The organism is Kribbella capetownensis (assembly GCF_004331485.1).
Classification (GTDB): Bacteria; Actinomycetota; Actinomycetes; order Propionibacteriales; family Kribbellaceae; genus Kribbella; species Kribbella capetownensis.
The window spans coordinates 1-57289 of the sequence record NZ_SJKD01000016.1 but is presented as its reverse complement, the minus strand read 5'-3'; the positions used below and the strand labels follow the sequence as shown (position 1 = coordinate 57289).

The window sequence follows — 57289 nt, the reverse complement described above, 5'->3', positions numbered from 1 at the left end:
CCCGCTGAGCAGGCACGACCGCAACTTTCTTCCCGAGGCGCAAGACTCGTCAATGACTACATCATCCCCGGGATGAGATTGAGGGCACAACAACCTCATGCCGTGGGCGATAGGCAGGTCCTGACACGAGGTGGCACGGTGTAGTCAACGGGGGGAGGGAGAGGACGCCAGAAGAACTGCCGGGGGGTCGCCGATCTCACAGGGGGCTGCGAGATCGGCAGACGCGGGGGCTCACAGGAATTGGCGTCCTGATCTGGTCGCGGGTGGTGCGGGGAGTTCGGCCGAGGCTTGGGAGGGCGACTCGGGAACTCGGAACCCCACCACCCGCGACTTCTCTGTGTAATCGGCGTGCACGGTCTTGCCTGCGGTGAGAGAGTCGGGCCGTGCCGACCACCGCGCCAACGGAACCCAGGGCCGTCGAGATCGCGTGTGACGAGTCCGGGTACGAGGGGGAGAAGCTCGTCGGCGGCGTGACCGACGTGTTCGCGCACGCGAGCGTGCGGCTCGACGAGCAGACCGCGGCGGCCTGCGTCGCCGAAATCCGGGCCCGGATCAAGTCGCCCGCGACCATGTACAAGGCCGGGCACCTGCTCCGGTCGAAGCAGCGCGCGGTCCTGCTGTGGTTCCTCGGGCCGGAAGGCCCGCTGGAGGGCAACGCGCACGTGTTCCTGGTCGACAAGACCTACTTCCTCGTCTCCGGGCTGGTCGACTTCCTCGGTGCCCGATCCGAGACGATCCGGTTCCTGTACGACGCCGGCCGTCGGAGCGACGAGGCGCGGGGCTTCCTGGAAGCGGCGAACGACTTCGTCCGGGCCGCCGACGAGTCGCCGATCCCCCGGCTGGACCCGCTGATGCCGGCGATCGTCCGGGCGGTCGAGTTCTGGACCGACGGCGGCCGGGCGGTCGCGATCGCGCACGATCGGCAGACCACGTTGTCGGCCGGGCGAGTCGGCCGGTTGCAGGAGTCGACCGAGGGATTCGTCGCGCTGGAGCAGGTCGACTCGTTCACCGACCATCGCATCCAGATCGCCGATTTCCTGGCCGGGATCACCCGCAAGATGGCCTCCGACCAGTTGCGGGGCGCCGACGACGCGGAGGTGAGTGCCCTGCTGGCGCCGTACCTCGACAAGGCGTCGGTCTGGCCTGCCTGGGGTCCGCCTGGCGGACTGGCACCTGGCAATATCCCGGCGGCGGCGTCATAGTCGAGTGATCGATTGAAGGGTCGACATCGTGGAGGCAGACAAGTCCGCCCCGCTGAGGGTCGACGCGGAGACCGCGATCATCCTGCGCGAGGCATATCACAAGATCGAGGCGCTGTTCCGGGCCGATCACTACGGCCTGTACGACTACGTGCGGGTGGTGGCCGGCAAGGTCGCGCGGGTCGACACGTTCTTCGTCGGTTTCCTCCAGGGCAGCAGCCGGGTCCGCTATCCCTACGGCCACGACGACGGCCAGTACGTCGACCCGGACACGCACAACTTCGGGCCGAACGGCCAGACCGCGTGGCTGCTGAAGCGGCGCACGACGTACCGCTACGCCTACGACAACGGTGCCGCGCTGCATGCCGGCGTACCGATCGGCGATGTCGGGCGGCAGTCCCAGGACGCGGTGACGGTGCCGATCTTCCGGCCGGCCAAGGATGGTCCGGACCAGTTGTTCGGGATGCTGTCGATGCAGAGCTACGAGCCGGACAGCTACGACGACAACGCCGTCCGGGCGTTCGAGTGGCTCGGCGGCGTGGTGGAGCGGGTGCTGACCCGCGAGGGCGAGGATCGGGAGGCGCTGCGGATGCTGCCGGCCGGCGACGCCGGACCCAACCTGCTGACCTCCGACCACGTGATGGAGTACCTGACCCACCGGGTCGCGTCGATCCGCGAGATCGCGACGGAGGCGCTGAGCGAATCCGAGGTGGCCGTGGCGGTGGAAGGTTATCTGCACCGCATCGTCGACGCGACCGAGCACATCCAGTCCGAGCTGATCGAGATGCTGATGGACACCGACGAGGGTCCTGAGCGCCGGTTCACCAGCCTGACCAAGGCGCAGCAGAACGTCGCGGTCCTGCTCGTCGACGGCCTCGACAACGACCAGCTCGCGGCCGAGCTCGGGATCAGCCTGAACACGGTCAAGACCCACCTCAGCGCGATCCTGCGCAAGTACGGCATGGTTCACCGCGCCCAGGTCGCCGACGACGTCCGCAAGTACCTGGCCCGCTGACCTCTCGACATCCTTGATGGCATGAAGTGACTTCCGGGTGCCGGTTATTCCTACCTGTATGACCTCACGGGTGCGCGACTCGCCACTCACACCGACAACGTGGTGGTTGCTGCCAGCAACAAGACTGACCGCTTCGAGATCGCGCAGCCGCGTCCTGCCTGCGATCTACTCCGACAACTACTTGTGGTTGCTGCCGGGCGAGTCCCGGACGATCACCGTGACCACTCCGAGCTCGGCCTCCGGCCTGAAGCTGGAGGCCGAGCCCTACAACAACAACTAGTAGGAGCGGGCGACGAATGCGGTGAGGCCGCGTTCGTCGTCTTCGGTGGGGAGCGTGCCGTCCGGACGCTGCAGGCAGCGGACCGTGACCCCCGCCGTGGCCAGTCTGTCCTCGCCGTCTTCGCCGACGACGTCGTACGGCAGGCTCGCCCAGCCGGTCGTCGCCGCCTCCAACGCCTCGTCCACACTGGAGACCGCCGTGGTCCGTGCGGTCTGGCGCGCGGTCGCTTCCGCCAGCAATTGAGCCTGGTCCGCTTCCATCGCCGCCACCACGGTCGAGGTGAGGTCCGGCAGACCGGCGGTCTCCTTGCCGGAGCTCCGCAGCCGGCGTACGACCGTTGCCACGTTGCCGTCCAGGTCGCGGGGGCCGAGCTCGATGCGGACCGGGACGCCCTTCAGCTCCCAGTTCACCGCGCGCCGGCCGAAGGGCTGGTCGGTGCGATCGTCCACCTCGACGCGCAGACCGGACGCCGTCAGCTCGTCCGCGATCCGTCGAGCGGCCGAGACTGTCTCGTCCCTGACCGCGAGTACGACGACCTGGGTCGGCGCGACGAGCGGCGGGACGCGCAGCCCGGCGTCGTCGCCGTGCACCATGATCATCCCGCCGACCATGCGCGTGGTGCTGCCCCAGGAGGTGGTCCAGGCGAGCTCACGCTGCCCGTCGCTCGACAGGAAGCCGATGTCGAAGGCGCGGGCGAAGTTCTGGCCGAGTTCGTGCGACGTGCCCATCTGCAGGGCCTTGCCGTCACCGGTCATGGCTTCCAGCGTCATCGTGTTGATCGCCCCGGCGAAGCGCTCCCGCCGCGTCTTCCGGCCGGGCAGCACCGGGATCGCCAGCACGTTCACCATCACGTCGCGGTAGACGTCGGTCAGGATCCTGGTGGCGAACGCGCGGGCGTCCGCGGCGGTCGCGTGCGCGGTGTGGCCCTCCTGCCACAGGAACTCCGTCGTCCGCAGGAACAACCGTGGCCGCAGCTCCCAACGGACCGCGTTGGCCCACTGGTTCAGCAGCAGCGGCAGGTCGCGATAGCTCTGGATCCACTTCGCCATGTACTCACCGATGACGGTCTCCGAGGTCGGGCGGACCACCGCCGGCTCCTCGAGTTGCTTGCCTCCGGCATGCGTCACCACGGCGAGCTCGGGACTGAAACCCTCCACGTGCTCGGCCTCGCGGCGCAGATGACCCTCGGGGATCAGCAGCGGGAAGTACGCGTTGGCCGCGCCGGCCGCCTTGATCCGCTCGTCCAGCGCCGCCTGCAACCGCTCCCAGATCCCGTACCCATACGGTCGGATGACCATGGTCCCCCGCACCGGCCCGTTGTCGGCGAGCTCGGCTTTGGCAATCACATCCTGGAACCATCGGGGAAAGTCCGTGGCCTGAGCGGCAAGCACGGATCGGGTTGTGGTCATGTGCTGTGAGTTTAGGAGCAGTTGTCGTACGCCGCCGCCCAATTACAGCCGAGCGCCCGGTGACCGAGAGGTCACCGGGCGCTCAGAACTTCAGATCAGAGCGAGGCCAGGGCGTCGTTCCAGGTCTTGGAGGGCCGCATGACGGCGGCGGCCTTGGCCGGGTCGGGCTGGTAGTAGCCGCCGAGGTCGACCGGGCTGCCCTGGACGGCGATCAGCTCGCCGACGATCGTCTGCTCGCTGGCCGTGAGCACCTCGGCCAGCGGGCCGAACGCCTTGGCCAGATCGGCGTCGTCGGTCTGCTTGGCCAGCTCCTCGGCCCAGTACAGGGACAGGTAGAAGTGGCTGCCGCGGTTGTCGATGCCACCGACGCGACGGGTCGGCGACTTGTCCTCGTTGAGGAACGTCGCAGTGGCCCGGTCCAGCGTGTCGGCGAGAATCTGGGCGCGCGCGTTGCCGGTCGCCTGGGCCAGGTGCTCGAAGCTCGCGGCCAGGGCGAAGAACTCACCCAGGCTGTCCCAGCGCAGGTAGTTCTCCTTGACCAATTGCTGCACGTGCTTCGGCGCGGAGCCGCCCGCACCTGTCTCGAACAGCCCGCCACCGGCCATCAGCGGCACAACCGACAGCATCTTCGCGCTGGTGCCGAGCTCGAGGATCGGGAACAGGTCGGTCAGGTAGTCACGCAGTACGTTGCCGGTCACCGAGATGGTGTTCTCACCGCGGCGGATCCGCTCCAGCGAGAACTTGATCGCGTCCACCGGCGCGAGGATGCGCAGGTCCAGGCCCTCGGTGTCGTGGTCGAACAGGTACTTCTGGACCTTGGCAATGATCTGAGCGTCGTGAGCGCGGGTCTCGTCCAGCCAGAACACCGCCGGGTCGCCGGTGGCCCGGGCCCGGTTGACGGCCAGCTTGACCCAGTCCTGGATCGGCGCGTCCTTGGTCTGGCAGGCGCGGAAGATGTCGCCGGCCGAGACGACCTGCTCGAGTACGGCGTTGCCGGCCTCGTCCACGAGCCGGACCGTGCCGGTGGTCTGGATCTCGAAGGTCTTGTCGTGCGAGCCGTACTCCTCGGCCTTCTGCGCCATCAGGCCGACGTTCGGGACCGAGCCCATGGTGGACGGGTCGAAGGCGCCGTTCGCGCGGCAGTCGTCGAGCACGACCTGGTAGATCCCGGCGTAGCTGCTGTCCGGCAGCACCGCGAGCGTGTCGTGCTCCTGGCCGTCCGGTCCCCACATGTGGCCGGAGGTGCGGATCATGGCCGGCATCGACGCGTCCACGATGACGTCGGACGGGACGTGCAGGTTGGTGATGCCCTTGTCCGAGTCGACCATCGCCAGCGCCGGTCCGGCGGCCAGCTCGGCGTCGAACGACGCCTTGATCTCGGCGCCCTCGGGCAGTGACGCGATGCCGTTGAGGATGCCGCCGAGCCCGTCGTTCGGGGTCAGGCCGGCCTTGGCCAGTAGGTCGCCGTACTGCGCGAAGGTGTTCGGGAAGAAGGCGCGGACCACGTGGCCGAAGACGATCGGGTCGGAAACCTTCATCATCGTGGCCTTCAGGTGGACCGAGAACAGGACGTCGTCGGCCTTGGCCCGGGCGACCTGCGCGGTGAGGAACTCACGCAGCGCGGCGACGTGCATCACCGACGCGTCGACGACCTCGTTGGCCAGCACCGGCACCGACTCGCGCAGGACGGTCGTGGTGCCGTCGTCGCCGACCAGCTCGATCCGCAGCGAGCCGTCGACCTCGATCACGGCCGACTTCTCGGTGGAGCGGAAGTCGTCCTGACCCATGGTGGCGACGTTGGTCTTGGAGCCCGCCGACCAGGCGCCCATCCGGTGCGGGTGGGCCTTGGCGTAGTTCTTCACCGAGGCGGGCGCGCGCCGGTCCGAGTTGCCCTCGCGCAGCACCGGGTTCACCGCGGAGCCCTTGACCTTGTCGTAGCGGGCCTGGATCTCCCGCTCCGCGTCGGTCTTCGGCTCGTCCGGGTAGTCCGGCAGCGCGTAGCCCTGGGCCTGCAGTTCGGCGATGGCCGCCTTCAGCTGCGGGATCGAGGCCGAGACATTCGGCAGCTTGATGATGTTGGCTTCCGGCGTCCGGGCCAGCTCGCCGAGCTCGGCCAGCGCGTCCGCGATCCGCTGGTCGTCCTTCAGGTACTCCGGAAAGAGGGCGATGATCCGGCCCGCCAGCGAGATGTCCCGGGTCTCCACCCCGACCCCGGCCTGACCGGCGTACGCCTGGATCACCGGGAGGAACGAGTACGTGGCGAGCGCCGGAGCCTCGTCGGTGTGGGTGTAGATGATGGTCGAGTCGGTCACCACGTGCTCCACTTCAGGTCGGCAAGCTCCGCCCCCACCCTAATAGGCGGTCAGCCCCGTCCAGACCGGACGTGTCCATGCTCACGCTCCGTCGCGCCCCGCCCCAGCCCTCCCCCCGCGGCCCGGCCCAGCCCTCCCCCGGCGGCCCGGAGGCGCATTTGGACGGATATCCCCTCAACTGACGGGTTCTGCGGCCGCAATAACGTATGAGAACCCGCAACCTGAAGGGATATCCGTCCAAATGCCACCTCCGGGCCGGGGCGGGGGGAGTGTGGCGGGGGTGGGTGGCGGGGGTGGGTGTGGGGCTAGTCGAGGTCGTCCGGGTGAGTCAGGGTGATCCCGGCCGCTGTGGTGACCGCGCTGGTGAAGGTCAGGGTGTCGATCGGGGAGGAGGAGGCCACGGTCGCGCCGGTCAGGGCGGTGAGGCCGCGGGCGGCGTCCCAGGTGCAGTCGACGAAGACCGCGCCGGACGCCTTGACCTGGGAGAACTCCGCCCCGGTCAGGTCGCAGGAGCGGAACACGGCTCCGGTCAGATCCGCGGAGACGAAGTCCGCGTTCTGCAGCCGGCAGTCGGAGAACTCGACCTTCACGAACTTCGCGAACCGGAACGAGCCGAAGTCGAGCACGCTGTCACGGATCGTGGCGTGCTGGATGCTCATCCCCGGCCCGGCGAACCCGGTCAGCCGGGACGAGGTGATCGCCACCCGGGTGAGGGCGCCATCGGACCAGCGGGCGTTCGCAACGTCGCACTGGGCCAGCTCGGTGTCGACCAGGATCAGCTTGTCCAGGTCCGACCCGGCCAGCTTGGCGCGGGTCAGCCGGCATCCGCTCAGCTCGAGATGCTCGGCGACGAGATCGCTCAGGTCCACGTCCTCCAGGGACAGGTCGAGCAACCGGGTCTCGTCGTCGAGGTCGTCCGGCGTGGGCGACGCGGACTCGAGCTGGGTGCGCAGCCGGGGCGCGGCGATCTTCATGGAGCGACCGTAACCAGAGCCGCGGACAATTCAGTTCGAGCGCAGGTAGTGCGCTGCCGCGCCGATCAGCGCCGAGTGCTCGGTGTCCTTGGTGGGCGCGACGTCGAAGCTGAACACCTCCGCCACGATGTCGAACGCTCCCGATATCGAGCCACCCAGCACGGTCTTCGTCACCCCGAAGCGATTGAGCCAAGCGGTGAGTGCGGTCGCAAGATCACCGAAGGAGGTCAGCAGGGCGTCCTTCGCGGCGGCGTCACCGGCTCGTGCCTGGTCGGCGATCTCCTTGACCCCGGGCGCTTCGGTGCCCGTGCTTGCGAAGTACCTGCGCAGGATCGCTCGCCCGGAGATCGAGTCCTCCAGCGGCTTGCCGTCGTACTCCGTCTTGTAGAGCTCACCGCCGGGCGGGACGGTGTCGCCCTCGCGGACCACGTGGCCGTCGGCGAGGAACGCCGTACCGACGCCGGTGCCGATGGTGACGCCGACGCAGCGCTCGACACCGCGGACCTCGCCCGCGGTCCACTCACCGACAGCGAACGCCTCGGCGTCGTTCATGAACATCAGCCGGTCCAGGGCGAGCTCCGCACGCAGACTGTCGCCCAGGTTGTACCCGTACAGCTGGTCGAACTTGTCCTGGCCGCGATACCAGGCGACGCCGGTGGCGAAGTCGAACGGACCGGGCAGCGCCACCGCCAGACCGTTTGCCAGCGGCAACTTCCGGGCCGCCGCCGCCAACTGCGCGACGACCACCTCGGCCGCCTTCTGCGACTCGAGCTTGGCCCGCTCCACCACGTGCACAGACCAGTCGTCCGGCGACACGACTGCCGCCGTCACGTGACTGCCCCCGACCTCCAGCACAGCTACGTCCATCCGCTCATCTTGACAGCAACAGGGTGCGCCACACTTTGCCCGGCCGTGTCCGTAGAGTGTCTGGTACGAGTGACACTCGAGGGGATCGGGAATGCACGCCGAGAGCAGTGTGACGCCCGTGGTCGCGGCGCTGAGCGTTGTGGTCGCGGTGGGCGGTCACGCGCTCGCGGGCGGCACAGTCTCGCTGCAGTTGGTCTCGCCGCTGCTGGCCCTGACCGCGGTCTGCTGGCTGTTGGGTGAGTACCTCGCCGGCGAACGCGCACTGTCCGTGGTCGTGCTCGCCGCGATCCAGCTCTTCGTCCACGTCACCCTCGACGCGGCCCACGAGCCGATGGCCATGCCGATGCACCACGAGATGATGCCGCGCGGGATCGGCGGCAGTCTCGTCATGACCGCCGCGCACCTGACCGTCCTGCTCGCCGGCGTCGTCGCGATCACCGGCGCACATCGCTGGGTCCACCGGGTACTGCGGATCTTCGCCCGTCTCCTGCCCCGCCTGCCGATCTTGACCCCAGTACGCCGGTACGCCGCCGTACTGCTCGTCGTACCGCCGTCACCGCGACTGGTTCAGCGGTGGCTCACCTCGAACGTCTCGCGGCGCGGGCCGCCGGTCATCCGGGCGATCCCAGCGATGTCCTGACCGGCCGCGTGCCTTCGCGGCCGGGTCGTCCCGTGTGACCGCGAAAGGTTCCCATGTCCAAGAAGTTCGCCCTGCGTGCTGTCGCGATCGCGGCCGCATCCACGCTTGTGCTGGCCGGCGCCGCCACCTCGGCGTCGGCCCACGTCACGGTGTCGTCGCCGGATGCCAAGCCCGGTGGGTACGCGAAGCTGGTCTTCCGCGTGCCGACCGAGTCCGATACGGCCGCCACCACGAAGCTCGTCGTCTCGTTGCCCAAGGACCACCCGTTCGCCAGCGTCGGCGCGCAGGTCAAGCCCGGCTGGACGGTGGTGAAGACGACCGAGCAACTGCCTGCGCCGGTCAAGGTCGGCGACGTCACGCTGACCAAGGCGATCACCACCGTGACCTGGACGGCCACGGCTGGCGGGGTCCCGGCCGGCAACTTCGACGAGTTCTCCCTGTCCGTCGGGCGCATTCCGGACGGCGTCGACGCGCTGAGCTTCCCCGCAGTGCAGTCCTACAGCGACGGTGAGGTGGTCAAGTGGGACCAACTCGCCAAGGAGGGTGCTGAAGAGCCGGAGCACCCGGCGCCGACGCTCAAGCTGGCAGCCGCGATCACACCGGTCGCGGCAACGACGCCGGAGTCGGAGAACTCGTCGGATCCGTTGGCTCGCGTCCTTGGTGGCGCCGGCCTACTGCTGGGCCTGATCGGCTTGGGCCTGGGGCTCCGGTCCCGCAAGCCGGCCGGATCCGAGAAGGCGTAGTCGTGCGCCGACTGATCGCAGTACTGGTGGCGTCGCTGCTCGCTCTGGTGGTTTCCACCGGAGTGGCGGCGGCGCACGCCAAGCTCGAGTCGATGACCCCGGGCGACGGTTCGTCGATGGCCGCACCGCCGACCAAGGTGGTGCTGACCTTCAACGAGCCGGTCGGCAGCAACGGCACGCAGGTGCAGGTCAAGTCGCCGTCCGGGAAGAACGTCGCCACCGGCGATGTGCAGGTGATCGACAACACGGTGACCCAGCCGGTCGGCGCGATGGTCGACGCCGGCCGCTACCAGGTCGACGCCCGCGTGGTGTCGGCCGACGGTCACCCGATCACCGTCACCGGATCGTTCACCGTCACCCACTCCGGCCACCCGGCCACCCAGCCAGGCGGTACGCCGACCGCCAGTCAGGACAGCGGCTCGAACACGGTCACGATCGTGGCGCTGTGCCTGGTGATGCTCGTCGTGGTGGCGCTCGCGATCGTCATCGTCCGCCGCCGGCCCGCCTCGCAATGAGGTCGGCGAAACCGGCCGTCGCGGGTGGGATGGTTGCCGCTGGCATCGTGGTGATGGTGGCCGCCTTGCTCGCGGCCGGTGGTGCGCCACAACCGTTGCCGGACGGTCTCATCGGCGCCGGAATGCCTTTGTCCTGGTCGGTTCCGGTCCTGCGCTTCGTCGCCGATATTGCCGCGGTGGCGACGGGCGGTGCGCTGGTGGCCGTCGTACTGTTGCTTCCAGCAACTGATGGGAGGCTGTCGCCGAAGGCGTTGCGAGCCTGCCAGGACGCGGCGATCGCGGCCGCTGTCTGGGCGGTGGCGAGCATCGGGGGGCTGGTCACCTCGGCCGCGGTGATCCTGGGGATTCCGTTGTCGCACCTTGCCGAGCACGCGTCCGCGGCGGGGGAGCTCTTGCAGGTCAGGGCTCTGGCGGTGGCCGTCGTACTGACGGCGATTCTCGCGGTGGTTCTGAGCGGCTGCCGGACGGTCCGTGGCGCGCGGTTCGCGGCGGTGCTCACCGCAGCGGCACTGACCGGTCCGCTCCTCACCGGGCACGGAGCGATCGAGCGGACGAACGTCTGGTCCGTCCTCGCGACCAGCTCACTGGTCGTCCACGTCTTCGCCGCGACGGCGTGGATTGGCGGTCTGGGCGCCGTACTGCGGTATGCCCGGAATCGGCAGGCGGTCGAGCGCTTCAGCCGGCTCGCGCTGGTCTGTGCGATCGCGATGGGCGTCACCGGGTTGGTGACCGCTGAGATCCACCTCGGCGGGCGGGAGGATGGCTGGGCGCTGATCACTCAGTGGGTCACCAGCGGGTACGGCGCTCTGGTGTTCGCGAAGACCGTGGCGTTCGCGATTCTGGTGCTGGTCGGATGGTGGCATCGGCGTACGACGCTCCCGGAGTTGGCGGCCGGGGATCCGGGGGCATTCCGGCGGTTGGCGATCGTCGAGTTGCTGATCATGGCGGGGACCGTGGGCCTGGCCGTTGCCCTTTCGCGCACGCCGTGACTTGCTGACTCGGTGATATGTCAACAGATGTCCGTACAATGGGTGGATGACGGAACCACGGTGGCTGGATGCGCACGAGGCGCGCCTCTGGGAGTCGTACCGTGACGCGCATCGCGAGCTGATGCGCGCCCTCGAGGCCCGGCTGATCGCGAACTCCGGGCTGTCCGGCGCCGACTACGCCCTGCTGCATCCGCTGTCCGTCGCGGAGGACGGCGTACTGCGCACCCGCGACCTGGGCAAGTCGGTCGGCTGGGAGCGCAGCCGGCTGTCGCACCAGGTCAGCCGGATGGAGAAGCGTGGCCTGGTCACTCGCGAGGAGTGCGAGTCCGACGCCCGCGGCTCGATGGTCCGGCTCACCGGCCTCGGCCGGAAGGCGATCGAGGCGGCCGCACCGGACCACGTCGAGGCCGTCCGCAGCTACTTCTTCGACCACCTGAGTCCCGAGGAGCAGGGCCAGCTCGGCGTCCTCTTCGAGCGCGTCCTCACCGCGGTGCCCGCGAACCCTTGCGCGACCCCGGACTGCGAGGAATAGATCGCCGGCGGTCCCAGCAGCTGGGAGCTCACCCCGTGGGTTGACATGTCATCTCGATGAGCTATTTTGGTGATGCATCACCAAAGAGCCTCCGGGCGCCCCTCTCTTCGTGAAGGAACAGCCATGCCCAAGATCGCGATCATCCTCGGCAGCACGCGCCCGGGCCGCAACGGCGAAGCCGTGGCGCAATGGGTGCTGGATCTGGCCAAGCAGCGCAGTGACGCCGAGTTCGAGCTGGTCGACATCGCCGACTACAAGCTGCCGCACCTGGACGAGGCGATGCCGCCGTCAATGGGCCAGTACAGCCAGCCGCACACGCACGCCTGGGCCGAGAAGATCGCCTCCTTCGACGGATTCGTCTTCGTCACCCCGGAGTACAACCACTCCACCTCCGGCGCGCTGAAGAACGCGATCGACTTCCTGTTCAAGGAGTGGAACGACAAGGCGGCCGGCTTCGTCAGCTACGGCGCGGTCGGCGGCGCCCGCGCGGTCGAGCACCTGCGTCTGGTGATGGGCGAGCTCAAGGTCGCCGACGTCCGCAACCAGGTCACGTTGTCGCTCGCCACCGACTTCAAGAACTACTCCGAGTTCGCGCCGGCCGACTTCCACGAGCCCGAGGTCCACGCCATGCTCGACCAGGTGATCAGCTGGAGCAACGCCCTCGCCAGCGTCCGGGTCCCCGCCGCTGCCTGAGCCGTCCTGCTTCTGTCGCCCGTCCCGGTGTTCTGCGCCGGGGCGGGCTTTCGTTTTCTGGTGGTGACTCCCGGTATGCGGAAGTGACACGCCGTCACGGAGAGCAGTCGGGGGGCGGGGTCGGAAGAATGATGGCGTCGGGTTCGGATGCGCGCTGGATTTGACAATCGTTTTCACTAACGTGAGGATGTGGCGTGTGTCCGATGCTCTGAACAGACGCGGGTTCCTGGGGCTGGCCGGTGCGTCGGCATTGGCCGGACTGACCGGTTGCGGCGCCGATGGCGAGGCCGCGGCCCAACCGAAGAACGGCGGCCGGCTGCGGGCCGTGTACGCCGGTGGCGGCGCCAAGGAGGTCCTCGATCCGCACGTCCAGAGCCTGTTCGTGGACATCGCGCGGCACAAGGCGACGTACGAGAAGCTGGTCGAGCTCGGGCCTGATCTGAAGCCGGTGGGGCGGCTGGCCGAGAAGTGGGAGCACGACGGAGAGGCCACGACCTGGCGGTTCAGCCTGCGGGATGCGACCTTTCACGACGGCGGGAAGCTGACCAGCGAGGACGTGCTCTACAGCCTCGCCCGGATCGCCGACCCGGCCGTGCCGGAGCGCGTCGCCCAGTCGTCGCTCGCGACCCTGGACCTGCGGCGCAGCCGGACCGTCGATGCGCGCACGGTCGAGCTGGTGCTGACCGCGCCGAACGCGGAATTCCCGGCCCTGCTGGCGGGAATCGGGACCCAGATCGTGCGGGACGGATTCAAGGATCCGACGAAACCGGTGGGGACGGGCCCGTTCCGGTTCGTCTCGTTCGAGGCCGGCCGGTCGATGATCGCCAACCGGTACGACGACTACTGGGACGAGCCGGCCCGGATCGAGGAACTGCACATCCTCTCCGCCGACTCCGAGGCTCGAGCGAACGCCGTACAAGGCGGACAGGCAGAGTACGCGAACGACATGACCGCGACCTTCGCGCGGACCGCGTCGGCCGGTCGGACTGTGCGGATCGTGGCCGCGAAGGCCAGCACGATGCAGGCGTTCGTGATGAAGGTGGATCGGCCGCCGTTCGACAATCCGGACGTGCGGATGGCGTTCAAGCTGCTCACCGACCGGCAGCGGCTGGTCGACGTGGTACTCGCCGGTCGTGGTGAGGTCGGCAACGACCTGTTCGGCAAGGGATATCAGTACTATCCGGCCGACCTGGCGCAGCGGGAGCGGAACGTCGGGGAGGCCAAGGACCTTCTGCGGAAGGCCGGGCTGCTGAACAAGGAGATCGAGTTCCTGACCGCCGATGCCTCGGCTGGGTTCGTCGAGTCGGCCACGCTGTTCGCGGAGCAGGTCGCCGAGGCGGGCGTGAAGCTCAAGGTGGTCCCGGGGAGTGCGCAGACGTATGCGAAGGACCTGCTCACGAACGGTGTCATCGGCAACCATCGGTCCGGTGCGATGCCGATTCCGCAGTACGTCACGGATCGGCTGCTGACCAAGTCGCCGTTCAATGTGACGCATTGGCGCCGGGCCGGTTTCGACGCAGGGTTTGCGGCTGCGCAGCGGCTGACGGATGAGGGTGCGCGGTCGGCGAAGTACGGCGAACTCCAGGGGACGCTGCGAGACGAGGGCGGCATTCTCGCGTGGGGGCTGCCGGACTATCTGGTCGCGGTCTCGGCCACGGTGCAGGGGGTGCAGGCGGTGCCGCCGAACACGCTGGACTCCGGCCGGTTCGACAAGGTGTGGCTGGCCTGAATGCGGACGTACGCCGGACAGCGGGCGGTGCTCGCCGTCGTTCAGTTAGGTGTGCTCTCGGTGCTGGTGTTCGTGTTGACTGCTTTGCTGCCTGGGGATGCGGCGGACATGCGGTTCACGGAGACGCTGACGCCGGACCAGGTCTCGCGACTGCGTGCTGAGCTGGGGCTCGATCAGCCCTTGGTGTCGCGGTTTGTCGATTGGTTCGGCGACGTCGTGAGGGGTGATCTGGGTACGTCGTTGATCAGTGGTGGGCCGGTGGTCGACATCGTGAAGAGCTCGGTGGGGGCGACGCTGGTCCTCACGCTGGCGACGCTCGCGGTCGTCGTACCGCTGGCAGTTGCCCTCGGCATCGTGATGGGGACGCGGGAGAACGGGCGGCTCGATCGGGCGATCACCTCGGTGACGCTGGCGTTGAGTGCGATTCCGGACTTCGTGATCGCGGTGCTGCTGGTGGCGGTGTTCTCGCTCAAGCTCGGGTGGTTGCCGGCGACCTGGATCGGCGGGTCTCTGCTCGCTTCCCCGGTGTTGCTCGTGCTGCCGGTTGCTGTGCTTCTCGGGCGTACGGTCTGCTTGTTGTCACGCCAGGTGCGTGCGGGGACGATCACGGCACTGCACGCGGAGTACGTCGTACAGGCACGGCGACTCGGGGTCCCGCGGCGGCGGTTGCTGCTGCGGCACGTGCTGCCGAACGCCGCGGTCCCCGGGGTACAGGAGCTGGCGCGGACCGGCGACACGTTGCTGGGTGGAGTCCTGGTGGTGGAGGCGATCTTCGCAATCCCCGGCTTCGCCACCGCCCTGGTGGACGGCGTCGAAACCCGCGACGTCCCGGTAGTCCAGGGCCTGACCCTCGTCCTAGCAGTAGCGGCCCTCCTCCTCAACCTGGCGGCCGACCTCCTCTGCAACCGCCTTGTCCCCCGAACGGAACTCCTCCGATGAACCGGCGGCTTGGTGGGTGGTTGTCGGTTGGGATTGGGGTGGGGCTGGTTGGGGTTCCTGTGGTGGTGGCGGTGTTTGGGCCTCTGGTGCCGGTTCGGGTGGAGGCGGGGTTGCCGTATGCCTCGGCTGGGGTTTTGGGGACGGATGGGTTGGGGCGGGATGTGCTTCAGCTGCTGCTGGTTGGTGGGAGAACGGCGCTGGGGATGGCGATCGGGGCTGTGGTGATCGCGTATCTGATCGGCGGGTTGATCGGGTTGGTGGCGGCGTCGACGCGGCACCGGTGGTTGGACGAAGGGCTGATCCGGCCGCTCGACGTACTGCTGCCGTTGCCTTCGCTGCTCGTGATCAGCGTGGTCGCGGTCGGTTGGCGGGCGTCGGCGCTCGCGATCACGCTGGCGGTTGCTCTGGTCAACGTCCCGACGGTCACTCGGCTGGTGCGCGCCGCGGCGCTGGATGCCGCGAGCAGTCCGGTCGTCGAAGCCCTTCGTATGCAGCGCGCGTCTTGGATCAACATCCACCTCGGGTACGTCGGCCGCTCCGTCCTCGGCCCGGTCGCCGCCGACCTCGGCACCCGCATCACGCTCGCCGTGTTCCTGGTTGCCTCGGTCAACTTCCTGGGCCTCGGCCTGAGCCCCACCGCCCCCGACTGGGCCGTCAGCATCTCCCGCAACCGCGAAGGCCTTCTCCTGCAACCGTGGTCCGTCCTGGCCCCCGCCCTCCTCCTCGTCTCGTTCACCCTAGGTTTCAACCTCCTAGCCGACCGACTCCTCCACCACACCCGCCGCCGGCCAGTCGAGGCAACCCGATGACCACTCCACCCGCCGATACGCCCACCAACCGGCCTGCCGATCCGACATCTGATGGGCTGACCCACCCGTCGGTGGGTTTGCCCCCCGAACTCCGGTTGGCCAACCCGCCGTCTGATGGGTCAACCCATGAGATGCGGCAGGGAGCTGGGCTGACCCACCCGCCGGTGGGTTTGCCCCCGGGAATCCGGCTCGCTAACCCACCATCTGCTGGGTCAACCCAGCAGACGCCGCAGGAGCCGGATGGGGCCGGGGTGGAGGTGGTGGTGCGGGTTAGCGGGCTTGGGGCGTTTGCTGGGGACGCCGTTCTGGTGGATGGGGTTTCGTTTGAGGTGGTGGTGGGGGAGGTTACGGCGTTGGTGGGGGCTTCGGGGTCGGGGAAGACTACGTCGGCGCTGGCGTTGCTGGGGGAGGTCGGGGAGGGGGTCCGGCTGGAGGGCAGGGTGGAGGTCGGGGGAGAGGTTGTTGTTGATGGCAACGGAGTGACGGGGGCGGCGGCGCGGGTTCGAGGGCGGGTGGTGGCGTACATGCCTCAGCATCCGGGGAGTGCGCTCAATCCGGCGCGGCGGATCGGTACGACGTTGCGGGAGCTCGAGGGGCTGCATCATCGTGGGGAATCGGTGGTCCCGGGAGCACTCAGGGCGGCACAGCTGCCGGGCGATCGGGAGACGTTGCGGCGATTTCCGCATCAGTTCTCGGGTGGGCAGCGGCAGCGGATCGCACTCGCACAGGCGTTGACCTGCAGACCGAAGGTGCTGGTGCTGGACGAGCCGAGCACCGGCCTCGACTCGATCACCCGCCTGCAGTTGGTCCACGAGCTGAGAGAACTGACCGCCGACGGACTCGGGATCTTGTTGCTGAGTCACGATCTCGACCTGGTTCGAGCACTTGCCACCCGCGTCGTGGTGCTGTCGGCCGGCCGAGTCATCGACTCCGGCGGTCCCGACGTACTCCCAGAAGCACCAGACCTCGAGCGATCGGGAACCACTGCCACCCGGCATCCGTTGCTCCAGGCAATGAAGCTGTCCGCGTCGCAGCGTCCCCGCGGCCGCGACCCCATCCTGCACGAGATCGACCTCGCCGTCGGCCCGGGCGCGTGCGTGGGCGTCGTCGGCCGTTCCGGCAGTGGCAAGACCACGCTGGCCCGCTGCCTGGCCGGCCTGCACGAGCGCTACACCGGCCGGCTCTTCCTCGACGATGAACCTCTGCCCATCCTGCGCAAGCGATCACGCACCCAGAACCGCCGGGTCCAGTACGTCTGGCAGGAGGTCCGCGGCTCGTTCGACGAACGTCGCCCGGTAGACCAGCAAGTCGCCCGGACAGCTCAACGACTCCGTGGCCTCGACCCCGAGCCAGCCCATGCGGAAGCCGTCGCCACCCTGGCTCGCCTCGGCGTCTCCGCGATGACCGCGGCCCGTACGCCGAGCCGCCTGTCCGGTGGTGAGCTGCAGCGAGCCGCACTCGCCCGGGCTGTCCTCGCGCATCCCGACGTACTGATCTGCGACGAGGTCACCACGGCGCTCGACGATCACGGTACGGCGCTCGTCGTCGAACTGCTGACCGAGCTGAAGGACCGCGGCACCGCGCTGATCTGGATCGGTCACGACCTCGGCCTGGTCGCGGCGGTCTCCGACCATGTCCTGGTGATCGACGCAGGCCGCATCGTCGAGCAAGGACCACCCGCGACCGTGATGACCGAACCACACCACGAACTGACCCGGCGGCTGGTGAGGGCCGCCTCGATCGGTCACCCACAATCTCCGCCCGTGCTGACACTCGACACGAGGAGCGAACCGCGCCGATGACGCGACTGCACGACCACCTGGCGGAGGCGATCAAGGACCCGGATCCGATCCGCGTCGGCGATCATCTGATCTGCCTGCGGTTCGAGACGATGAAGGTGTACTCCGCGCTCGGCGCCGTACGGCACCTGCTGGAGACCGGCGCGGTCCGGCCCGGCGACACGCTGATCGACAGCTCGAGCGGGATCTACGCGCACGCGCTGGCGCTGGCCTGTCACCGGTACGGGATGAAGTGCCACATCGTTGGCTCGACCACCGTTGACCGGACGCTGAAGATCCAGTTGGAGATCCTCGGTGCGACGGTCGAGCAGGTGCCGTCGTCGAACAACCTGCAGCTCGACCAGAACCTCCGGGTCCGCCGGATCGGCGAGATCCTGCGCGACAACCCGTCGTACCACTGGATGCAGCAGTACCACGACGACATCCACTACCTCGGGTACGGCGCGGTGGCGGATCTCGTGGCCGAACTGGTGCCGGCCGGGGCGCTGTGTCTCGTCGGAGGGGTCGGGACCGGCGCGTCGACCGGCGCGATCGCGGAGTACCTGCGCGATCGCGGCCGGGACGTGAACCTGGTCGGCGTGCAGCCGTTCGGCAGCATCACCTTCGGCGCCGGGCACACCCAGGATCCGGAGATGATCATCGCGGGGATCGGCAGCTCGATCGAGTTCCGCAACGTCCGGCACGAGCTGTACGACCGGCTGCACTGGGTGTCGTTCGACTACGCGATGTCGGCCGCGGTGGACCTGCTGCGGACGTCCGGAGTGTTCGCCGGCCTGTCCGCGGGCGCGGCGTACCTCTCGGCGCTGTGGGAACACAACTGCGACAGCAGCCGCAAGCATGTGTTCCTGGCCGCCGACACCGGGACGCGGTACGTCGAGTCCGCGTTCGCCCGTCATGCCGACGCCCGGCCGATGGAGTCGATGCGGCCGCGCGAGATCGACTCGCTGGACCAGCTCGCGGTGCCGTGGTCGGCGATGTCGTGGGACCGCCGGGAATCCGCCTGGACACGGCGCGAGGAGTTTCCATCTGCGACTCCGTCGCATTAATCTCTGGTCTGACCGACGACCGAAAGGCTGGCCGATGACCGCTTCCGTGGCTGCGCTCACCTCCTCCGTCCTCGCCGGTTCGCTCGGTCCGGCTCCATCCACGCTGTCCGTGACGAGCGCGTTCTGGTTGCACCACACGACTCGGCTGCCGGGCGCTGAGGTGACGTACCGGAACTACTACGTCCTGCTCCGCGTGGGTGAGGTGTTCGGCGCCTGCTCCTTCGAGGCGGGCGAACTCGATCCGTCGTACTGCGCGGATGCGTCTGGGGTTTCGCTGGACGAGTTGATCGCCGATGGTCCGTTGCCGGTGCGGATCGCAGCGCTGGACGCCTATCTCGCCTCGGTGGACCCGCATCATTCGGCAGCCGGAGCCGAGGAGATCGTGCTCCCCGCCGGTACGCCGGACGTCCGCGCACGGGCTCGGGATGCGGCTGTTGCCGGGCTGCTCGACGTTCGACCGGGCTGGAAGGTCGCGCTGATCGGAGTGGTGAATCCGCTCGTCGACGCGATCACCGCGCGAGGTGGGATCTGCCTGCCCTGCGACTTCAACCTGCGCGAGACGGCGTCCGGGCTGCCGGTCTCTCGCGACATGACCGAGGTCATCGACGCCGCCGACGCGGTCGTGGCAACCGGAATGACCTTGTCCAACGGGAGTTTCGACGTCCTCCTGGATCGTTGCCGCCAGCAATCGAAGCCGTTGGCGATCTATGCGCAGACCGGCAGCGCCGTTGTCCGCGCCTTTCTCGGCTTCGGAGTCGCCGCCCTCTCGGCCGAGCCCTTTCCCTTCTCCCAGTTCAGTTCCCGCCCCACCACCCTCTATCGCTACCCCTCCAGGACGGACACATGAGCAGCACCAGTCAGAACCGAGTCGTCGGCGGGCGGCCGACGGAAGTGCCTGGGGATTTGTGGATGGTACGGCGGTTGTGGCCGTTCCTGGTGGCTTCGGCGGTGAGCTTGATTCCGTTCACGGTGTTCGGGATGTACCTGGTGCCGATCGCGGCCGCGGCTGGTGGCGATGTGGCCGAGGTTGGAGGGTTGCGCGGCCTGGGTGGATTGGCCGCGTTGGTGGTCGGGTTCTTGGTGGCGCCGCTGATCGACCGGTTGGCGCGGGAGTTGGTGGCTGCGGGCGGGTTGGCGCTGCTGGGGGTCTCGGCGGCGCTTGGTGCTGTGGGCAACGTGTTTGCGCTGGCGGCGTTCTGCTTGTTGATCGGGGCATCCACCTCGATCCTGGCGCCGTCGATCGGTGCGGCGGCGGCCGACCGGTTCACCTCTCCAGCGGCGGCAGGGCGGGCCGCGACGCTCGTGTCCGCGACCACCTCGATGATGGCGATGCTGGCTGCGCCGGTTCTCGCCGTACCAGGGCTGCTGTGGGGCTGGCGGGGAAACCTGCTCGCCGCTTCGATCGTCTCGCTCGCGTTGTCGGCCGCGTTCTTCTTGCGTGGTCGTGGCCGGAAGGCACCGCTGCGGGTGGGCGACAGCCAGCGGATGAGCTACCTCACGACGTACCGCGAGTTGGCCCGGATCCCCGGCGCGCTCCCGCTGCTCGTCGTCGCGATGCTGCGGACGGCTGCCTTCATGGGATACCTGGCGTACCTCGCCGCGTTCTACGACGAGAAGTTCGACCTCGCACCAGGCTGGTTCGCACTCGTCTGGTCGCTGAGCGGCGCGTCGTTCTTCCTCGGCAACTTCCTGGCCGGCCGCTACATCGCGCTCGAACGTCCGTGGATCGGCCCGGAGAAGATGCTGCTCATCGGCCTCACTGTCGCGCTAACCAGCGTCGCTCTCTTCTACTTCTCCCCGACCCTTCCGCTGACTCTTCTCCTGACCGCACTTCTCGGCGCCAGCCACGCGACCGTCGCCGCCTGCATCACGACTCTTTTGGTCCGTCGCAGTGGCGACCTCCGCGGCTCGGCCCTCAGTGTCAACGCCGCGGGGATGAGCCTTGGCACGTTCCTCGGTGCGGCCATCGGCGGTCTCGGCCTTGGCCTCGGCGGCTACCCGGGCACAGCAGTGGCGTTCTCCGCGATCACGCTCATCGCGATCCTGTTCGCCGTCCGAGTACGCCGTACACCGACCTGACCTGACCCCCGGCGGTCAGGGAGCCGATCCGGACAATTCAGGCTCCGTTTCGGTCCTGTCTCGATATATCGTTCGGTCTTATGGAGAACCTGCCCGACCGCCAGAACCCGCATGCGCGCCTGCGTGCGTCCGACACCGATCGCGACCAGGTCGTCGACGTACTGCGGGACGCCCTCATGTCGGGGCGGTTGTCTCAGGACGAGCATGCCGAGCGGCTGGAGCAGACGCTGCAGGCCAAGACCCTCGGCGAGCTGGAGCCGATCACCAGTGATCTGGTCATCCCGGGCGGGACGACACCGCTGCCGACGCCGATGGCCCAGCCGGCGACGTCGAACAGTCCAGTCCCGATCGAGGAGCCGGCGAACCCGCAGGACAGCTTCGACACCATGCTGGCGATCTTCGGCGGCGGTGAGCGGACGGGGCGTTGGCGGGTGAAGCGGCGTACCAACGCGGTCGCGGTGTTCGGCGGGCACGACCTGGATATGACCGACGCGGTGTTCGAGGGCCGCGAGGTGACGGTCTGGGCGTTCGCCGTGTTCGGCGGGATCGACATCACCGTCCCCGAGGGCGTCTCCGTCCGCAACGAGGGCGTCGGCGTCTTCGGCGGTTTCGGAGCCCGCGGGAGCGACAACCCGCACCCCGACGCGCCCGTCGTCGTGGTCAAGGGCCTGGCCCTCTTCGGCGGCGTCGGCGGCCAGTCCTCCGCCAAACGCCACAAGAAGCGCTTCAAGAACCACGGCGAACTCGGCCACTGACTGTCACACCATCCGGGCTAGCCTTTCGCGCATGACCGGCCGGCCGTTCGTCCCCTCCGACTTCGTCGTCCCCACTGAGCTGATCAGGCCGCAGTTCCGGCTGGAGCCGCTCGGCCCCGAGCACAACGCCGCCGACTACGCTGCGTGGACCGGCAGCATCGACCACATCCGCTCGACCCCGGGCTTCCAGGGCCGTTGGCCGCCGGCCGACGGTATGAGCCTGGAGGCGAACCTGGGCGACCTGCAGCGTCACGCCGACGACTTCGCCCGGCGCCGGGGATTCACCTACACCGTGCTCGAGACCGGCAGCGGCGACGTGATCGGTTGCGTGTACATCTATCCGTCCCGCGCCGACGAGCAGATCGCGGATGTTCGTTCCTGGGTCCGCGTCGAGCGAGCCGAGTTGGATGTGGCTGTCTACGAAGCCGTCAGTTCCTGGCTGGCCACGCTCTGGCCGTTCGAGACGATCGACTACGCGTCCCGGTGAGTCAGATCCAGGATTTGAACCACATTCGGCTGAGCCAGTCGGCGTGGGGGAGGACCTTGTCGGTGAGGATCGGCCAGATGTAGGCGAAGTTCAGTACGACCAGGACGACGAAGGCGCCGACGACCGCGCTGCCGATCAGGCGGCGTGGTGTCGCGTTGCCGAACGCCGATCTGGCCGGGCCGAGGATCTTGCCGAGCACCAGCGCCAGCGCCATCACGGTGAACGGGATCATCGTGACCGCGTAGAAGAAGAAGATCGGTCTGTCGTCGAACGCGAACCACGGCACCCAGCAGGTGACGTAGCCGACGATCGGTATCCCGAATCTCCAGTCCCGCGAGCCTATCCACAGCACCAGAGCCGCGATCAAGGCGAGCGCTCCGCCCCACCACAGGATCGGCGTACCGAGGGCAGAGATCACCGACAGGCAGTTCTGGCCGGCCGGCGGGTTGCAGCCCGGCGTTCCCGGCTTGATGTCGTTGACCGCGTCGAACCCGATCGGGCGGGCGATGATCGGCCAGCCGGCCGGATTCGAGGCGTACGGGTGGGTCGCGTTCTTGATGTAGTCGCCGGTATGGAAGGCGAGCACTTCCTGATGGTAGTGCAGCAGCGACCGGAAGTCGTCCGGGACGACCTTCATCACCCCGGTCGCCGGATTCTTGGACGCATAGTCGTGGTCGTAGGCGTTGTCGTGCAGCAGCCAGCCGGTCCAGGTCGCCAGATACGTGACGCCCGCGACCAGCACGATGCTGATGAACGCGGGGATGCCGTCGACCAGCACGGACTTCAGGAACGCCAGCCGTACGCCGAGCGCGCGCCGGGCACCATAGTCCCAGGCGAAGACGAGGATGCCGAAGCCGGCCAGCACCCACACCGCGGACCACTTGGTGCCGAGCGCGAGGCCGAAGCAGACACCGGCCAGGATCCGCCAGGGCCGGAACAGCAACCAGCGGCCCAGCCCGCGGCGCTCGCCGTCGGCGACCGGGGTGTCGAGGGACTTCGCATGCCGGCGCCGGGTCCAGTCCCGGTCGGCGACCAGGCAGGACACCGCGGCGACCAGCCAGAACGCCAGGAAGATGTCGAGCAGCGCGACCCGGGACATCACGAAGTGCAGGCCGTCGACCGCGAGCAGGATGCCCGCGATGCTGCCGATCAGGGTCGACCGGGTCATCCGCCGTACGGTCCGGATCACCAGCAGCACGGTCAGCGCGCCGAACAACGCCGGCATGAAGCGCCAGCCGAACGTGTTCATCCCGAACAGTTGCTCGCCGGCCGCGATCATCCACTTGCCGACCTCGGGGTGCACGGTCAGGCTCGGGGTGTCCTTGAAGACGTCCAGGTTGCCGGCCAGGATCGCCTTGTCCGCGGCGCCCTCCGGCTGGTCGATGAACTGCCGGGCGTAGCCGAACTTCAGCAGGCTGAAGGCGTCCTTGGCGTAGTACGTCTCGTCGAAGACGAACTTGGCCGGGTCGCCGAGGTGCCAGAACCGGATGAACGCGGCCAGCGCGGTGATCGCCAGGGTGGCGATCCAGCCGCCCTCGAAGTCGCGCGGCATCGGCGGGTACAGCCGTTCCTTGAGCGGTGGCAACCGTCTCCCGAGCACGTCCCGCCCCAGCGTCTCCCGCCCGGCGGTAGCGTCCGCACGGCGCGCGGTTCCGTCCTCGATCACAGCAGTCACGCCCGCCATGGTACGGACGCGCCGGTCACCCCGCTGCAATGAAGGTGCAGATCGACAGGAGGTAGCGGCCGAAATCGCGCCCGCCGAGTCGGGCTTAGGCGGGAGCTCGGCCTTCAAAACCGGCTACCTCCTGTCGAGATGCACGCGCCCTAGACTCAGCGGCATGACCGGGCGATTGGTGTTGGCGGGAACTCCGATCGGGGACGTGCAGGACGCGTCGCCACGGCTCGGACGGACGTTGGCTGCGGCGGATGTGGTGGCTGCGGAGGACACCCGCCGGTTGCGGCGGCTGACGACCGACCTCGGGATCGCGATCGCCGGGCGGGTGATCAGCTACTTCGAGGGGAACGAGCGGGAGCGCACACCGGAGCTGCTGGAGGCGCTGACCTCGGGTCAGACCGTCGTGGTGGTGACCGACGCGGGGATGCCGAGCGTCTCTGATCCCGGATACCGGCTGGTGGCCGCAGCGATCGACGCCGGCGTCGAGGTGACCGCCGTACCGGGGCCGTCCGCGGTGCTGACCGCCCTCGCGCTGTCCGGTCTCCCGGTGGACCGGTTCACTTTCGAGGGGTTCCTGCCGCGGAAACCGGGGGAGCGCGCCCGGCGGCTGGCGGACCTGGCGGACGAGCCGCGGACGATGGTGTTCTTCGAGGCACCGCACCGGCTGACCGCGTCCCTCGAGGCGATGGCGGAGGCCTTCGGCGCGGATCGTCGTACGGCGGTCTGCCGGGAACTCACCAAGACGTACGAAGAGGTCAAACGCGGCCCGCTGGACGAGCTCGTGACCTGGTCCAAGGACGGCGTCCGGGGCGAGATCACGGTCGTCGTGTCCGGCGCGGACCCGGACAAGGTCCTCACCCCGGCCGAGCTCGCCGCGGAGGTCGCCACCGACGAGGAGGCGGGTACGCCGCGCAAGCAGGCCATCTCGGACGTTGCCAAGCGCTTCAACGTCCCGAAACGGACCGTGTACGACGCCGTCCTGGCCGCTCGAGACCCTGGTCAGAGGCACTAGCCCGGCCCACTACCCTTTAAGGCATGTCCGAGAAGGCCTATTACGTCACCACCCCGATCTACTACGTCACGGCACCGCCGCACATCGGCAGCGCCTACACGACGGTGGCCGGGGACGTCCTGACCCGTTGGCACGCCCAGCGTGGCGAGCAGAAGTGGTACCTGACCGGTACCGACGAGCACGGCGAGAAGGTGATGCGCAGCGCCGAGGCGCAGGGCATGTCCCCGCAGGCCTGGACGGACAAGCTGGTCGAGGAGTCCTGGAAGCCGGCCTGGGTCGACGTCGACATCGCGTACGACGACTTCATCCGGACCACCGAGCAGCGTCACACCGAGCGCGTCCGGGAGTTCTGGCAGAAGCTCTACGACAAGGGCGACGTCTACAAGGGCGAATACGAAGGCCTGTACTGCGTCGGCTGCGAGGAGTTCAAGCTGCCGACCGACATCCGCACCGACGAGGACGGCACCCAGCGGTGCATGATCCACGGCACCGAGCTGGAGAAGGTCTCCGAGACCAACTACTTCTTCCGGCTCTCGGCGTACGCCGACAAGCTGCTCGAGCTGTACGAATCCCAGCCGGACTTCGTCGCTCCCGCCAGCGCCCGGAACGAGGTGATCGCGTTCGTCAAGCAGGGTCTGCAGGACCTGTCGATCACGCGGTCGACCTTCGACTGGGGCATCCCGGTGCCGTGGGACGAGGACCACGTCCTGTACGTCTGGATCGACGCGCTGCTGAACTACGTGACGGCGGCGGGCTACGGCACCGACCCGGAGCGGTTCGAGCGGTTGTGGCCGGCGAACGTCCACCTGGTCGGCAAGGACATCCTCCGGTTCCACGCGGTGATCTGGCCGGCCATGCTGATGGCCGCGGAGGTCGCCGTACCGAAGCAGGTGTTCGCGCACGGGTGGCTGCTGGTCGGCGGCGAGAAGATGAGCAAGTCCAAGCTGACCGCGATCGCGCCGCACGAGATCACCGACCACTTCGGCTCGGATGCCTTCCGCTACTACTTCCTGCGCACGATCCAGTTCGGGTCGGACGGGTCGTTCTCGTGGGAGCACCTCAGCGCGGTCTACACCTCCGAGCTCGCGAACGGTCTGGGCAACCTGGCCAGCCGGATCGCGGCGATGGTCGGGAAGTACTTCGACGGTGCGCTGCCGGAGCCGACGGACCACGGACCGGCCGAGCAGGCGCTGGCCGACAAGCTCGCGCAGACCGTCGCGACCGCGGACAAGGCGATGGACACGCTCGCGTTCCAGGACGCCCTGGCCGCGATCAACGAGCTGGTCGGCGCGGTCAACGGCTACGTGACCGAGCAGGAGCCGTGGAAGGTCGCGAAGGACGAGTCCCAGCGGGACCGCCTGGCCACGATCCTGTACTCCGCCGCCGAGGCGCTGCGGGCGGTCGCCGTACTGCACAACCCGACGATGCCGAAGTCGGCCGCGAAGCTGTGGACCCTGCTCGGCGCCGAGGAGAAGCTCGGCGCGCTCAAGGACCAGCGCGTTCAGGACGCCGCCACCTGGGGCCAACTCCCCGCCGGCGCCACCCTGACCAAGGGCGACGCTCTCTTCCCGCGCCTCGAAGAGAGCTAGGAGACCCGCCCTGGGCCGGCGCGAGGCAGGGAGCCCGGCCACGCCCTCGGCGAACTCGTCGCCCTTGTCCCGCTCAGTGGAAGCGGTGAGGCGGGACTCCGCCTCACCGCCGGCCCGGATCTCCCTCCGAACCCAGGACGTCAGAGACGGGTGATCTCACCCGGACGTCCGGACTGCCAATGCGATGGCAGGAACATCCGCGCCTCGTTGCGGCAGATGCCCTGGCAGATGGCGCACGCGACGGCGCGGCAGGCGAAGACCGCCCAGACCCCGTTCGGCTCCGGCAGTGCGCGGTCCTTCTCCGCCATCGGGATCTTGCAGTGCAGGCACCGGGGCCCGCCCGGCTGACCGATCGCGCGGACCATCCGAGTGCGGGACCGGGGCGCCGGCACGCAGATCGGTTCCGGCACCGCCGGCACCCCGAACATCCGTCGAAGGACTAGCCAGACAGCCCGGATGCCCCTGATCGGGAGCGGTCCGACGTGCAGGCGGATGTCGGGTCCGGACGGGCGCACCTTTGCAGGTCCGGTGTAGGCGACGGGATAGCGGCGAGGTCGATTCGGTGTGGGTGCCGGTCTGGCCCCACGTGGCTGCTGTGTGTTCACTGGTCCCCCTCCAGGGCCGATCCGGGATCGCCGGGTCGAGCCCACCGATGGTGCTCCGATACGACCAACAGTCGAGCAGCGCGGCTCACGTGGGTAGCCGCGCGCAGATGTCCGTACAAACCCGTACGCCGACGTACTGACCCGGGCGGACTCGTGCTGTAACGTCGTGATCACTCCCTGTGGGAGTGGGGCTTTGAGGGGGCCGCGATGGGGGATCGGGCAATTGAGCCACGGGAAGCGAATCCGGATCACGTCCACACGCGTACGCAGTTCTCCGACGAACTGACCGTGCTGCGAAGCCAGGCCGGACTGACCGTACGAGACATCTCGAAGGCGATCGACGGAAGTCAGCCGCACAGCACCCTGGGCGAGTGGTTCGCCGGACGGAGTGTTCCATCAAACGCTTCGAAGGCCTTGCTGGTAAGGGTTCTGCGCGAGTGCGGCGTCACGTCGGACAGTGAGGTCGAGCGTTGGCTTCAGGCCTGGCGCCGGGTCCGGCAGGCACCGGGCCCGAGAGGAGGAACGACACCGTACCGGGGGCTGGCGAGCTTCCAGCCTCAGGACGCCGACTGGTTCTTCGGTCGTGAGGCTCTGACCGAGGAGGTGGTGGGGCAGGTCATGAGTCTGCACGCGGGCGGTGGCGGACTGCAGATCGTCGTCGGAGCATCGGGCTCGGGCAAGTCCTCGTTACTGCGGGCCGGCGTCGTACCGGCGCTGAACAATCGGGCCGGGCGCGCGTGGCAGGTGGCCCTGCTGACGCCCGGGGCCGAACCCCTGCGGCAGTTGACTTCCGCACTGACCACTGCGATGGACAACGCGCCGGATCGTCTGCTGATCGTCGTGGACCAGTTCGAGGAGCTGTTCACGATGTGCCTCGACGAGGAGGAACGTCGCCAGTTCATCGCGGAGTTGGTCGCGGCGGCGCACGCACCGGCACCGCGGCCCGCGCCTGACGTGGCACTTCCCGTCGCGACCGTCGTCCTCATCGGTCTGCGCGCGGACTTCTACCCACAGGCCTTGCGGTACTCCGCGGTGGCGAACGCCCTGCAGAACGCGCAGTTCGTGGTGGGGCCGCTGAGCGAGCGCGAGCTGAGACGCGCGATCGCGGAGCCGGCCGCGAAGGCCAACGTGCAACTCGACGAGGGACTGGTCGAGCTGTTGATCAGGGAGGCGGCGCCCGGTACGGCGCAGGTGGGGGCGACGCAGTCCGAGGTCGTCGCGCTGCCGTTGCTGTCGCATGCGCTGCTCGCGACCTGGCAGCGTGCGGAGCGCGGTCGGATGACGATCCGCGGGTACCTGTCCACGGGTGGGATCAAGGGAGCCGTCGCGGAGACCGCCGAGGCGGTGTACCGCGATCTCAGCACGGAGCAGCAGGCTGTCGCCGAGCGGATGTTCCTGCGTTTCGTCAACCTGGGCGACGACACCGCCGACACCCGGCGCAAGGTGGGACGCGCCGAGTTGAGCGGCGCCGGTGACGCCGTCGCCGAGCTGGACGAAGTCATCGAACACTTCGTCGGAGCGCGTCTGCTCACCATGGACGCGGACACGGTCGAGATCAGTCACGAAGCTCTGCTCACCGCCTGGCCACGCCTGCAACGCTGGATCGACAGCGACCGGGACGGGATCCGGCGCCATCGGCAGCTCGCCGACGCCGCCAAGCAGTGGCGGGATCTCGATCACGACCAGGGCGGCCTCTACCGCGGTGGCAAGCTCGCCGCGGTGCGTGACTGGGCGGCCCCGGGGGTGTCGGCTCGCGATCTGAACGCGCTCGAGCGGGAGTTCCTCGGCGCCAGTCTGACCGCCGAGCGAGACGAGCAGGCGGCGACCCGGCGCCGGACGCACCGGCTGCAGAAGATGGTCGCCGCGCTCGCCGCGCTGGCGCTCACGACGGCGACGCTGGCCGGCTACGCCTTCTGGAAACGCGGCGCGGCCGACAGAGAACGCGACCTGGCCATGTCGCGGCAGGTCGCGATCACCGCGGACCGTCTGCGGGCGACCGACCCGGCACTGGCCGCGCGCCTGTCGCTGGCGTCGTACACGATCGCTCCGACGACGGAGGCGAGATCGAGTCTTCTCGGGGCGACCGGTACTCCGCCGGTGACGCGGATCGTGCGTCCGTCGAAGGGCGCGCAGAGCGTCGTACTCAGCCCGGACGGCCGCACCATGTTGGCCGCCGGCACCGGACCGAGTGACACCGCGATCCTGACGTGGGACCTGAGCGATGCCCGGCATCCACGGCTGGTCGGACGGCCGCTCACCGACCACACGCTGCCGGTTTTCGGCCTGGCCGTCAGCCCGGACGGCCGCCTGCTGGCGACCGGTGGCCGAGACCAGCGGGTGCGGCTGTGGAACGTCGAGGATCCCGGCCGGCCGGTCGCGCTCGGTGTACTCCCTGCCGGTCCGGCCGGCACTGTCTACTCACTGGCGTTCAGTCCTGACAGCCGGACTCTGGCGGCAGGCAGCTCCGACCGTACGGTCCGGCTGTGGGATGTTGGCGACCCGGATGAGGTCGTCCCGTTGGTGTCCCTGCCGCCGCTGGCGGCTTTCGCTCAGAGCGTCGTCTTCAGTCCCGACGGAGTCGTCCTCGCCGCTGGGGACGCGGCGGGCACGGTGTCGCTCTGGGACGTCCGGGACCTGCGGAACCCTCGCTCGCTGAACCACCTGCAGGCCGGATCGACACAGCTCAATGCTCTGCGGTTCTCGACCCGGGGACGGTTGCTGGCCGTCGGCGGCGTCAAGGGACTGCTCCAGCTGTGGGACCTGACGAACCCGCTGAAGCCGGTCCGCACCACGTCGCAGATCCAGGCGCCGGACAACTGGGTGAACGCGATCGCCTTCAGTCCTGACGACAAGCTGGTGGCGATCGGCAGTTCGGAGAACGTCGCTCAGGTCTGGGAACTGGCCACCGGGCGCCGGGTCGCCACGTTGCCGCATGCGGAACCGGTGTCCTCGGTCGCGTTCACGAACGACGGCCGGACTCTCCTGACCTCCGGGTACGACGGGGTCGCGCGGCTGTGGTCGATTCCTGGCCCCGTGATCACCGGCCCTACCGCAACGGTGGCGGCTGTTGCCTTCAGCCCCGACAACCGGTCACTGGCCACCTTCGGTGGCGGTGGCTTCCTCGTGAACGTCTCGCAGCCACATGCGCCGGTCGCGCTCGGGCCGGCCCTGTCGTCCCCCTTGGCCGACGAGCCGATCGGCGGGGCGGGGGCGTTGAGCCCGGACGGGAAGATTCTGGCCGGCGGGACCACAGGCACCTCCGTCGTCCTGTGGGACGTGACCGACCCGGCCGATCCGAAGCCGCTCGGTTCCCCGTTGAAGGGGCCGGGGGCCGTGGTCGAGTCCCTCGCCTTCAGCCCTGACAGCCGGATCCTGGTGGCTGGTTCCGACGACGGCAGGGTGTACCTGTGGGATCTCAGCGTTCCAGGGCAGGCGAAGGCACTCCCCGTCGCGCCGGGTGCGGAGAACAACTACGTGTACATGGTCGCTGTCAGCCCTGACAGCCGGACGCTCGCAGGTGTCACGGCGGACGGGGTGATCCGGTTGTGGGACATGTCCGATCCGCAGCGGTTGCGCGCCCTCGCTACGGTGAAAGGCTCGGCCGATCTGCTGTATTCAACGGCCTTCAGTCGCGACGGCAAGCTGCTCGCTACCGGTAGCGCCGACGGCACCGTGCAGCTGTGGGACGTGACCGACCCCGCCGCCCTGAGCGCGCTCGGCGACGCGCTGCAGGGGCCGGACGGGACCGTGACCGCAGTCGCCTTCGGACCCGACCACCGGACCCTGGCTGCGAGCACACGCAGTGGTCAGGTCTGGTTCTGGGACGTCGGGAACCCGCGGCACCCCGAGACACAGGCGATTCTCAAAGCGTCCGATGCGGCGGTGTGGGCGGTCGGGTTCAGCCCCGACGGCCACACCGTCGTCACCGGAGGCTCGGATCGTACGGTCAGACTCTGGGAGATGGATCCCACGGAGGTGGTCGAGCAGCTCTGCGCGGCCGGCGGTGACTCCGTGTCCGAGGACGAATGGGCGAAGTACCTGCCGGGCGTTCCGTACCGACCAGTGTGCTGACCACCGCGGTAAACCAGTCGCTGGCGGGTGGTCGGGCTTCTACAGTCGGGCGCATGACCAGCATCCTGTCCGCCGTGGCCTGGCCGTACGTGAACGGTCCCAGGCACATCGGCCATGTCTCCGGCTTCGGCGTTCCGTCCGATGTGTTCAGCCGGTACCAGCGGATGGCTGGGAACGACGTACTGATGGTGTCCGGGACCGACGAGCACGGTACGCCGATCCTCGTCCAGGCGGAGCGGGAAGGCGTCACCCCGCGGGAACTCGCCGATCGGTACAACCGGGTCATCGTCGAGGACCTGCAGTCGCTCGGGCTGTCGTACGACCTGTTCACCCGGACCACCACGCGCAACCACTACGCCGTGGCGCAGGAGTTGTTCAGAACCGTTCACCGCAACGGATATCTCGTCCCACGGACCGGGATGGGCGCGATCTCGCCGTCGACCGGCCGCACCCTGCCGGACCGCTACATCGAGGGCACCTGCCCCATCTGCGGGTACGACGGTGCGCGCGGCGACCAGTGCGACAACTGCGGCAACCAGTTGGACGCGATCGACCTGCGAAACCCGCACAGCCGGATCAACGGTGAGACGCCGGTGTTCGTGGAGACCGAGCACATCTACCTGGATCTCCCGGCCCTGGCCGACGCGCTCGGAGCCTGGCTGCGGACTCGGACCGGCTGGCGGCCGAACGTCCTCAAGTTCGCGCTGAACCTGCTGGACGACGTACGCCCGCGGCCGATGACGCGGGACATCGACTGGGGCATCCCGGTGCCGCTCCCTGGCTGGGAGGACAACCCGAACAAACGGCTGTACGTGTGGTTCGACGCGGTGATCGGCTACCTCTCGGCGAGTATCGAGTGGGCCCGGCGGACAGGCGATCCGGAGGCCTGGCGGAAGTGGTGGTCCGATCCGGAGGCCCTGTCCTACTACTTCATGGGCAAGGACAACATCACCTTCCACGCGCAGATCTGGCCGGCCGAACTGCTCGGCTACAACGCCTCGCCCGGCCCGTACGGCGTCCTGAACCTGCCGACCGAGGTGGTCAGCAGCGAGTACCTGACCCAGGAAGGGCGGAAGTTCTCGTCCTCCCGGTCGGTGGTGATCTACGTCCGCGACGTCCTGGAGCGATATGGCCCGGACGCGTTGCGGTACTTCATCGCCGTCGCCGGGCCGGAGACGCACGACTCCGACTTCACCTGGTCGGAGTTCGTCCGCCGGAACAACGACGAACTGGTCGGCACCTGGGGCAACCTGGTGAACCGGACCGCGTCGATGATCGCGAAGGACTTCGGCGCGATCCCGGCGGCCGGCGAGCTGACCCCGGTCGATCGCGAACTGCTTGCCAGCAGCAAGGAAGCGTTCGGCACGGTCGGCGATCACCTCGGACACCATCGGCTCCGGCTCGGGATCGGGGCAGCGATGAAGAACGCCGCGGACGCCAACCAGTACCTCTCCCAGCAGGCGCCCTGGAAGGAGTCCGATCAGGAGCGGAAGGCAACGATCCTGCACGTCGCGGCGCAGGTGGTGGCCGACAGCAACCGGTTGCTCGCGCCGTTCTTGCCGCACTCGGCGCAGAAGGTGCACGAAACGCTGGGCGGGACCGGGGCCTTCCAGCCGCAGCCGGAGGTTCGCGAGGTCGATGATCTGGACGGCGGGCCGTCGTACCCGATCATCACCGGCGACTACACCGCGCAACCACGCTGGGAGTCAGAGCCCGTCGTACCGGGAACAGCTGTGCGGCCGCCTACGCCGGTCTTCACGAAGCTGGGGCCGGAAGTGGTCGACGCGGAACTGACGCGTTTGTACAAGCGCGAAGGCGACGACGGTCGTACGGTCGAAGCAGAAAGGAGCTGATGACAATGACCGGCTACCTGGCGACTGCCGAGACCGACATCGCGGCGACTCCTGCGCAGGTCTGGGAGGTGCTGACCGATCCGAAGCAACTGAAGCAGCTGTGGTTCGGTGCCGAGGTGGAAACGGACTGGCAGGTTGGCAGCCCGATCACCTGGAGTGGCGAGTGGGAGGGCAAGCCGTACCAGGACAAGGGCGAGATCCTCGAGATCGCGTCCGGCCGCCTGCTGCGGCTGACGCATTTCAGCCCGTTGACCGGACAGCCCGACGTGCCCGAGAACTACCACACGCTCACCTACGAGTTGACCGGTGACGACGCGACCCACCTCAAGCTCACGCAGGACAACAACGCGAGCGAGGAGGAGGCGAAGCACTCCCAGGGCATGTGGGAGATGCTCGTGGCCAAGGTCAAGGAGGCCGCGGAAGGTCAGTAACCTGGGCCGTATGTCTGCTGATGGTGTGGAGGTCGACCGGCCGACCCGGGAACGCGCGGCGATCGGGGAGGACGGCCGGTCGCGCGACCGGCGTCGTCCGGCGCTGCCCGACCCGCTGCCGATGAGCGTGGTCGACGCGCACTGCCATCTCGACATCGCCGACGGCGAGGACGGCGCCTGGCTGAGCCCGGCCGAGGCGATCCGAATGGCGTCGTCCGTCGGCGTCACCCGGATCGTCCAGGTCGGCTGTGACCTGCCGGGCGCGGTCTGGGCGGTCGAGGCCGCAGAGCAGTACCCGAACCTCATCGCGGGCGTCGCCCTGCACCCCAACGAAGCGCCGAAACTCAAGGCGGCAGGGGAGTTGGACAGCGCACTGGCCGAGATCGAGCGGCTGGCGCAGACGTCGGACAAGGTCCGCGTGATCGGCGAGACCGGGCTGGACTACTTCCGCACCGGCGAGGACGGGCGGGCCGCGCAGCACGAGTCGTTCGCCGCGCACATCGAGCTGGCGAAGCGGCTGGACAAGACGCTGATGATCCACGATCGCGATGCGCACGACGACATCCTGAAGATCCTGGACCGCGAGGGCGTGCCGGACCGGCTGGTGATGCACTGCTTCTCCGGCGACACCGAGTTCGCCCGCAAATGCGTCGAACGGGGTGCGTTCCTGAGCTTCGCGGGAGTGGTGACGTTCAAGAACGCCCAGTCGCTGCGTGACGCGCTCGCCGTCACCCCGCTCGACCGCATCCTGGTCGAGACCGACGCGCCGTACCTGACGCCGTCTCCCCATCGCGGCCAGCCGAACGCGTCCTACCTGATCCCGCATACGGCCCGGAAGATGGCCGGCGTACTCAACATTTCTGTCGCCGAGCTGTGCGGCGCCCTGAGCGACAACGCAGACCGGGCCTTCGGCGGCTCGTGGTAGACGTCCTCACCGACGCCGACATCACGGCCCGGCTCCAGCCCGCCGCCGCGGTCGGCTGGATGCGCGAGGCGATCCTGGCCGCCCACGAGGGCCGGCTGCACACTCCGCCGCGGGTGAGCACGGACCTGGGCGACGGCAGGCTCGTGTTCACCACCGGAGCGCTGACGGGGGAGTGGTTCGGCTACCGGTCGTACGACTCGTTCGACACCGAGCCCGGCAGTCAGGTTGTCGTCGTGCACGACTGGAGCACCGGCGCAGTCCGAGGCATTGCTTTGGGCAACGAACTCGGTCCGCGACGGGTCGGTGCGATCGGTGGTGTCGCGGTCGACGCGCTGGCGAATCCGGACGCGACGACCCTCGGTCTGATCGGGACCGGCGCCCAGGCATGGACCCAGCTCTGGGCGATCGCCACGGTCCGTCCGCTGTCGTCCGTCGCGATCTTCAGTCGTGACCAGGTACGCCGGACCGCCTTTGCAGCAAGGGTTTCCGCCGAGTTGGGACTGCCCGCGGTCGCGGTGGAGTCGGCCCGGGACGCGGTCGAGGGCCGGGACATCGTCGTACTCGCGACGAACAGCCCGGTGCCGGTGATCGAGGCCGAGTGGATCGCGCCGGGTGCTTATGTGACGACGCTCGGGCCGAAGCAGGTCGGGCGGGCCGAGTTCGGTCCCGACCTGGTTGCCCGGGCGGATGTCGCGGTGACGGACTCGATCGCGCAGACGTCGGCGTACGACCCGCCGTTCATCCTGGTCGGGAGTCCGCAACACGACCGCCTGACCAGTCTCGGTGCGGTGCTCGCCGGGGACGCTCCGGGCCGGACCGGCGCGGAGCAGACGGTGATCTTCTGCTCGGTCGGGCTCGCGGGCACTGAGGCCTACCTGCTGGCGCGGCTGGTAGACAGTGCCCATGGAGTTCAGTGAGGTAGTGCGGCGGCGCCGGATGGTGCGGAACTTCGACCCCGACCGGCCGGTGCCGGCAGAGGTCCGGGAACGGATCCTGGAGAACGGTCTGCATGCCCCGTCCGGTGGCTTCAGCCAGGGGTGGGCGTTCCTGACGCTGGAGGGTGACGAGCGGGAGCGGTACTGGGGAATCGCGGCCGCCGACCCCGACGAGAAGTATGTGGGATGGCTCACAGGACTGCGCCGGGCGCCGCTGCTGATCTTCGCCTTCGCACACAAGGACGCGTACCTCGATCGGTACGCCGAGGCGGACAAGGGCTGGACCGACCGCGACGAGTCCCACTGGACGGCGCCGTACTGGTACGTCGACACCGGGATGGCGGTGCTGCTGATGCTGCAGACGGTCGTCGACGAGGGCCTGGGAGCGTGCTTTTTCGGGCCTCCTGCGGACAAGGTGGGCAAGCTGTACGACGAGTTCGGGGTGCCTGCCGGGTTCGACCTCATCGGCCTGCTGGCGGTCGGCCACCGGGCCCCGGACAAGCGCTCGCCCTCGCTCAAACGAGGCCGCCGGAACACCGCCGAAGTGGTGCATCGAGGGCACTGGGGCCATCACCTGGCGTAACTGGCCCATTACACTATTTTGCGACTCGCCGACGAGAGGATTGGCGCTTCCGGGACATCTTCGTTACTGTCTCGTGATGTTGGCCGGGATCGGGGAAGGTTCCGGGCAGCGCGCCCCTCGGCGATGACCGTGGTCCCCGGGCCCTGAATTACCCGGAGTTTGCGGCCTTACGCCAGCGCTGTCCGACCCCGTGCCCGGGAGGCCCTACCTGGGAGCGTTAGTGCGTAAGTCCATCATCGCGGCCGTCGGTGCGACGGCTGCGTTCGCTGTTGCGGGCGGTTCCGTGGCGTATGCCGCGAAAAGCAAGACCGTGAGCCTGTCCGTCGACGGCCAGGTGCAGAAGGTGCACACCTTCGGTTCCACCGTGGCAGACGCCCTGAAGGCCGAGAAGGTTCAGATCGGCGAGCACGACGTCGTTGCCCCGTCGCCGGACTCGAAGTTGAAGGACGGCCAGGAGATCGCGGTGCAGTACGGCCGCCAGCTGGTCGTCAACGCCGACGGCACCAAGAAGGCGTTCTGGACCACGGCCGACAGCGTGAACGAGGCGCTGGCCGACCTGGGTCTGCGCTACGACAGCGCCGCGGTGTTCTCGACCAGCCGGAGCGCGCCGATCGGGCGCCAGGGCCTGGAGCTCGTGGTGAAGACCCCGAAGACCGTGCAGATCGTGCGGCAGGGCAAGGTCGCGACCGTCAAGTCGATGGCCTCGACCGTCGGTGAGGCTCTCACCGGCGCGAAGATCGCCTGGGACTCCGACGACCGGATCAGCCCGGCGGCGACCACCGCTCTCAAGCCCGGTGTGAACCGGGTCGGGTACGTGAAGGTCGACGTCAAGAAGGTCACCAAGACCCTGGCGATCGCGCACGGGACCGACCAGACCAAGTCGGCCACGATGCTCGAGGGCACCAAGAAGACCACCACGAAGGGGACCGACGGCTCGAAGGCGGTCACCTACGTGTACACCTACCTGGACGGCAAGCTGTCGACCAGCAAGGTGCTCGCGACCAAGGTGGTCACCGCCGCGGTCAACGAGAAGGTCCTCGTCGGCACCAAGGCGAAGCCCGAGGAGCCGACCACCGACGCCGAGCCGCCGGCCAGCGGCAACACCGGTGCCTGGGACCGGATCGCCGAGTGCGAGTCCGGTGGCAACTGGTCGATCAACTCCGGCAACGGGTACTACGGCGGACTGCAGTTCGACCACGGCACCTGGGCGGCCTACGGCGGTACTGCCTACGCCAACAACGCGAACGGCGCGTCCAAGGCGCAGCAGATCGCGATCGCGGAGAAGGTCAAGGCCGACCGCGGCGGGTACGGCGCCTGGCCGGTGTGTGGCAAGCGAGCCTGACACACTGACGGGGTGACCTCGTCTGATTCATCCACTTCCGCCGGACCGAGACTTCTCGGTCCGGCGGAAGTGCGTTCACTGGCCGCCGCGCTGGGCGTCCGTCCGACCAAGCAGCGCGGCCAGAACTTCGTCATCGACCCCAACACGGTCCGCCGGATCGTCAAGGCCGCTGCGCTGACGGCCGGAGAGACCGTGCTCGAGGTCGGTCCTGGGCTCGGGTCGCTGACGCTCGCATTGCTCGCCGCAGGGCATCCGGTCACCGCGGTCGAGATCGATCCGGTGCTCGCGTCCGCGTTGCCGTCGACGATCGCGACGTACGCCCCGGACCAGGCCGCCGACTTCACGGTGGTCGAGGCCGACGCGATGACGGTCGGTCCCGAGCAGATCGGGTCGCCGACGGCGTGTGTCGCCAATCTGCCGTACAACGTCGCAGTACCGGTGCTGCTGCATCTGCTCGAGGTGTCGCCGTCGCTGCGGCACGGGCTCGTCATGGTCCAGTCCGAGGTGGCTGATCGGCTCGCCGCTCCACCCGGTTCGCGGACGTACGGCGTACCGTCTGCGAAGGCCGCCTGGTACGCCGAGGTCCGCCGGGCCGGCCCGGTCGGGCGGAACGTGTTCTGGCCGGCGCCGAACGTCGACTCCGGACTGGTCGCCTTCGAACGGCGGGAGCCGCCGGCGACGAGTGCGAGCCGGGAGGAGGTGTTCGCGGTGATCGAGGCGGCGTTCTCGCAGCGGCGCAAGACCGTGCGCTCGGCACTCGCGCGCTGGATGCCGGACCGCGCTCGCCTCGACGAGGTGTTCCGGGTCACAGGCATCGATCCGGGCCTGCGCGGCGAGATGCTCGGAATCACCGAGTTCGCTGCCATCGCAAGTGCAGGTCGCGACCAGTCACCTGCCTGATGCCCTAGCCTGTCCGCGTGTCACCTTCTGCTGAGGTCACGGTGCGGTCGCCGGCCAAGATCAATCTCGGTCTGTCGGTCGGTCCGCCGCGCCCGGACGGGTATCACCCCGTCGCCACGGTCTACCAGGCCGTTGCCCTGTACGACGATGTGACCGCGGTGGTGCGGGACGACGACGCGGCGGTCTCGGTCGAGGCGGTCGGAGACTTCGCGGCCGACGTACCGACCGACGAGACGAACCTCGCGGTCCGCGCGGCGCGGTTGCTGCAGGCGGAGTACGACGTCGAGGAAGGCGTCGCGCTGACGATCCGCAAGACCATCCCGGTCGCCGGTGGGATGGCCGGCGGATCCACTGACGCGGCAGCGACTCTGGTGGCGTGCAATCGGCTGTGGGGCTTGCAGTTGTCGCAGACCGAGTTGCAGAATCTCGCGGCCGAGCTCGGCAGCGACGTACCGTTCTGCCTGGTCGGCCACACCGCGCTCGGCCACGGCCGCGGCGAGCAGGTCACCGAGGTGATGTCGCGCGGCACGTTCCACTGGGTCTTCGCGATCGCCGAGGGCGGACTGTCGACGCCGGCCGTGTACGGCGAGCTGGACCGGCTGCGTCCGCTCCGCCGGGTCGAGTCGCCCGAGGTACGCCCCGAGCTCCTCACCGCACTACTCTCCGGCCGGCCCGACGCACTCGCAGTTGCCCTCAGCAATGACCTCCAGGCAGCCGCTCTCTCGCTGCGTCCCGAGCTCGGCGACACCCTCCAGTTCGGCCTCGACCAAGGCGCCCTGGCCGCGCAGATCTCCGGCTCCGGTCCGACCTGCCTGTTCCTCGCCGCCGACAGCCGCAGCGCCGTCGACCTGGCCGTAGAACTCGCCGAATCCGGCCTCTGCCGCATGGTCCGCCAAGCCGAAGCCCCCGTCCCCGGAGCCCGAATCCTCCCGGCCCCCGCCAACCGCTAGGCACACTCATGGACGAACTGCAGGAAGAGAATCCTGGCTGGACGCAGGCTGCCGGTCGTGGCTCGCTCGCCGGCCGGATCGTGCTCGCGGATGACTGGGACTCCGCGGAGACCAGTCAAGCGATCGCCGAAGACTTCGATCGCCTGACGTGATCTCCGCCGTAGTGCTCAGCCGCGGAGGGAGTCTGCTGGGGGTGGGGCTAGGGAGGGGGGTACCTCTTCTATTACCGAGGTGCCGGTGGCGCCGTCGAGTCGGTGGTAGTGCTCGGTGAGGGTGAGGGTGCCGGCGGGGGTGTAGGCGGGGGTGCTGGTGACCTGCCCGGCGGTGACGGTGCCGTCGGTGGCGAGTTGGCAGTAGGTGGCGGTGATGACGCCCTCGTCGTCACACATGCCAACGAGGCGGCCGAAGTACAGGCGACCACCGCCGAACTCGGCCCAGATCAGCTTGCCGTTCTGGTGGTAGCGGCCGGTCGGCGCGTCCGGCGGGTTGCCGAGCGGGCGGAAGATCCGGCCGTCGTAGTTCGGGACGTCCATGTCACCGCCCGATCAGGATCGACAGCAACTGGTCCACTCCGGGTGCACCCGCCGCCAGCCCGGTCAGCGTCGCCCGGACCGCGAGCGCCGGATCGAACCCACGCGGCCGCAGCGCCGCCGCACCCCGTCTGACGTCCTCCTCGGCCAGTACAGCGGGCACCGGCGACGTCGTGACCGCACCGTCGAGCAGTGGTCGCACATATGCCTCGAACTCCCGGTACGACGCCACCGTGAAGTCACTCGCGTAGCGGTCGGGCCGGTCCCACGCGAGGTAGAGCCGCACGATGTCGACGTCCTCGTCGTGCAGGAAGTCGTTCGCCCAGATCGCATGGTTCCGGCTGGTCGAGAACTTCGCGCCGTCCAGCGTGTAGAACTCGTTCACCTGCGCCCCGCCGATCGCTTCCGGCGGCACCCCGCAGGCCAGGTACACCGCGGGCCAGAACAGTGCGAAGTAGAACCCGTTGTCGATCCCGTTGAAATGCCACAACGCGCCGACCTCGGACCACGCCCGCGAGGTCTCCTCCAGTCCCAAGGCCCCGGGTTGCAGCGACTGCGCGACTCCGTACACGGTGGACAACCCAACCTCGGCATACACCTCCAGTCGCAGGCCTTCGTGCGGACCGGTGCCCTTCAGTCCCCAGTTCGTCGGATACGCGATCGGTACGTCGGGAAGCCGGTGCTCGAGGTAGTGCGTGACGATCCGGCGGGCGCGGTCCGGGAGTTCGGCGCGCAACCAGATCTCGATGAGTTCCTGGCGGTAGTCCTCCATCGACAGCACCGGGACGTTCGCCTGGAACGGTTTCGGCGCGCCACCGCAGCGGTTGCAGACCAGGTCCACGAGGTTGTCCGCCGAGGTGTAACCGCCACAGCCTTCGCAGCCGCCACCCGCGGCCTCGGATCCACACCAGGCACAGGTGCCGACGACGTACGACTGGTGCAGGGTGCGTCCGCAGTCCTCGCAGGCGAGCAACGTCAGCTTGCGCAGGGGGAACCGGCCGGCCTCGGTCAGGTCGGCCGCGAGGGTGGTGACGCCGTGCTGGTACGCCGTACTTTGCGGGTCGAGGAACACGTCGTACCGGATTCTGGCGGCATCCAGTGCTTCGACGATCTCGTCCCGGTAGGCGGCGGCCAGCTTCTCGACGTCGACGCCCTCCTTCTCGGCGCGGGTCAGCACCCAGTTCTGGTGGACGTCGAAACCGGCGGTCGTCACCACCCGCTCACCGCGCGCCCGCGCTGCCCGGGCCGCGATGTCCGCGGCCAGGTACGGCCCGGACAGGTGCCCGACGTGCAGTGGCCCGTTGGCCGTGGCCGGCGGCACGACGACAACGGTCACACCGGTGGAGGTGGTCATGCGGCGGCTCCTACCTCGGGGCGGCAGTGTGTGCGGCCGAGCCCCGATCACTCTCCTCACAGGGCCGGTCGCAGTCCGCGAGATTACTCCCCGGAGCCGTCACCCGCCAGCCTGAAAACCCTTGAAAACAAGGGGTTTTCAGACCGGCGGGCGAAGCGAACGTTTGACTACGGTGTCTGGAAGAAGCAGCAGCCGCCGGTCGCGCCGGTGGACATGCCGACCACGCCGCCGTCGAGATCACGCGATCCGCGAATCAGGAACCCGCCGAGGCCGCCTGCGACCAGGAACGCACCCCAGGTCAGCAACCACTGCTCGTCCCCGTCATCGGTCAGGAACGTCTCCGGCACGGGACGGATCCGGCGCTGCAGCACCCACGGGTTGCCCATCGCGCTGTCGAGCCGGCCGGCCCACGTCGCCGCGTCGGTCTGCCAGCCGAGCAGTACGCCGTCCCCGCCATGCAGCGAGGTGGGCTTGAGGACGAGCTCGTGCTGGTTGGCGATCGCGTACTCCCGCAGATCGATCTGCTGCCCGTCGATGGTGACCTGACCGGCACGGACCATCCGCGTCCACGGCAGGATGCGGTCGAGGACGGCGAGCTCGTCGGCCGGGTAGCGATCGCGGTACGCCTCGTCGGACAGCAGCGCGAGCGATCCCTTGCTGCCGTACAGCTCGGAGTCCAGTGGGGTGAAGATAGCGACGTGCCCACGTTCGGCCGCCTGCAGGACGGGGTCGAGCATCTCGACCGCACCCGGCTTCAGCAGGTCCTCGATCATGAACAACCGGAACACCACGTCGATCGCCTGATCGCCCAGCCACACCCGGTCGTCCCGGTACGTCAGCGCGTCCACCGGGCAGGGCAGCGCGTCGATCCCCATCGGCGCCAGCATCGCGGCGCTCTTGTGCAACTGGCGCTCGAGGTCGGGGTAGCTGTCCGGGAAGTCGGCGATCGCCATCACCGGCCGTACGCCGGTCGGCACCTTCGCCTCGGTCAGGATGGTCCGGACGACCTCCTCCATCGTCTCGGTGAAGGTGAGGTGATGCTCGTCGGTGAACTCGGCGAAGAACGGCAGCTCCAGCAGCGCCCGGTTCAGCACCGGGTTGTCCACCCCGCCGACGGTGCTGCCCATGTTGATCTCGAGCAGATGGAAGCCCTGTTCGTCCTTGTACAGATCCGCGCGACCCATCCGGCTCGGGGCCGGCCCGCGACCGCGCACGACGGCCTCGGTCTGGGTCTCGGTCAGGCCGACCGCGCGGGCGAACGCCCCGAGGTCGCCGTTGAACACGCGCTCCGGGAGCCGAGTGAGCGCTGAGTGCAGCAGATCCAGGTCGGTGGTCAGGCGGCCGTACTCGGCCGCGTCCAGGAAGGCCGGGCGGCTCAGAGACCGGCCGAGGAACGTGGTGGCGTCGAGCTTCGGGTCGACCGCCACGCGGATCGCGCTCGGCGTGGGACCCCGGGTGATGGCGGCGGCGAGATAGTCGTCCGTCAGAGACATGAGAACTCCTTGTCAACCCCAGCACCCGCCCTGGAAGTCCCGTTCCGCGAAGTATGTAACGGGACCTGGGCGGCTGCGTGGGCGGCAGGTTAATCGGCGCCGATCGCCTTCTGAAAGGGCTGACGGGAAAATCGCTCGCGACGTGCCGGGCCCGGGGTTACCATCCAAGCGTTTGCCATCGAAGGTCCTCATGACCATGCCCATGACCACGACCAGTGACAGGAGACCGGGATGCGCCGCGCAGTGATCTACCTCGACAGGACTGATCACTTCGACGTATTCGCGAGGACCCTTGAACTCTCTGACGATGGGCATTGTGGCGCATGTCGACGCCGGTAAGACGAGCCTGACCGAGCGGCTGCTGTACGCCGCCGGTGTGATCGACCGGGTCGGCCGGGTCGATGCGGGGGACACCCAGACCGACTCGATGGACCTCGAGCGCAAGCGCGGCATCACCATCCGCTCGGCGGTGGTGTCGTTCGAGCTGGGCGACCTGAGTGTCAACCTGATCGACACCCCGGGCCACTCCGACTTCATCGCCGAGGTCGAGCGAGCGCTGTCCGTGCTGGACGGCGCCGTGCTGGTGATCTCGGCGGTCGAAGGTGTGCAGGTCCAGACCCGGCTGCTGATGCGGACGCTGGCCCGGCTGCGCATCCCGACCTGTCTGTTCGTGAACAAGATCGACCGGGTCGGTGCCCGGTACGACGAGTTGCTCGCCGACACCGCGCGGTTGCTGACGACGTCCGCCGTACCGATGGGATCGGTGCAGGACCTCGGGACTCGGGCGGGGCGATTCTTGCCGTTCTCCCTGCAGAACAAGGGCCTTGGGGAACTGCTTGCTGAGCGCAACGATGAGTTCATGGCTCGTTATCTGGATGACGCGCTGTCGGTCGACGACTACTCGGCTGAGCTGCAGCGGCAGGTGGCGGCGGCGCAGGTTCATCCGGTCTACTTCGGGTCGGCGATGACCGGCGACGGCGTACCGGAGTTGATCGAGGGCATTCGGTCGTGGTTGCCGCGAGCAACGGCTGACTCGTCGGACGACCTGCGGGCCCGGGTGTTCAAGGTCGAGCGAGGTGTGGCCGGGCAGAAGATCGCGTCGGCTCGGGTGTTCGCGGGATCGCTGTCGTCCCGGGCGTACGTCGATGTACACCCTGCGGACGGGCCGTCGTACCAGGCTCGGCCGACGGCTGTGGACGTCTTCGAGCACGGTTCGCGGCGGTCCGTCGAGCGGGCGGAGGCTGGGCAGATCGTGGCGTTGCGTGGGTTGAAGGAAGTCCGGATCGGCGATCAGCTCGGCGTACGGTCGTCCGGGGTCGGGCAACTGTTCGCACCGCCGACGCTCGAAACCGTTGTCTCCGCGCCGGATCGGATGCGGCTCTTCCAGGCGCTGACTCAGCTGGCCGAGCAGGATCCGCTGATCCGCGTGCGCAAGGCGGACGACCTGACGGTGAGCCTGTACGGCGAGGTGCAGAAGGAGGTGATCGCCTCGTTGCTGGAGAGCGAGTACGGGTTGGCGGTCACGTTCAGCCAGACAAGTCCGATCTACATCGAACGGGTGGACGGCGTGGGTACGTCGTACCGGGAGATCGGTGCTGCCGACAATCCTTGGACGGCCGGTGTCGGTTTCCGCGTCTCACCGATTGCCGAGGGCATCGACTACCGGCTCGACGTCGAACTGGGAGCGCTACCTCGGGCGTTCCACACGGCGATCGAGGAGACAGCCCGGGTGACGTTGCAGCAGGGCCTGTCCGGCTGGGAGATTCCGAACTGCCGGATCGACCTCACGTACACCGACTACTCCAGCGCGGGCACGGTCGCCGCCGACTTCCGTCGCCTGGTCCCGCCGGTCCTGATGCAGGCGATCCACGACGCCGGCACCACGGTCATGGAGCCCATCAACCACTTCGAGCTCGACATCCCGCCCGACTCGATCTCCCGCGTCCTCGGCCACCTCGCCGAATCCCGCGGGCTGGTCGAACACACCGCCCCGCACCCCGGCCACGCCCACCTCGAAGGCACCATCCCCGCCGCCACCACCCACCCCTTCGAGTCCCACCTCCCCACCCTCACCCACGGCGAGGCCCTCCTCACCACCACCTTCCACACCCACCACCCCGTCCCCACCCCAGCCCCAACCCGCCCCCGAACCGACGGAAACCCCCTGAACCACAACGAATACCTAGTCCACCTCAACCGCCAATGAAGGAAGACCTGTGACGAACGGTGAACTGGACGGCCCCTTCTACACGATTGATGAAGGAGCCTTCAAGCTGCGGTTGGTGTTGGAGGACGACGAACCGCTGGATGAGGTCTGCAACGTCGACGGCTGGGTCGAGGTGCCGGGGGACGGGTGGTGGGCGGCGACCTTCTTCAGTCTGGCCGAGGTCGGGCGGCTGTTGGCGCAAAGGCGAGCCGGGGAGGAGTACGGCGCCGCGGCGTACTTCTCCTGCACCGACGGGATCAGCGTCCGTGAGCCCGGTGTCGATGCCATCCTTGCCGCTGGCCGGGGACTCGTGACTGACGGCAGTTATCGGAGCCGCCTCGTCAAGTCTGTGACGTCCTGAAGGGTTTGAGGGTGGTTCGGATTTCGGTCACGGTGGTGAGGCCGGAATGGGCGTGGGCCAGGACGCAGAGTTGTTCTCGGAGGTGGAGGATCGGGAAGCGGGTTTGCCAGCCGGGGGTGAGGGGGTGGAGGTCCTGGTAGGCGCCGAGGAAGGCGTCGCCCACGCGGCCGTAGGTGAGGAAGGTGGCGAGTTCGGTTTCGGGCCACCCGTAGGACACTGCGGGGTCGATCAGGGCGGGAGAGCCGTCCTGGGCGGGCAGCAGGTTGCCGAACCAGAGATCGCCGTGCAGGAGGGACGCGGGCTGGGCCGGGATGAGGTCGGGGAGGCGGTGGACCAGGCGCTCCAGAGCGCGACGGTCGGCTTCCTCGAGCGCGTTGTAGCAGGTGGGGAATTCCAGGTAGCGGAGCAGGCGGTGCTGGGCGAAGAACGCGTGACCGTCGTCGGTCCACGGGTTCCGCTGCGGGAGGACACCGAGGTAGTTGTCGTGGTGGTAGCCGAACTTGTCGGCCGTTCGCTGGTGCTGCCGGGCGAGCGCGCGGCCGGCGTCCTCCCAGTACGTCGGCGACGGCGCCGACGTACCGAGGTCGGACAGCACGATGAACTTCGGCGTGACCCGCAACACGTCAGGGATGGTGAACGCACCGCGGAGTGCCTCGAGGCCGTCTGCCTCCAGCGGATACAGGTCAACCGGTACGTCCTCGTGTGTTTTCACGATCACCGAACGGCCCAGCGTCGTACTGACGCGGTAGGTCTTGCTCGCGTACCCGCCGTCCACCGGTGCGGCGCTGACGGCGTCGCCGAGGGAGAGGCCGTCGAGCCAGGCGGGATTCAGCACGTGGACGATCCTGGCACGTGCGGACCGGTCGGCTACCCTGGGGCGCGTTATGGCGGCACCTAACTTGGTCAATCTGGAAGCTGTTTCGAAGGGCTTCGGGACCCGGACACTGCTCGACTCGGTAAGTCTTGGCGTAGGCCGGGGCGAGCGCGTCGGCGTGGTCGGGCGCAACGGCGACGGTAAGTCGACGCTGCTCCGGCTCCTGGCCCGGCGGGAGGAGCCCGACAGCGGCCGGATCACTCACAATCGCGACCTCCGGCTCGGGTACCTGGGTCAGAGTGACGACCTCGACCCCGGGCAGACCGTGCTGCACGCGGTGCTCGGTGATGTCGAGACGTACACCTGGGCCGCCGATCCGCGGGCGCGGTCGGTGATGGAGCACTTGCTCGGCGGAGTGGACCACGGCGCGCTCGTCGGCACCCTGAGCGGTGGTGAACGCCGGCGCGCGTCGCTGGCGAGGCTGCTGCTGATCGAGGTCGACCTGCTGATCCTGGACGAGCCGACCAACCACCTCGACATCGAGGCAGTCAACTGGCTGGCCGATCACGTGGTCGACCGGGCCGGTGCGCTGATCGTCGTCACTCACGACCGTTGGTTCCTCGACGCGGTCTGCACCGACACGTGGGAGGTGCAGGGCGGCCGCATCACGTCGTACGACGGTGGGTACGCCGCCTACGTACTGGCGAAGGCGGAACGTGCCCGGAGCGCCCAGGTCAGCGAGACGAAGCGGCAGAACCTGCTGAAGAAGGAGCTCGCCTGGCTGCGGCGCGGTGCTCCGGCGCGGACCAGCAAGCCGAAGTTCCGGATCGATGCCGCGAACGCCCTGATCGAGAACGAGCCGCCGCCGCGCGACAAGCTGGCGCTGTCCCAGTTGGCGACCGCGCGCCTCGGCAAGGATGTGTTCGATGCCGAGGACGTCAGCCTCAGCTTCGGCGACCGGCTGATGTTCGACCACGTCACGTTCCGCCTCGGGCCGGCCGACCGGATCGGCCTGCTCGGACCGAACGGCGCCGGCAAGACGACGTTCCTGAGGCTGCTGACCGGTCAGCTCGCCCCGGACCACGGCCAGGTCAAGCAGGGCAAGACGGTCCGGACCGCCAACCTGTCGCAGAACCTCGAAGAGGTCGACGGTATGGCGACCGTTCTCGACCACATCACGGCCATCCGGCGTACGGCGGCCCTCGCCGGGCGCGGCGGTGAACTCACATCGTCGCAACTGCTGGAGCGGTTCGGGTTCACCGGCGACAAGCTGACGACCCGGATCTCGGACCTGTCCGGTGGCGAGCGGCGGCGGCTGCAGCTGCTGCGCCTCCTGCTGGACGAGCCGAACGTGCTGATCCTCGACGAGCCCACCAACGACCTGGATGTCGAGACTCTCACCGTGCTCGAGGACTTCCTCGACAGCTGGCCGGGTGTCGTCGTCACCGTCACGCACGACCGGTACTTCCTCGAGCGGGTCAGCGACATGGTCTACGCGATCATGGGCGACGCCCGCGTCCGGCATCTGCCCCGCGGCGTCGACCAGTACATCGAGGAGCTCGCCGACCGAGGTCCTCGTCGTACGACGTACACGTCGTCGACCTCCGAGCCTGTGGTGTCCAGCGGCTCGGCGCCTGCCGACGAGCCGGTCGTTGACGCGGCAGTGGCCAGGGCGGCGAAGAAGGAACTCAACCGGATCGAACGCCAGCTCGCGAAGCTCACCTCGGCGGAGGCCAAGCTGCACGACCAGATCGCCGTGCACGCGAGCGACTACGAGCGGCTGGCCGAGCTGGACACGGAGTTGCGCAAGCTGGCCGAGGAACGCGGCGAACTGGAGACCGCGTGGTTCGAGGCGGCCGAACGCGCCGAATGAGCGCTAATCCCGTGTAGTTTTCAACCGCGGAATCGCCGGGTGATCAAATCCCACCGAGTCGCGGCGCGCCCTCCGATCCCCTGTTCTTCGGAGGGCGCACCGCGCCTACCGGGTGAGCGGGCCCCGTGCCGGCCGGCGTTGTTCGGGCCCCGAGCCCCGGACACCGCGCGGCCACTTTCGGCGGACCACCTCTTGCCGCCGAAGTCACCGTATTCTTGACGTTTCGTGGTCGGTTCGACACCGACAGTGAGGACCCTAGTCCGCGTGCTCACTCAGTTTCGATAGCCGTCCGCTACAGCAGCCTCTCGATCTCGTTGCAACTAGCAACGATCGGAACCCCGGTGAAGTGACGGGTCGTCTTTTCGGATTATTCCGGCACAATTCCCGGGGTTTCTCCGGGGCCAGAAAAATCACGCGTGAATGTATACAAAACGGCGCGGGTCAGTGTTTTTCCAGATCGAACGGCCGGACGAGTTCGCGCAGTACTCGGGCGATCTTGGCCTGGTCGCGCTCGCTGATCGTCCCGAGCAGCGAGCGTTCGTGTGCGAGCAGGTCGGCCATCGCGGCGTCCACCGCGTCGCGGCCGGTAGTGGTGAGCTGGACCAGCACACCGCGCCGGTCGCCCGGGTCCGGAAGTCGCTCGACGAGTCCGCGCGCCGCGAGCCGGTCGACCCGGTTCGTCATCGTGCCGGAGGTGACCAGGGTTTCCTTGAGCAGCCGTCCCGGCGACAGTTGGTACGGCGCTCCCGCGCGACGAAGGGCAGCGAGTACGTCGAACTCCCACGACTCCAGGCCGTGGGTCTCGAAGGCCTGGCTGCGGGCGCGGTCCAGGTGCCGGGCTAGCCGGCTGACCCGCGACAGCACCTCCATCGGCGCGACGTCGAGGTCGGGGCGTTCCCTGCGCCAGGCCTCGATCAGCCGGTCGACCTCGTCATCCATGCTTCGAGATTACGGCATCAAGAGTCTTGACATCAAGACAAGTGGGAGGACTAGAGTATCTCGACATCAAGATAAATGCGTCAGAGAGGTGATCGCCATGCGCACGTCACCGGTGTGGAATCCAGTCCAGTACGGCACGTACGCCGACGAACGCGGCCGGCCGTACGCGGATCTGGTCGGCCGGGTCCGGGCCGAGGACGTCCGCACGGTCGTCGATCTCGGCTGTGGTCCCGGCGGCCTGACCGTCACGCTGCGGGAGGTGTGGCCGGAGGCAACCATCGTCGGCATCGACAACTCGCCCCCGATGCTCGAGGCGGCACAGCAGTACGCCGACGACCGGCTGACCTTCGAGCTCGGCGACGTACGCGAATGGTCTGCGCCGGCCGGCTCGATCGATGTGATCGTCACCAACGCGACCCTGCAGTGGGTCCCTGAGCAGGTGGACCTGCTGCCCGGCTTCGTGAACGCGCTGCGACCGGGTGGGTGGCTGGCGATCCAGATCCCCGGCAACGGCAACGCCCCGTCGCACTCGATCCTGCGCGACCTTGCTGCCACCGAGCCGTACGCGGAGTACGCGAAGGACACGTCGCTGCGCCCCGACGTCCCCGGTCCGGCGGAGTACATCGACGTACTCAGTGCTGAAGGGTGTGTCGTCGACGCGTGGGAGACGACGTACTTCCACGTGCTGCAGGGCGACAACGCCGTACTGGAGTGGGTGAAGGGGACCGGCGCGCGGCCGGTGTTGCAGTCGCTGCCGGACGACCTGCGGGTGCAGTTCGAGGCGGAGTACGGCGCTCGGTTGGCGGAGGCGTACCCGCAACGGGACTACGGGACCCTGCTGCCGTTCCGGCGGATCTTCGCGGTGGCTCAGAAGAAGGAGAGCTGAGGATGCGGCTTGATCATGTGCAGGTGTCCTGTCCGCCTGACGGGGAGGACGTCGCGCGGGCCTTCTACCGGGACGCGCTCGGGATGGCCGAGGTGGAGAAGCCGGAGTTGCTGAAGGCTCGGGGCGGCTGCTGGTTCAAGGAAGGTGCTGCGGAGGTGCATGTCGGCGTGGAGCAGGACTTCCGCCCGGCGAAGAAGGCGCACCCGGCACTGGCGGTGGACGACCTGGATGCGCTGGCTGCCAAGCTCACCGAGCTCGGTTATCCGGTGACCTGGGACAACGAGACGATCCCGGGCCGCCGGCGGTTCCACACCGCCGACGGCCACGGGAATCGGGTCGAGATCGTCTGACTACTCGGTTGCCAGAGCGCCGGCGGGAGCGACCTTGGCAGCCCGCCGGGCCGGCAGGACCGACGCGAGCAGGCCGGCCACGGCGGCGACCGCGGCGATCGCGACCAGCAGCGTGACGGGTACGGCGTACTCGACGCCACCGTCGACGGTCTGGCCGCCCATCAGGGCGCTGGTCCCGGTCCAGCCGTAGATGAGACCGAGGACGATGCCGAGCGCGGCCGCGACCAGTGCCATCAGCAACGACTCGACCGCGAGCATGCCGCGCAACTGGCGCCGGGTCAGACCCATGGCCCGGAGCAGTGCGTTCTCCCGGGTCCGTTCCAGCACCGACAGGCTGAGCGTGTTGCCCACACCGACCAGGGCGATCAGGACCGAGACCCCGAGCAGACCGATGCCGACGAGCAGCAGGACGTCGAAGATCTTCGTGTAGCTGGTCCGTTCGGCCAGGCCGCCGCTGACGGACAGATCCTTGACCGTCGGGATCGACTGCTCCACCGAGTCGATCACCTGCGATCCGTCCGCCTTCGGGTCGGACGCCACCCAGAATCCGTTCACCGCGGCGTTCGGGACGAGCTTCGCGAGGTCCGCGGCCGTGATCGTCATCGGGTCCAGCCCGGTGGCGCCTTGCGCCGTGACCGTCAACTTGTGCTTGCCGGAGACGAGCGTGATCGGGGTACCGCTCTTGATGTCCAATCCGTTCATGGTCTGGTAGTCGAGCAGCGCCGTACCCGGCTTCAGCTGACCGACCAGCGTCGGGTCGTGGATGACCGCGCCGGCTCCGGCCTGGTCGATCCCGGTCACCGGCACCTGCTGAGCGCCCGCCTTGAGCGTCACCTGGCTGACCGGGACCACCTGCGTGATGCCCTTGATGTCACGCAGTTGCTGCTCGGCACTGGCCGGCATCTTGTCGTTGTATGCCCGCACCACGAGGTCGACGGGGTACTGACTGTCCATCGACACGTCGAACGTCTTGCGCACCGACGCGATCCCGACACAGGTCAGGCTGATCAGGGTCACACCGATCAGCAGTGCCGAGGTAGTGGCCGCCGTACGCTTCGGATTCCGGACCGCGTTCGCGACGGCGATCCGCGACGGTACGCCGGTTCGGGCCGGCAGCGCGCCGAGCACTCGGATCAGCGCCGGCACCAGCAGCGAACCGACCGCGAGGACGCCGAGGAACGACAGCGCGCCGCCGGCCACGCCGACGATCACCTGGTGACTCCCCGCCCCGGCAGCAAGCAGCAGGCCGCCACCCGCGAGCAACAGGAAGCCGAGGACCAACCGCACTACGCCGGCCTTGGACCCGGCGGCCGGAGCGGCCTCGGGACGAAGCGCCGCGAGCGGCGCGACCCGAGTCGCCCGGCGAGCCGGTACGACGGCAGCCACGATGGTTGCCACGGTCCCCAGCAGCAGCGGTAGCAGCACCGACCACACGTCCAGGTGCAGCGGCACCGGCGGGATGCCCCAGTCGAACTCGCGGGCGAGCGCCAGCGCCAACGCGGAGAGCGCGACTCCGAACACGACACCGATCGCGGACGCGACCACGCCGACCACGCTCGCCTCCGCGAGGACGGAGGAGAACACCTGCCGGCGGGACGCGCCGACACAGCGCAGCAGCGCCATCTCCCGGGTGCGCTGGGCGATCACGATCGTGAAGGTGTTGCCGATCACCAGGCAGGCGACGAACAGCGCGATCACCGCGAACATGCCGAACACACCGCCGAGGACGTCGATGCCGTTGGTGAAGCCCTTCACCTCGTGGTCGATCCACTCGTCACCGGTGTAGACCTTCAGAGCGTGCGGGACGACGTTCTGGACGGCGGCGGCGAGCGCCTCCTGGTCCACGCCGGGCTTCGCCGCGATCGCGACCGCCCGGGTGAAGCCGTCCGGCTCGAAGATCTTCACCGCCGCCGGGGTGGCGACGCCATGCGCCTGGCCGACCGAGTTCTCGTCGTCCAGCAGACCGACCACGGTGACGTTCCACGACTTGTTGTTCCACGAGGTGAGCCGGAGCTTCTGGCCGACCGAGACCTTGTGCTTCTCCGCCAGCTTGGCCGGCAGCGCGATCTCGTTCGTTGCGGTCGGCAACCGGCCGGAGGACGCACCGGGCCCGGCGATCTTGGTGGTGTCGTACAGCGCGTCGATCTCGAGGGCCTCGTCCCGGACCAGCCCGGGGTACGACGCATCGAGGTAGGCGGTGGTCAGCGTGACCACGGACGCGGCCGCTGGCACCTTCTGGACCTTGGCCAGGTCCGCCGAGGTGATCTCGGCGTTCTCCGGGTAGACCAGGGCGTCGACCCCGCGGTACTGCGCCCCGATCGTCGTGTCGACGCCGTGCGACGCCGACCCGTGCGCGGTCATCGCCAGGGTGCCGAAACCGACCCCCAGCACGATCGCCAGACAGGCGGCGACCAGGCGGCCCAGGTGGGCGCGCAGCGAGGAGAGAATCGAACGTCGCACCTCAGGCCCCCAGCTGCCGCAGCGCGTCGAGAACGGTCTCCGGCTTCGGGTTGTGCAGCTCGCCCGCGAGCTTGCCGTCGGCAAGCATCACGACGCGGTCGGCGTACGACGCGGCGAGCGGGTCGTGGGTGACCATCACCACGGTCTGGCCGAACTCGCGGACCGAGCGGCGCAGGAACCCGAGCACCTCCGCGCCGGAGCGCGAGTCCAGGTTGCCGGTCGGCTCGTCGGCGAACACGACCTCCGGCCGTCCGACCAGCGCGCGAGCGACCGCGACGCGCTGCTGCTGCCCGCCGGACAGCTCCGACGGGCGGTGCGTGAGCCGGTCCTGCAGTCCGAGTACGTCGACCAGCGTGGTGAGCCACTGCTGGTCGGGCTTGCGGTTGCCCAGCTCGAGCGGGAGCAGGATGTTGTCCTTCGCCGACAGCATCGGCAGCAGGTTGAACGACTGGAACACGAAGCCGACCCGGTCGCGGCGGATCTTGGTCAGCTCGGCGTCCGGCAGCTGGGTCAGCTCGGTCTCGCCGAGCAGGACCTGACCGCTGGTCGGCGTGTCGAGCCCGGCCAGGCAGTGCATCAACGTCGACTTGCCCGAGCCCGACGGACCCATGATCGCGGTGAACCGGCCGACGCCGAAGTCGACCGACACACCGTCGAGCGCGGCGACCGCCGTGTCGCCCTGTCCGTACACCTTGCGCAACTCGTGCGCCCGGATCGCGGTCCGCGGCGTCCCGTCCTGCGGCAACCGCCCGACCGCAAGGTCACCGGTCTGCAAACTCATGTCACTCCTTGATTCAACTGAACCTGACGTTGGTCAAGAAGTTAGTGATTCCAGCACCGGATCTCGTCGGACCGCAGGCTGGAGTCGGAGTACTACCTGAGTATTACTTGGTCGGCCGGACCAGTCCCGTTTCGTAGCCCAGTACCACCAGGGCGACCCGGTCGCGCAGCCCGGTCTTGGCCAGGATCCGGCCGATGTGCGTCTTGACCGTTGCCTCGGACAACGTGAACAGCTGGGCGATCTCGGTGTTCGACAGGCCGCGGGCGACCTCGAGCAGGACCTCGCGCTCGCGGGCGGTCAACTCGGCCAGATCCGGCCGCTCGGTCTCGGCGTCGGGCAGCGCGCCGGCGAAATGCTCCAGCAGCCGCTTCGTCGTACTGGGGGAGACCACCGCGTCACCGGAGTACACCTGGCGGATCGCGGACAACAGATCGGCCGGTGGCGTGTTCTTGAGCAGGAAGCCGGCCGCGCCGGCTTTGATCGCGGCGAACGCGTACTCGTCCAGGTCGAACGTGGTCAGCACGATCACCTTCGGTGCCTGCGGCAACGACTGGAGCCGCTGGGTGGCCTCCACACCGTCGAGGCGAGGCATCCGGACGTCCATCAGTACGACGTCGCAGGCGGTCACCTGGATCTTCTCCACCGCCTCGCCGCCGTCGCCGGCCTGGCCGACCACCCGCATGTCCGGCTGCGAGTCCACCAGCATGGTGAACCCGGCCCTGACGAGCTCCTGGTCGTCCACGAGGAAGACCCTGATCACGTCATCGGTCACACCTCCACCTCGCTTCGCTCGGTTCCGGCGTGACCGATAAGGGTGCCGTTCCTCTTGTTCACTCGCTGCGCTCGCTCACTGGTCGCCTCCAGTCGGAAGGTGGTACGGGAGTTTGGCGATCACCTCGTAACCGCCACCCGCCTTCGGTCCGGCGCTCACCGTACCGCCCGAGATCGAGGCGCGCTGCCGCATCCCCACCAGGCCGTGCCCCGGATCCGCGCTCGGCGCGACCCCGGCACCCCGGCCGTCGTCGGTGACCACCACGGTCAGCATCTCGTGACCGAAGTCCAGCAGGACGGAGGTTCGCGCTCCCGGCCCGGCGTGTTTCAGCGTGTTGGTCAGGCCTTCCTGCACGATCCGGTACGCCGTCAGGCCCAGCAACGCCTCCAGGTCACGCGGCTCGCCGGTCACCTCGTAGTCGACGGTGAGCCCGGCGTCGCGGACGTTGTCGATCAGCTCGGGCAGGGAGGAGACGCCCGGTTGCGGGCGGGGCTGGTTCGGGTCGAGCCCAGGCTGCTCGTCCTGCTTGAGCAGGCCGAGCATCTTGCGCATCTCGGTCAGACTGGCGCGTCCGGTGTCACCGATCGTGGCCAGCGCCTTCTTCGCCTGCTCCGGTGACTTGTCCGCGGCGTACAGTCCGCCGTCGGCCTGGACGATCATGATCGACAGGCCGTGCGCGACCACGTCGTGGATCTCCCGCGCGATCCGGGTCCGCTCGTTGGACACGGCCAGCTTGGCCTCGCGGTCGCGGTCGCGTTCCAGCTGGTCCGCGCGTTCCTCGAGCTGGGCGACGTACAGGCCTCGGGTACGGCGGCGTTCGCCGAATGCCCAGACGCCGAAGACCAGCGCGCCGAGGGCAACCATCATGGTCACCTGCTGGCGCCAGTCGGAGTTCGTCCAGTACCGCGACGTCGCCATCAGGACGCCGAGGCCGCCGATCCCGAGCGCGATCCGGCTGTAGCGGACCTCGCCGTACACGGAGATCGTGTAGAGGGCGACGAGCAGGCCGACGTTGGCCGGCATCAGCTGGGCGCCGAACAGCCACTGCACCGAGGCGACCGCGGAGACGCCGAAGAAGACGAGTGCGGGATGGGTGCGGCGCCAGATCAGCGGCACCAGCATGCCGAAGCCGAGGATGCCTTCGAAACCGGCCTGCGCGATCGACAGCAGGCCGAAGACCATGCACAGGCTGCCGGCCAGCAGCAGGTCGAACGCCTTGCTGCGGGCAGGCACGGGCCGCGCGGTCAGGATCCCCGTCATGCGGGCCAGGGTACGGCCCGGTCGCGGCGCAGGGGTCATGCCGCGGGCGGATCTCGGCGTACGACCAGAGGTTGTTACTTGTGCTTGCTACTTGTGCGGGCGGGTCGACAGCGTCGGCTTGGCTTCGAGGCCGGACAGGCCGTTCCAGGCGAGGTTGACCAGGTGGGCGGCGACGTCCGGCTTCTTCGGGCGGCGGGCGTCCAGCCACCACTGGCCGGTCAGCGCGACCATGCCGACCAGCATCTGGGCGTACATCGGGGCGTTCTTCGGGTCCAGGCCGCGGCGCTTGAACTCCTCGGCGAGGATGTGCTCGACCCTGGTCGCGACGTCGCTGAGGATCGAGATGAACGAGCCGGTGGACGACCCGACCGGCGAATCCCGGACCAGGATCCGGAAGCCGTCGGAGTTGTTCTCGATGTAGTCCAGCAACGCGAGCGCGGCCTGCTCGACCAGTTCGTGCGCCCGTCCGGCCGTCAGCGACTGGGTCACGCCGTCGAGCAGCGCCCGTACCTCGCGGTCCACGACCACGGCGTACAGGCCTTCCTTGCCGCCGAAGTGTTCGTAGACGACCGGCTTGGAGACCTCGGCGCGGGCCGCGATCTCCTCCACCGACGTCGCCTCGTACCCCTTCTGGGCGAACAGGCCGCGGGCGATGGTGATGAGTTGCTCGCGACGCTCGGCACTCGTCATCCGGATCCGGCCGGACCGCCGCGGTTTGGGTTCCGTCACGTCGAGATCACGTCAGCATCATGCCGTACTTCGGTGTTGCCGGTGGCCGATTTACCGCTGCGCACTGTTTCAGGCAGCAGCTTTCAGAGGGGTCTTCGCGGTCGCATCGACGCGGCGGGCCTCCAGGCGTTCGCGCACCGGCCAGCGGACGTCGCTGACCCAGCCCATCCGCTCGAAGAACCAGATGCAGCGAGCCGACGTGTCGAGTTGGCCCTTCAGTACGCCGTGCCGCGCGCAGGTCGGATCCGAGTGGTGCAGGTTGTGCCACGACTCGCCCTGGCTCAGAATCGCCAGCCACCACACGTTGCCCGACTTGTCCCGGCTCTTGAACGGCCGGTCGCCGATCGTGTGGCAGATCGAGTTGATCGACCAGGTGACGTGGTGCAGCAGCGCGACCCGGACCAGGCTGGCCCAGAAGAACGCCGTCAGCGCGCCCTCGATCGACCAGGACCACAGGCCGCCGATGACGGCCGGCGCCAGTAGCGAGACGGCGACGAGCATCGGGAACATCCGGGACACGTGCACGACGTCCTTGTCCTTCAGCAGATCCGGCGCGTACTGCCGCTGCGGGGTCTGCTCGGTGTCGAACAGCCAGCCGATGTGCGCGTGCAGGAAACCCTTGGTGAGCGCGCCGAGGCTCGTACCGTACTTCCACGGGCTGTGCGGGTCGCCGTCGCGGTCGGAGAACTTGTGGTGCTTGCGGTGGTCGGCGACCCAGCGGATCACCGGGCCCTCGATCGCCAGCGAGCCGGCGATGGCCAGCGCGTACTTCATCGGGCGGTTCGGCTTGAACGACTTGTGCGTGAACAGCCGGTGGAAACCGATCGAGATGCCGTGGCCGGCGAGCGTGTAGAAAACCACCGCCAGGACCACGTCGCGCCACCCCAGGAACCCGCCCCAGGCGATCGGTACGGCGGCCAGCACGGCGAGGAACGGGATCCCGATGAACAACGCCAGCGCCACCTGCTCCCACGGCCGCTTCTGCTCCCCACCCAGCGTCCCGGTGTGCACGTCGAGGTCGTCGGCCTGCGCAGGGCGGGTGGGCGCCTCGGGCGCGGCAACGGGGGGTGGAGTCATGGTGGTTTCCCTCGGCTGGAGGACGGCTTACCTACGCTACCGTAACCTACGGACCCGTAGGTAAGGAACCCCTCAGCGTGTCGTCCACCCCACTCCATGGCAAACTGTCCCGGCGACCACGATCCCCCGTGGGGTAATCGGCAGCCCGCGAGACTTTGAATCTCGAAGACCAGGATCGAAACCTGGCGGGGGAGCAGCGCAAAACCCCGGCTCGAAGGGTTCTGAGCCGGGGTTTTGCTAACGGATTTGCTAACAGGGTCCTACTCGGTCGCTCCACCGTCACCCTCCGCAGTGTCGGCCTGGTCGTCCCCGTCGATAGCGGCGGCGAAGGTGTTAGCAGCCTCGTCCGCGTGCTGGCGGATGACGTGCGCGTAGACCCGGAGGGTGATGGGTGGGGTCCACTTCGACCCGAGTCGGAATCGGAAGGGCGACGAGGCGTTCGAGTTCCTCGAAGGCAGCATCGCCAGGTCCATGACTGTCGACGAGTACTCACCGACCTATCTGGGAATTCTGGCGCTGGCGCAGGCACTCGTCACCTCGCCGGCCGTCATGGAGCCATTCGGCCTCACCGCAGACCGCCTGTAGTCCAGGATCCGTCGACCTCGCGGTCCCCACCCGTTCGCTGTGATCCGACAACTGATCCGCGACACATGTCCGCCAACTGATGTGCGACATGTGGTCTAGGAAATTGAGGTAGCGGTCCGTGGCCGCTGGCCTTTGAT

At 68.5% G+C, this 57289-nt stretch carries 54 protein-coding genes and 1 tRNA gene (1 of these 55 cut by a window edge); 37 read left to right on the top strand and 18 right to left on the bottom strand.

Annotated features, from left to right (window positions below; all coding sequences use genetic code 11):
- The 4 genes from E0H75_RS41195 to E0H75_RS41180 form a co-directional block, all read left to right on the top strand.
- On the top strand, positions 1-8 hold the end of the coding sequence (locus E0H75_RS41195) for a LuxR C-terminal-related transcriptional regulator (RefSeq protein ID WP_131519172.1). It extends 991 nt beyond the left edge of the window; the window shows 8 of its 999 coding nt (coding positions 992-999); the start codon falls outside the window, past its left edge; the stop codon is at positions 6-8.
- 375 nt (positions 9-383) lie between these two features.
- A complete protein-coding gene (locus E0H75_RS41190; RefSeq protein ID WP_131519171.1) occupies positions 384-1202 on the top strand; it encodes an NAD-dependent protein deacetylase of SIR2 family in 819 nt (272 codons plus the stop codon).
- A gap of 28 nt (positions 1203-1230) precedes the next feature.
- Positions 1231-2214: a helix-turn-helix transcriptional regulator gene (locus tag E0H75_RS41185; RefSeq protein WP_131519170.1), complete on the top strand. Its 984-nt coding sequence runs from the start codon at positions 1231-1233 to the stop codon at positions 2212-2214.
- Between the two features lie 58 nt (positions 2215-2272).
- Positions 2273-2494 (top strand): glycoside hydrolase family 2 protein, encoded by a 222-nt coding sequence (locus tag E0H75_RS41180; RefSeq protein WP_131519169.1) that lies wholly within the window; start codon positions 2273-2275, stop codon positions 2492-2494.
- Here E0H75_RS41180 and proS read toward each other — a convergent pair.
- From proS to E0H75_RS41160, 4 genes are all read right to left on the bottom strand, one after another.
- Entirely contained in the window at positions 2491-3903 is a 1413-nt protein-coding gene (proS, locus tag E0H75_RS41175) for a proline--tRNA ligase (protein ID WP_131519168.1), read from the bottom strand. The two genes, E0H75_RS41180 and proS, sit on opposite strands and share 4 nt — an antisense overlap.
- Positions 3904-3998: 95 nt before the next feature.
- Entirely contained in the window at positions 3999-6215 is a 2217-nt protein-coding gene (locus E0H75_RS41170) for an NADP-dependent isocitrate dehydrogenase (protein WP_131519167.1), read from the bottom strand.
- A 305-nt stretch (positions 6216-6520) separates the two neighbouring features.
- Positions 6521-7189, bottom strand: a complete 669-nt coding sequence (locus E0H75_RS41165; protein WP_131519166.1) for a pentapeptide repeat-containing protein — start codon at positions 7187-7189, stop codon at positions 6521-6523.
- Between the two features lie 30 nt (positions 7190-7219).
- Entirely contained in the window at positions 7220-8056 is an 837-nt protein-coding gene (locus E0H75_RS41160) for an ROK family protein (RefSeq protein WP_131519165.1), read from the bottom strand.
- 91 nt (positions 8057-8147) lie between these two features.
- Between E0H75_RS41160 and E0H75_RS41155 the strand changes: the two genes are divergently transcribed.
- The 15 genes from E0H75_RS41155 (at position 8148) to E0H75_RS41085 (ending at position 21811) form a co-directional block, all read left to right on the top strand.
- Positions 8148-8696 (top strand): hypothetical protein, encoded by a 549-nt coding sequence (locus E0H75_RS41155; RefSeq protein WP_131519164.1) that lies wholly within the window; start codon positions 8148-8150, stop codon positions 8694-8696.
- 53 nt (positions 8697-8749) lie between these two features.
- Positions 8750-9439, top strand: coding sequence for a YcnI family copper-binding membrane protein (locus tag E0H75_RS41150; RefSeq protein ID WP_131519163.1), 690 nt, complete (start codon positions 8750-8752; stop codon positions 9437-9439).
- Between the two features lie 2 nt (positions 9440-9441).
- Positions 9442-9954 carry a copper resistance CopC family protein gene (locus E0H75_RS41145; protein ID WP_238163574.1) on the top strand — a complete coding sequence of 171 codons (513 nt, stop codon included), beginning with the start codon at positions 9442-9444 and terminating at the stop codon, positions 9952-9954.
- Between the two features lie 29 nt (positions 9955-9983).
- Positions 9984-10943, top strand: coding sequence for a copper resistance D family protein (locus E0H75_RS41140; RefSeq protein WP_238163573.1), 960 nt, complete (start codon positions 9984-9986; stop codon positions 10941-10943).
- A 46-nt stretch (positions 10944-10989) separates the two neighbouring features.
- On the top strand, positions 10990-11475 hold the full coding sequence (locus E0H75_RS41135) for a MarR family winged helix-turn-helix transcriptional regulator (protein ID WP_131519161.1): 486 nt from the start codon (positions 10990-10992) through the stop codon (positions 11473-11475).
- A gap of 123 nt (positions 11476-11598) precedes the next feature.
- Positions 11599-12168: an NADPH-dependent FMN reductase gene (locus E0H75_RS41130; RefSeq protein WP_131519160.1), complete on the top strand. Its 570-nt coding sequence runs from the start codon at positions 11599-11601 to the stop codon at positions 12166-12168.
- A gap of 196 nt (positions 12169-12364) precedes the next feature.
- Positions 12365-13897 carry an ABC transporter substrate-binding protein gene (locus E0H75_RS41125; RefSeq protein WP_202873437.1) on the top strand — a complete coding sequence of 511 codons (1533 nt, stop codon included), beginning with the start codon at positions 12365-12367 and terminating at the stop codon, positions 13895-13897.
- Positions 13898-14836, top strand: coding sequence for an ABC transporter permease (locus E0H75_RS41120; protein WP_131519159.1), 939 nt, complete (start codon positions 13898-13900; stop codon positions 14834-14836).
- Between the two features lie 203 nt (positions 14837-15039).
- On the top strand, positions 15040-15645 hold the full coding sequence (locus E0H75_RS41115; RefSeq protein ID WP_238163572.1) for an ABC transporter permease subunit: 606 nt from the start codon (positions 15040-15042) through the stop codon (positions 15643-15645).
- A 251-nt stretch (positions 15646-15896) separates the two neighbouring features.
- Positions 15897-17447, top strand: a complete 1551-nt coding sequence (locus E0H75_RS41110; protein ID WP_202873436.1) for an ABC transporter ATP-binding protein — start codon at positions 15897-15899, stop codon at positions 17445-17447.
- Positions 17444-18490: a pyridoxal-phosphate dependent enzyme gene (locus tag E0H75_RS41105; RefSeq protein WP_202873435.1), complete on the top strand. Its 1047-nt coding sequence runs from the start codon at positions 17444-17446 to the stop codon at positions 18488-18490. The genes E0H75_RS41110 and E0H75_RS41105 overlap by 4 nt, the downstream gene beginning before the upstream one ends.
- A gap of 34 nt (positions 18491-18524) precedes the next feature.
- The gene (locus E0H75_RS41100) at positions 18525-19337 is read left to right on the top strand and encodes a Rossmann-like domain-containing protein (RefSeq protein ID WP_131519156.1); all 813 of its coding nucleotides are present in this window, start codon (positions 18525-18527) and stop codon (positions 19335-19337) included.
- Positions 19334-20569 (top strand): MFS transporter, encoded by a 1236-nt coding sequence (locus E0H75_RS41095; protein WP_165554436.1) that lies wholly within the window; start codon positions 19334-19336, stop codon positions 20567-20569. The genes E0H75_RS41100 and E0H75_RS41095 overlap by 4 nt, the downstream gene beginning before the upstream one ends.
- A gap of 80 nt (positions 20570-20649) precedes the next feature.
- The gene (locus E0H75_RS41090) at positions 20650-21324 is read left to right on the top strand and encodes a DUF1707 SHOCT-like domain-containing protein (protein WP_131519155.1); all 675 of its coding nucleotides are present in this window, start codon (positions 20650-20652) and stop codon (positions 21322-21324) included.
- Positions 21325-21355: 31 nt separating this feature from the next.
- Entirely contained in the window at positions 21356-21811 is a 456-nt protein-coding gene (locus E0H75_RS41085; protein ID WP_131519154.1) for a GNAT family N-acetyltransferase, read from the top strand.
- A gap of 1 nt (position 21812) precedes the next feature.
- Here E0H75_RS41085 and E0H75_RS41080 read toward each other — a convergent pair whose 3' ends face one another.
- The gene (locus E0H75_RS41080) at positions 21813-23495 is read right to left on the bottom strand and encodes a dolichyl-phosphate-mannose--protein mannosyltransferase (protein WP_131519153.1); all 1683 of its coding nucleotides are present in this window, start codon (positions 23493-23495) and stop codon (positions 21813-21815) included.
- Positions 23496-23649: 154 nt separating this feature from the next.
- On the opposite strand from E0H75_RS41080, the gene rsmI reads away from it, so the two are divergent.
- Positions 23650-24498 carry a 16S rRNA (cytidine(1402)-2'-O)-methyltransferase gene (rsmI, locus tag E0H75_RS41075; RefSeq protein WP_131519152.1) on the top strand — a complete coding sequence of 283 codons (849 nt, stop codon included), beginning with the start codon at positions 23650-23652 and terminating at the stop codon, positions 24496-24498.
- Between the two features lie 23 nt (positions 24499-24521).
- The gene (gene metG / locus E0H75_RS41070) at positions 24522-26087 is read left to right on the top strand and encodes a methionine--tRNA ligase (RefSeq protein ID WP_131519151.1); all 1566 of its coding nucleotides are present in this window, start codon (positions 24522-24524) and stop codon (positions 26085-26087) included.
- A 140-nt stretch (positions 26088-26227) separates the two neighbouring features.
- Here metG (E0H75_RS41070) and E0H75_RS41065 read toward each other — a convergent pair whose 3' ends face one another.
- On the bottom strand, positions 26228-26497 hold the full coding sequence (locus tag E0H75_RS41065) for a hypothetical protein (RefSeq protein WP_131519150.1): 270 nt from the start codon (positions 26495-26497) through the stop codon (positions 26228-26230).
- 402 nt (positions 26498-26899) lie between these two features.
- Here E0H75_RS41065 and E0H75_RS41060 point away from each other — a divergent pair, with 402 nt between their 5' ends.
- The 10 genes from E0H75_RS41060 to E0H75_RS43410 all read left to right on the top strand — a co-directional run bounded on the left by E0H75_RS41060 (position 26900) and on the right by E0H75_RS43410 (position 38834).
- The gene (locus tag E0H75_RS41060) at positions 26900-30763 is read left to right on the top strand and encodes an nSTAND1 domain-containing NTPase (protein ID WP_131519149.1); all 3864 of its coding nucleotides are present in this window, start codon (positions 26900-26902) and stop codon (positions 30761-30763) included.
- 53 nt (positions 30764-30816) lie between these two features.
- Positions 30817-32616 carry a methionine--tRNA ligase gene (gene metG / locus E0H75_RS41055; protein WP_131519148.1) on the top strand — a complete coding sequence of 600 codons (1800 nt, stop codon included), beginning with the start codon at positions 30817-30819 and terminating at the stop codon, positions 32614-32616.
- A 5-nt stretch (positions 32617-32621) separates the two neighbouring features.
- Complete coding sequence (locus tag E0H75_RS41050; protein WP_131519147.1) at positions 32622-33047, top strand: SRPBCC family protein; 426 nt, start codon at positions 32622-32624, stop codon at positions 33045-33047.
- 10 nt (positions 33048-33057) lie between these two features.
- On the top strand, positions 33058-33972 hold the full coding sequence (locus tag E0H75_RS41045) for a TatD family hydrolase (RefSeq protein WP_131519146.1): 915 nt from the start codon (positions 33058-33060) through the stop codon (positions 33970-33972).
- The gene (locus tag E0H75_RS41040; RefSeq protein ID WP_131519145.1) at positions 33966-34889 is read left to right on the top strand and encodes an ornithine cyclodeaminase family protein; all 924 of its coding nucleotides are present in this window, start codon (positions 33966-33968) and stop codon (positions 34887-34889) included. The genes E0H75_RS41045 and E0H75_RS41040 overlap by 7 nt, the downstream gene beginning before the upstream one ends.
- Positions 34876-35490 carry a nitroreductase family protein gene (locus E0H75_RS41035; RefSeq protein WP_131519144.1) on the top strand — a complete coding sequence of 205 codons (615 nt, stop codon included), beginning with the start codon at positions 34876-34878 and terminating at the stop codon, positions 35488-35490. Before E0H75_RS41040 ends, E0H75_RS41035 begins: the two co-directional genes overlap by 14 nt.
- Before the next feature lie 220 nt (positions 35491-35710).
- Positions 35711-36832, top strand: a complete 1122-nt coding sequence (locus E0H75_RS44785) for a resuscitation-promoting factor (protein ID WP_131519143.1) — start codon at positions 35711-35713, stop codon at positions 36830-36832.
- A 69-nt stretch (positions 36833-36901) separates the two neighbouring features.
- Positions 36902-37732, top strand: a complete 831-nt coding sequence (gene rsmA, locus E0H75_RS41025; protein WP_238163571.1) for a 16S rRNA (adenine(1518)-N(6)/adenine(1519)-N(6))-dimethyltransferase RsmA — start codon at positions 36902-36904, stop codon at positions 37730-37732.
- Between the two features lie 17 nt (positions 37733-37749).
- A complete protein-coding gene (locus E0H75_RS41020) occupies positions 37750-38682 on the top strand; it encodes a 4-(cytidine 5'-diphospho)-2-C-methyl-D-erythritol kinase (RefSeq protein WP_131519141.1) in 933 nt (310 codons plus the stop codon).
- A gap of 8 nt (positions 38683-38690) precedes the next feature.
- On the top strand, positions 38691-38834 hold the full coding sequence (locus E0H75_RS43410) for a hypothetical protein (protein ID WP_165554434.1): 144 nt from the start codon (positions 38691-38693) through the stop codon (positions 38832-38834).
- Between the two features lie 15 nt (positions 38835-38849).
- Here E0H75_RS43410 and E0H75_RS41015 read toward each other — a convergent pair whose 3' ends face one another.
- The 3 genes from E0H75_RS41015 to E0H75_RS41005 form a co-directional block, all read right to left on the bottom strand.
- Positions 38850-39215, bottom strand: coding sequence for an avidin-fold protein (locus E0H75_RS41015; RefSeq protein WP_131519140.1), 366 nt, complete (start codon positions 39213-39215; stop codon positions 38850-38852).
- Between the two features lies 1 nt (position 39216).
- Entirely contained in the window at positions 39217-40566 is a 1350-nt protein-coding gene (locus E0H75_RS41010; protein WP_131519139.1) for a class I tRNA ligase family protein, read from the bottom strand.
- A 167-nt stretch (positions 40567-40733) separates the two neighbouring features.
- Positions 40734-42059, bottom strand: coding sequence for a hypothetical protein (locus E0H75_RS41005; RefSeq protein WP_131519138.1), 1326 nt, complete (start codon positions 42057-42059; stop codon positions 40734-40736).
- 307 nt (positions 42060-42366) lie between these two features.
- Here E0H75_RS41005 and E0H75_RS41000 point away from each other — a divergent pair, with 307 nt between their 5' ends.
- Together E0H75_RS41000 and E0H75_RS40995 are read left to right on the top strand one after the other, a co-directional pair.
- A complete protein-coding gene (locus E0H75_RS41000) occupies positions 42367-44265 on the top strand; it encodes an elongation factor G (RefSeq protein ID WP_131519137.1) in 1899 nt (632 codons plus the stop codon).
- A gap of 10 nt (positions 44266-44275) precedes the next feature.
- Positions 44276-44626 carry a hypothetical protein gene (locus E0H75_RS40995; protein ID WP_131519136.1) on the top strand — a complete coding sequence of 117 codons (351 nt, stop codon included), beginning with the start codon at positions 44276-44278 and terminating at the stop codon, positions 44624-44626.
- Here E0H75_RS40995 and E0H75_RS40990 read toward each other — a convergent pair.
- Positions 44607-45461, bottom strand: coding sequence for a fructosamine kinase family protein (locus tag E0H75_RS40990; RefSeq protein ID WP_165554432.1), 855 nt, complete (start codon positions 45459-45461; stop codon positions 44607-44609). The two genes, E0H75_RS40995 and E0H75_RS40990, sit on opposite strands and share 20 nt — an antisense overlap.
- A 49-nt stretch (positions 45462-45510) precedes the next feature.
- On the opposite strand from E0H75_RS40990, the gene E0H75_RS40985 reads away from it, so the two are divergent.
- Positions 45511-47313 (top strand): ABC-F family ATP-binding cassette domain-containing protein, encoded by a 1803-nt coding sequence (locus tag E0H75_RS40985; protein WP_165554430.1) that lies wholly within the window; start codon positions 45511-45513, stop codon positions 47311-47313.
- 441 nt (positions 47314-47754) lie between these two features.
- Here the strand turns inward: E0H75_RS40985 and E0H75_RS40980 are convergent, their stop codons facing one another.
- Entirely contained in the window at positions 47755-48252 is a 498-nt protein-coding gene (locus E0H75_RS40980) for a MarR family winged helix-turn-helix transcriptional regulator (RefSeq protein ID WP_131519133.1), read from the bottom strand.
- A gap of 97 nt (positions 48253-48349) precedes the next feature.
- Between E0H75_RS40980 and E0H75_RS40975 the strand changes: the two genes are divergently transcribed.
- Positions 48350-49138 (top strand): methyltransferase domain-containing protein, encoded by a 789-nt coding sequence (locus E0H75_RS40975; protein WP_131519132.1) that lies wholly within the window; start codon positions 48350-48352, stop codon positions 49136-49138.
- A 2-nt stretch (positions 49139-49140) separates the two neighbouring features.
- Entirely contained in the window at positions 49141-49488 is a 348-nt protein-coding gene (locus tag E0H75_RS40970; protein ID WP_202873434.1) for a VOC family protein, read from the top strand.
- Here E0H75_RS40970 and E0H75_RS40965 read toward each other — a convergent pair whose 3' ends face one another.
- The 6 genes from E0H75_RS40965 to E0H75_RS40940 all read right to left on the bottom strand — a co-directional run bounded on the left by E0H75_RS40965 (position 49489) and on the right by E0H75_RS40940 (position 56567).
- Entirely contained in the window at positions 49489-51948 is a 2460-nt protein-coding gene (locus E0H75_RS40965; RefSeq protein ID WP_131519131.1) for an ABC transporter permease, read from the bottom strand. It abuts the gene before it with no gap.
- 1 nt (position 51949) lies between these two features.
- Positions 51950-52729, bottom strand: a complete 780-nt coding sequence (locus tag E0H75_RS40960; RefSeq protein WP_131519130.1) for an ABC transporter ATP-binding protein — start codon at positions 52727-52729, stop codon at positions 51950-51952.
- A 103-nt stretch (positions 52730-52832) separates the two neighbouring features.
- On the bottom strand, positions 52833-53501 hold the full coding sequence (locus E0H75_RS40955; protein WP_131519129.1) for a response regulator transcription factor: 669 nt from the start codon (positions 53499-53501) through the stop codon (positions 52833-52835).
- 75 nt (positions 53502-53576) lie between these two features.
- Complete coding sequence (locus E0H75_RS40950; protein ID WP_238163570.1) at positions 53577-54761, bottom strand: sensor histidine kinase; 1185 nt, start codon at positions 54759-54761, stop codon at positions 53577-53579.
- An 87-nt stretch (positions 54762-54848) separates the two neighbouring features.
- Positions 54849-55490 (bottom strand): TetR/AcrR family transcriptional regulator, encoded by a 642-nt coding sequence (locus E0H75_RS40945; protein ID WP_131362973.1) that lies wholly within the window; start codon positions 55488-55490, stop codon positions 54849-54851.
- A 69-nt stretch (positions 55491-55559) separates the two neighbouring features.
- A complete protein-coding gene (locus tag E0H75_RS40940; RefSeq protein ID WP_131519127.1) occupies positions 55560-56567 on the bottom strand; it encodes an acyl-CoA desaturase in 1008 nt (335 codons plus the stop codon).
- A 122-nt stretch (positions 56568-56689) separates the two neighbouring features.
- Here E0H75_RS40940 and E0H75_RS43405 point away from each other — a divergent pair.
- Positions 56690-56761 (top strand) — tRNA-Gln (locus tag E0H75_RS43405).
- Between the two features lie 66 nt (positions 56762-56827).
- Here E0H75_RS43405 and E0H75_RS40935 read toward each other — a convergent pair.
- Entirely contained in the window at positions 56828-57028 is a 201-nt protein-coding gene (locus tag E0H75_RS40935; RefSeq protein WP_131519126.1) for a hypothetical protein, read from the bottom strand.
- Positions 57029-57289: the final 261 nt, after the last annotated feature.

Coding starts and splice junctions, on each gene's coding strand:
- E0H75_RS41180 (WP_131519169.1), top strand. CDS start 2,273: ATGACCTCACGGGTGCGCGACTCGCCACTCACACCGACAACGTGGTGG.
- proS (WP_131519168.1), bottom strand. CDS start 3,903: ATGACCACAACCCGATCCGTGCTTGCCGCTCAGGCCACGGACTTTCCC.
- E0H75_RS41165 (WP_131519166.1), bottom strand. CDS start 7,189: ATGAAGATCGCCGCGCCCCGGCTGCGCACCCAGCTCGAGTCCGCGTCG.
- E0H75_RS41160 (WP_131519165.1), bottom strand. CDS start 8,056: ATGGACGTAGCTGTGCTGGAGGTCGGGGGCAGTCACGTGACGGCGGCA.
- E0H75_RS41155 (WP_131519164.1), top strand. CDS start 8,148: ATGCACGCCGAGAGCAGTGTGACGCCCGTGGTCGCGGCGCTGAGCGTT.
- E0H75_RS41150 (WP_131519163.1), top strand. CDS start 8,750: ATGTCCAAGAAGTTCGCCCTGCGTGCTGTCGCGATCGCGGCCGCATCC.
- E0H75_RS41140 (WP_238163573.1), top strand. CDS start 9,984: ATGGTTGCCGCTGGCATCGTGGTGATGGTGGCCGCCTTGCTCGCGGCC.
- E0H75_RS41135 (WP_131519161.1), top strand. CDS start 10,990: ATGACGGAACCACGGTGGCTGGATGCGCACGAGGCGCGCCTCTGGGAG.
- E0H75_RS41130 (WP_131519160.1), top strand. CDS start 11,599: ATGCCCAAGATCGCGATCATCCTCGGCAGCACGCGCCCGGGCCGCAAC.
- E0H75_RS41120 (WP_131519159.1), top strand. CDS start 13,898: ATGCGGACGTACGCCGGACAGCGGGCGGTGCTCGCCGTCGTTCAGTTA.
- E0H75_RS41115 (WP_238163572.1), top strand. CDS start 15,040: ATGGCGATCGGGGCTGTGGTGATCGCGTATCTGATCGGCGGGTTGATC.
- E0H75_RS41105 (WP_202873435.1), top strand. CDS start 17,444: ATGACGCGACTGCACGACCACCTGGCGGAGGCGATCAAGGACCCGGAT.
- E0H75_RS41100 (WP_131519156.1), top strand. CDS start 18,525: ATGACCGCTTCCGTGGCTGCGCTCACCTCCTCCGTCCTCGCCGGTTCG.
- E0H75_RS41095 (WP_165554436.1), top strand. CDS start 19,334: ATGAGCAGCACCAGTCAGAACCGAGTCGTCGGCGGGCGGCCGACGGAA.
- E0H75_RS41090 (WP_131519155.1), top strand. CDS start 20,650: ATGGAGAACCTGCCCGACCGCCAGAACCCGCATGCGCGCCTGCGTGCG.
- E0H75_RS41085 (WP_131519154.1), top strand. CDS start 21,356: ATGACCGGCCGGCCGTTCGTCCCCTCCGACTTCGTCGTCCCCACTGAG.
- E0H75_RS41080 (WP_131519153.1), bottom strand. CDS start 23,495: ATGGCGGGCGTGACTGCTGTGATCGAGGACGGAACCGCGCGCCGTGCG.
- rsmI (WP_131519152.1), top strand. CDS start 23,650: ATGACCGGGCGATTGGTGTTGGCGGGAACTCCGATCGGGGACGTGCAG.
- metG (WP_131519151.1), top strand. CDS start 24,522: ATGTCCGAGAAGGCCTATTACGTCACCACCCCGATCTACTACGTCACG.
- E0H75_RS41060 (WP_131519149.1), top strand. CDS start 26,900: ATGGGGGATCGGGCAATTGAGCCACGGGAAGCGAATCCGGATCACGTC.
- metG (WP_131519148.1), top strand. CDS start 30,817: ATGACCAGCATCCTGTCCGCCGTGGCCTGGCCGTACGTGAACGGTCCC.
- E0H75_RS41050 (WP_131519147.1), top strand. CDS start 32,622: ATGACCGGCTACCTGGCGACTGCCGAGACCGACATCGCGGCGACTCCT.
- E0H75_RS41045 (WP_131519146.1), top strand. CDS start 33,058: ATGTCTGCTGATGGTGTGGAGGTCGACCGGCCGACCCGGGAACGCGCG.
- E0H75_RS41035 (WP_131519144.1), top strand. CDS start 34,876: ATGGAGTTCAGTGAGGTAGTGCGGCGGCGCCGGATGGTGCGGAACTTC.
- E0H75_RS43410 (WP_165554434.1), top strand. CDS start 38,691: ATGGACGAACTGCAGGAAGAGAATCCTGGCTGGACGCAGGCTGCCGGT.
- E0H75_RS41015 (WP_131519140.1), bottom strand. CDS start 39,215: ATGGACGTCCCGAACTACGACGGCCGGATCTTCCGCCCGCTCGGCAAC.
- E0H75_RS41010 (WP_131519139.1), bottom strand. CDS start 40,566: ATGACCACCTCCACCGGTGTGACCGTTGTCGTCGTGCCGCCGGCCACG.
- E0H75_RS41005 (WP_131519138.1), bottom strand. CDS start 42,059: ATGTCTCTGACGGACGACTATCTCGCCGCCGCCATCACCCGGGGTCCC.
- E0H75_RS41000 (WP_131519137.1), top strand. CDS start 42,367: ATGGGCATTGTGGCGCATGTCGACGCCGGTAAGACGAGCCTGACCGAG.
- E0H75_RS40985 (WP_165554430.1), top strand. CDS start 45,511: ATGGCGGCACCTAACTTGGTCAATCTGGAAGCTGTTTCGAAGGGCTTC.
- E0H75_RS40980 (WP_131519133.1), bottom strand. CDS start 48,252: ATGGATGACGAGGTCGACCGGCTGATCGAGGCCTGGCGCAGGGAACGC.
- E0H75_RS40975 (WP_131519132.1), top strand. CDS start 48,350: ATGCGCACGTCACCGGTGTGGAATCCAGTCCAGTACGGCACGTACGCC.
- E0H75_RS40970 (WP_202873434.1), top strand. CDS start 49,141: ATGCGGCTTGATCATGTGCAGGTGTCCTGTCCGCCTGACGGGGAGGAC.
- E0H75_RS40960 (WP_131519130.1), bottom strand. CDS start 52,729: ATGAGTTTGCAGACCGGTGACCTTGCGGTCGGGCGGTTGCCGCAGGAC.
- E0H75_RS40950 (WP_238163570.1), bottom strand. CDS start 54,761: ATGACGGGGATCCTGACCGCGCGGCCCGTGCCTGCCCGCAGCAAGGCG.
- E0H75_RS40940 (WP_131519127.1), bottom strand. CDS start 56,567: ATGACTCCACCCCCCGTTGCCGCGCCCGAGGCGCCCACCCGCCCTGCG.
- E0H75_RS40935 (WP_131519126.1), bottom strand. CDS start 57,028: ATGCTGCCTTCGAGGAACTCGAACGCCTCGTCGCCCTTCCGATTCCGA.